55 protein-coding genes and 1 pseudogene (2 of these 56 only partly in view) are annotated in these 56,224 nt (G+C 57.0%); 28 read left to right on the top strand and 28 right to left on the bottom strand.

Going from position 1 to position 56,224, the window contains the following annotated elements; genetic code table 11:
- The 6 genes and pseudogenes from EE949_RS12505 to EE949_RS12475 form a co-directional block, all read right to left on the bottom strand.
- On the bottom strand, positions 1–1,632 hold the 5' portion of the coding sequence (locus EE949_RS12505; RefSeq protein ID WP_122664580.1) for a nitrate reductase. The gene continues 1,098 nt to the left of window position 1, outside the view; 1,632 of the gene's 2,730 nt are visible here — the first part of the coding sequence; its start codon is at positions 1,630–1,632; its stop codon lies off the left edge, out of view.
- Positions 1,633–1,661: 29 nt separating this feature from the next.
- Positions 1,662–2,861, bottom strand: a pseudogene (locus EE949_RS12500) (NAD(P)/FAD-dependent oxidoreductase); the annotation flags it as partial.
- Between the two features lie 372 nt (positions 2,862–3,233).
- Positions 3,234–4,892, bottom strand: a complete 1,659-nt coding sequence (locus tag EE949_RS12495) for a bifunctional protein-serine/threonine kinase/phosphatase (RefSeq protein ID WP_122664578.1) — start codon at positions 4,890–4,892, stop codon at positions 3,234–3,236.
- A gap of 8 nt (positions 4,893–4,900) precedes the next feature.
- On the bottom strand, positions 4,901–6,112 hold the full coding sequence (locus tag EE949_RS12490) for a nitrate/nitrite transporter (RefSeq protein ID WP_122664577.1): 1,212 nt from the start codon (positions 6,110–6,112) through the stop codon (positions 4,901–4,903).
- 825 nt (positions 6,113–6,937) lie between these two features.
- Positions 6,938–7,513 (bottom strand): ANTAR domain-containing response regulator, encoded by a 576-nt coding sequence (locus EE949_RS12480; protein ID WP_122664634.1) that lies wholly within the window; start codon positions 7,511–7,513, stop codon positions 6,938–6,940.
- Between the two features lie 13 nt (positions 7,514–7,526).
- Complete coding sequence (locus EE949_RS12475; protein ID WP_122664633.1) at positions 7,527–8,738, bottom strand: CmpA/NrtA family ABC transporter substrate-binding protein; 1,212 nt, start codon at positions 8,736–8,738, stop codon at positions 7,527–7,529.
- 323 nt (positions 8,739–9,061) lie between these two features.
- On the opposite strand from EE949_RS12475, the gene EE949_RS12470 reads away from it, so the two are divergent.
- Positions 9,062–10,087 carry a quinone-dependent dihydroorotate dehydrogenase gene (locus tag EE949_RS12470; RefSeq protein ID WP_122664575.1) on the top strand — a complete coding sequence of 342 codons (1,026 nt, stop codon included), beginning with the start codon at positions 9,062–9,064 and terminating at the stop codon, positions 10,085–10,087.
- A gap of 141 nt (positions 10,088–10,228) precedes the next feature.
- Here EE949_RS12470 and rmf read toward each other — a convergent pair whose 3' ends face one another.
- Entirely contained in the window at positions 10,229–10,444 is a 216-nt protein-coding gene (rmf, locus tag EE949_RS12465) for a ribosome modulation factor (RefSeq protein WP_002553055.1), read from the bottom strand.
- Between the two features lie 566 nt (positions 10,445–11,010).
- Between rmf and rlmKL the strand changes: the two genes are divergently transcribed.
- Complete coding sequence (gene rlmKL / locus EE949_RS12460) at positions 11,011–13,281, top strand: bifunctional 23S rRNA (guanine(2069)-N(7))-methyltransferase RlmK/23S rRNA (guanine(2445)-N(2))-methyltransferase RlmL (protein ID WP_122664574.1); 2,271 nt, start codon at positions 11,011–11,013, stop codon at positions 13,279–13,281.
- A gap of 151 nt (positions 13,282–13,432) precedes the next feature.
- Positions 13,433–15,835: a sensor domain-containing diguanylate cyclase gene (locus EE949_RS12455; protein WP_122664573.1), complete on the top strand. Its 2,403-nt coding sequence runs from the start codon at positions 13,433–13,435 to the stop codon at positions 15,833–15,835.
- Between the two features lie 171 nt (positions 15,836–16,006).
- Here the strand turns inward: EE949_RS12455 and dacB are convergent, their stop codons facing one another.
- Positions 16,007–17,473 (bottom strand): D-alanyl-D-alanine carboxypeptidase/D-alanyl-D-alanine endopeptidase, encoded by a 1,467-nt coding sequence (gene dacB, locus EE949_RS12450; protein ID WP_122664572.1) that lies wholly within the window; start codon positions 17,471–17,473, stop codon positions 16,007–16,009.
- 318 nt (positions 17,474–17,791) lie between these two features.
- Between dacB and EE949_RS12445 the strand changes: the two genes are divergently transcribed.
- On the top strand, positions 17,792–18,136 hold the full coding sequence (locus EE949_RS12445; protein WP_122664571.1) for a YggL family protein: 345 nt from the start codon (positions 17,792–17,794) through the stop codon (positions 18,134–18,136).
- A 54-nt stretch (positions 18,137–18,190) separates the two neighbouring features.
- Here EE949_RS12445 and EE949_RS12440 read toward each other — a convergent pair whose 3' ends face one another.
- The 8 genes from EE949_RS12440 to EE949_RS12405 form a co-directional block, all read right to left on the bottom strand.
- Entirely contained in the window at positions 18,191–21,841 is a 3,651-nt protein-coding gene (locus tag EE949_RS12440; RefSeq protein ID WP_122664570.1) for a transporter substrate-binding domain-containing protein, read from the bottom strand.
- Between the two features lie 8 nt (positions 21,842–21,849).
- A complete protein-coding gene (locus EE949_RS12435; protein ID WP_122664569.1) occupies positions 21,850–22,476 on the bottom strand; it encodes a response regulator transcription factor in 627 nt (208 codons plus the stop codon).
- A gap of 346 nt (positions 22,477–22,822) precedes the next feature.
- Entirely contained in the window at positions 22,823–23,221 is a 399-nt protein-coding gene (locus EE949_RS12430; protein ID WP_122664568.1) for a response regulator, read from the bottom strand.
- Positions 23,222–23,489: 268 nt separating this feature from the next.
- Positions 23,490–24,821, bottom strand: a complete 1,332-nt coding sequence (locus EE949_RS12425; RefSeq protein ID WP_122664567.1) for a deoxyguanosinetriphosphate triphosphohydrolase — start codon at positions 24,819–24,821, stop codon at positions 23,490–23,492.
- A gap of 63 nt (positions 24,822–24,884) precedes the next feature.
- Positions 24,885–26,042 carry an EAL domain-containing protein gene (locus tag EE949_RS12420; protein ID WP_122664566.1) on the bottom strand — a complete coding sequence of 386 codons (1,158 nt, stop codon included), beginning with the start codon at positions 26,040–26,042 and terminating at the stop codon, positions 24,885–24,887.
- Between the two features lie 131 nt (positions 26,043–26,173).
- A complete protein-coding gene (locus EE949_RS12415; protein ID WP_122664565.1) occupies positions 26,174–26,512 on the bottom strand; it encodes a hypothetical protein in 339 nt (112 codons plus the stop codon).
- Positions 26,509–26,901, bottom strand: a complete 393-nt coding sequence (locus EE949_RS12410) for a phage holin family protein (RefSeq protein WP_122664564.1) — start codon at positions 26,899–26,901, stop codon at positions 26,509–26,511. Before EE949_RS12410 ends, EE949_RS12415 begins: the two co-directional genes overlap by 4 nt.
- A 5-nt stretch (positions 26,902–26,906) precedes the next feature.
- Entirely contained in the window at positions 26,907–27,221 is a 315-nt protein-coding gene (locus EE949_RS12405) for a DUF883 family protein (protein ID WP_122664563.1), read from the bottom strand.
- A 448-nt stretch (positions 27,222–27,669) separates the two neighbouring features.
- Here EE949_RS12405 and EE949_RS12400 point away from each other — a divergent pair, with 448 nt between their 5' ends.
- The 5 genes from EE949_RS12400 to EE949_RS12380 all read left to right on the top strand — a co-directional run bounded on the left by EE949_RS12400 (position 27,670) and on the right by EE949_RS12380 (position 31,465).
- Complete coding sequence (locus EE949_RS12400) at positions 27,670–28,761, top strand: acyltransferase family protein (RefSeq protein WP_122664562.1); 1,092 nt, start codon at positions 27,670–27,672, stop codon at positions 28,759–28,761.
- A 33-nt stretch (positions 28,762–28,794) separates the two neighbouring features.
- Complete coding sequence (locus EE949_RS12395; RefSeq protein WP_430735926.1) at positions 28,795–29,421, top strand: hypothetical protein; 627 nt, start codon at positions 28,795–28,797, stop codon at positions 29,419–29,421.
- A gap of 95 nt (positions 29,422–29,516) precedes the next feature.
- Positions 29,517–29,753: a glutaredoxin family protein gene (locus EE949_RS12390; protein ID WP_122664561.1), complete on the top strand. Its 237-nt coding sequence runs from the start codon at positions 29,517–29,519 to the stop codon at positions 29,751–29,753.
- Between the two features lie 204 nt (positions 29,754–29,957).
- Entirely contained in the window at positions 29,958–30,479 is a 522-nt protein-coding gene (sodC, locus tag EE949_RS12385; RefSeq protein ID WP_122664560.1) for a superoxide dismutase family protein, read from the top strand.
- A 95-nt stretch (positions 30,480–30,574) separates the two neighbouring features.
- The gene (locus tag EE949_RS12380; protein ID WP_122664559.1) at positions 30,575–31,465 is read left to right on the top strand and encodes a pseudouridine synthase; all 891 of its coding nucleotides are present in this window, start codon (positions 30,575–30,577) and stop codon (positions 31,463–31,465) included.
- Positions 31,466–31,538: 73 nt separating this feature from the next.
- Here the strand turns inward: EE949_RS12380 and EE949_RS12375 are convergent, their stop codons facing one another.
- A complete protein-coding gene (locus EE949_RS12375; RefSeq protein WP_122664558.1) occupies positions 31,539–31,763 on the bottom strand; it encodes a YgdI/YgdR family lipoprotein in 225 nt (74 codons plus the stop codon).
- A gap of 95 nt (positions 31,764–31,858) precedes the next feature.
- Positions 31,859–32,452, bottom strand: a complete 594-nt coding sequence (mobA, locus tag EE949_RS12370) for a molybdenum cofactor guanylyltransferase MobA (protein WP_122664557.1) — start codon at positions 32,450–32,452, stop codon at positions 31,859–31,861.
- A gap of 80 nt (positions 32,453–32,532) precedes the next feature.
- Here mobA and moaB point away from each other — a divergent pair, with 80 nt between their 5' ends.
- The 3 genes from moaB to EE949_RS12355 all read left to right on the top strand — a co-directional run bounded on the left by moaB (position 32,533) and on the right by EE949_RS12355 (position 35,308).
- Positions 32,533–33,072 (top strand): molybdenum cofactor biosynthesis protein B, encoded by a 540-nt coding sequence (moaB, locus tag EE949_RS12365; RefSeq protein WP_027898187.1) that lies wholly within the window; start codon positions 32,533–32,535, stop codon positions 33,070–33,072.
- Positions 33,073–33,079: 7 nt separating this feature from the next.
- On the top strand, positions 33,080–34,282 hold the full coding sequence (locus EE949_RS12360) for a molybdopterin molybdotransferase MoeA (protein WP_122664556.1): 1,203 nt from the start codon (positions 33,080–33,082) through the stop codon (positions 34,280–34,282).
- Between the two features lie 99 nt (positions 34,283–34,381).
- A complete protein-coding gene (locus EE949_RS12355) occupies positions 34,382–35,308 on the top strand; it encodes a glycosyltransferase (RefSeq protein WP_122664555.1) in 927 nt (308 codons plus the stop codon).
- A 347-nt stretch (positions 35,309–35,655) separates the two neighbouring features.
- Here the strand turns inward: EE949_RS12355 and EE949_RS12350 are convergent, their stop codons facing one another.
- Positions 35,656–37,464: a monovalent cation:proton antiporter-2 (CPA2) family protein gene (locus EE949_RS12350; protein ID WP_122664554.1), complete on the bottom strand. Its 1,809-nt coding sequence runs from the start codon at positions 37,462–37,464 to the stop codon at positions 35,656–35,658.
- A 247-nt stretch (positions 37,465–37,711) separates the two neighbouring features.
- Here EE949_RS12350 and EE949_RS12345 point away from each other — a divergent pair, with 247 nt between their 5' ends.
- Entirely contained in the window at positions 37,712–37,900 is a 189-nt protein-coding gene (locus tag EE949_RS12345; protein WP_122664553.1) for a hypothetical protein, read from the top strand.
- 28 nt (positions 37,901–37,928) lie between these two features.
- On the opposite strand, the gene EE949_RS12340 is transcribed toward EE949_RS12345, so the two are convergent.
- A complete protein-coding gene (locus EE949_RS12340; RefSeq protein ID WP_122664552.1) occupies positions 37,929–38,318 on the bottom strand; it encodes a Fe2+/Zn2+ uptake regulation protein in 390 nt (129 codons plus the stop codon).
- 222 nt (positions 38,319–38,540) lie between these two features.
- On the opposite strand from EE949_RS12340, the gene EE949_RS12335 reads away from it, so the two are divergent.
- Positions 38,541–40,874, top strand: coding sequence for an acylase (locus EE949_RS12335; protein WP_122664551.1), 2,334 nt, complete (start codon positions 38,541–38,543; stop codon positions 40,872–40,874).
- A 101-nt stretch (positions 40,875–40,975) separates the two neighbouring features.
- On the opposite strand, the gene EE949_RS12330 is transcribed toward EE949_RS12335, so the two are convergent.
- Positions 40,976–42,007 (bottom strand): FecR family protein, encoded by a 1,032-nt coding sequence (locus EE949_RS12330; protein ID WP_122664550.1) that lies wholly within the window; start codon positions 42,005–42,007, stop codon positions 40,976–40,978.
- A 199-nt stretch (positions 42,008–42,206) separates the two neighbouring features.
- Here EE949_RS12330 and EE949_RS12325 point away from each other — a divergent pair, with 199 nt between their 5' ends.
- From EE949_RS12325 to EE949_RS12315, 3 genes are all read left to right on the top strand, one after another.
- Positions 42,207–42,659, top strand: a complete 453-nt coding sequence (locus EE949_RS12325) for a GNAT family N-acetyltransferase (protein WP_122664549.1) — start codon at positions 42,207–42,209, stop codon at positions 42,657–42,659.
- A gap of 70 nt (positions 42,660–42,729) precedes the next feature.
- Entirely contained in the window at positions 42,730–43,758 is a 1,029-nt protein-coding gene (locus tag EE949_RS12320; protein WP_122664548.1) for an Ldh family oxidoreductase, read from the top strand.
- 126 nt (positions 43,759–43,884) lie between these two features.
- The gene (locus EE949_RS12315) at positions 43,885–44,082 is read left to right on the top strand and encodes a hypothetical protein (RefSeq protein WP_122664547.1); all 198 of its coding nucleotides are present in this window, start codon (positions 43,885–43,887) and stop codon (positions 44,080–44,082) included.
- Here the strand turns inward: EE949_RS12315 and EE949_RS12310 are convergent.
- Positions 44,033–44,293, bottom strand: coding sequence for a hypothetical protein (locus EE949_RS12310; protein ID WP_122664546.1), 261 nt, complete (start codon positions 44,291–44,293; stop codon positions 44,033–44,035). The two genes, EE949_RS12315 and EE949_RS12310, sit on opposite strands and share 50 nt — an antisense overlap.
- A 159-nt stretch (positions 44,294–44,452) precedes the next feature.
- Here EE949_RS12310 and EE949_RS12305 point away from each other — a divergent pair, with 159 nt between their 5' ends.
- Both EE949_RS12305 and map read left to right on the top strand, forming a co-directional pair.
- Positions 44,453–44,707: a ParD-like family protein gene (locus EE949_RS12305; RefSeq protein ID WP_122664545.1), complete on the top strand. Its 255-nt coding sequence runs from the start codon at positions 44,453–44,455 to the stop codon at positions 44,705–44,707.
- Positions 44,704–45,495: a type I methionyl aminopeptidase gene (map, locus tag EE949_RS12300; RefSeq protein WP_122664544.1), complete on the top strand. Its 792-nt coding sequence runs from the start codon at positions 44,704–44,706 to the stop codon at positions 45,493–45,495. The genes EE949_RS12305 and map overlap by 4 nt, the downstream gene beginning before the upstream one ends.
- Before the next feature lie 44 nt (positions 45,496–45,539).
- Here the strand turns inward: map and EE949_RS12295 are convergent, their stop codons facing one another.
- The 4 genes from EE949_RS12295 to EE949_RS12280 all read right to left on the bottom strand — a co-directional run bounded on the left by EE949_RS12295 (position 45,540) and on the right by EE949_RS12280 (position 47,372).
- Positions 45,540–45,794, bottom strand: a complete 255-nt coding sequence (locus EE949_RS12295; RefSeq protein WP_122664543.1) for a hypothetical protein — start codon at positions 45,792–45,794, stop codon at positions 45,540–45,542.
- Positions 45,795–45,861: 67 nt separating this feature from the next.
- Positions 45,862–46,104, bottom strand: coding sequence for a DUF6555 family protein (locus EE949_RS12290; protein ID WP_122664631.1), 243 nt, complete (start codon positions 46,102–46,104; stop codon positions 45,862–45,864).
- Positions 46,105–46,414: 310 nt separating this feature from the next.
- Positions 46,415–47,116: an endonuclease gene (locus EE949_RS12285; protein WP_122664542.1), complete on the bottom strand. Its 702-nt coding sequence runs from the start codon at positions 47,114–47,116 to the stop codon at positions 46,415–46,417.
- Positions 47,117–47,120: 4 nt separating this feature from the next.
- Positions 47,121–47,372, bottom strand: coding sequence for a DUF1654 domain-containing protein (locus tag EE949_RS12280; RefSeq protein WP_122664541.1), 252 nt, complete (start codon positions 47,370–47,372; stop codon positions 47,121–47,123).
- Between the two features lie 195 nt (positions 47,373–47,567).
- Between EE949_RS12280 and EE949_RS12275 the strand changes: the two genes are divergently transcribed.
- The 8 genes from EE949_RS12275 to EE949_RS12240 all read left to right on the top strand — a co-directional run bounded on the left by EE949_RS12275 (position 47,568) and on the right by EE949_RS12240 (position 55,137).
- Positions 47,568–47,957 (top strand): hypothetical protein, encoded by a 390-nt coding sequence (locus EE949_RS12275; RefSeq protein ID WP_122664540.1) that lies wholly within the window; start codon positions 47,568–47,570, stop codon positions 47,955–47,957.
- A gap of 147 nt (positions 47,958–48,104) precedes the next feature.
- On the top strand, positions 48,105–49,067 hold the full coding sequence (locus EE949_RS12270; RefSeq protein ID WP_122664539.1) for a sugar ABC transporter substrate-binding protein: 963 nt from the start codon (positions 48,105–48,107) through the stop codon (positions 49,065–49,067).
- Between the two features lie 55 nt (positions 49,068–49,122).
- Complete coding sequence (locus EE949_RS12265; RefSeq protein WP_122664538.1) at positions 49,123–50,673, top strand: sugar ABC transporter ATP-binding protein; 1,551 nt, start codon at positions 49,123–49,125, stop codon at positions 50,671–50,673.
- Positions 50,673–51,668, top strand: a complete 996-nt coding sequence (locus EE949_RS12260; protein WP_122664537.1) for an ABC transporter permease — start codon at positions 50,673–50,675, stop codon at positions 51,666–51,668. Before EE949_RS12265 ends, EE949_RS12260 begins: the two co-directional genes overlap by 1 nt.
- Position 51,669: 1 nt before the next feature.
- On the top strand, positions 51,670–52,683 hold the full coding sequence (locus tag EE949_RS12255) for a LacI family DNA-binding transcriptional regulator (protein WP_122664536.1): 1,014 nt from the start codon (positions 51,670–51,672) through the stop codon (positions 52,681–52,683).
- 25 nt (positions 52,684–52,708) lie between these two features.
- The gene (rbsK, locus tag EE949_RS12250; RefSeq protein WP_122664535.1) at positions 52,709–53,656 is read left to right on the top strand and encodes a ribokinase; all 948 of its coding nucleotides are present in this window, start codon (positions 52,709–52,711) and stop codon (positions 53,654–53,656) included.
- A complete protein-coding gene (gene rbsD / locus EE949_RS12245; RefSeq protein WP_122664534.1) occupies positions 53,653–54,057 on the top strand; it encodes a D-ribose pyranase in 405 nt (134 codons plus the stop codon). The genes rbsK and rbsD overlap by 4 nt, the downstream gene beginning before the upstream one ends.
- Before the next feature lie 39 nt (positions 54,058–54,096).
- Positions 54,097–55,137, top strand: coding sequence for a nucleoside hydrolase (locus tag EE949_RS12240; RefSeq protein ID WP_122664533.1), 1,041 nt, complete (start codon positions 54,097–54,099; stop codon positions 55,135–55,137).
- Between the two features lie 20 nt (positions 55,138–55,157).
- Here the strand turns inward: EE949_RS12240 and EE949_RS12235 are convergent, their stop codons facing one another.
- On the bottom strand, positions 55,158–55,364 hold the full coding sequence (locus tag EE949_RS12235) for a hypothetical protein (RefSeq protein WP_122664532.1): 207 nt from the start codon (positions 55,362–55,364) through the stop codon (positions 55,158–55,160).
- Between the two features lie 307 nt (positions 55,365–55,671).
- Here EE949_RS12235 and EE949_RS12230 point away from each other — a divergent pair, with 307 nt between their 5' ends.
- Positions 55,672–55,986 carry an I78 family peptidase inhibitor gene (locus EE949_RS12230; RefSeq protein WP_122664531.1) on the top strand — a complete coding sequence of 105 codons (315 nt, stop codon included), beginning with the start codon at positions 55,672–55,674 and terminating at the stop codon, positions 55,984–55,986.
- A gap of 67 nt (positions 55,987–56,053) precedes the next feature.
- Here the strand turns inward: EE949_RS12230 and EE949_RS12225 are convergent, their stop codons facing one another.
- Positions 56,054–56,224: the 3' portion of a cold-shock protein gene (locus EE949_RS12225; protein WP_003179963.1), read on the bottom strand. The gene runs 42 nt beyond the window's last position; only the last 171 of its 213 coding nucleotides appear in the window; its start codon lies off the right edge, out of view — the gene reads right to left on this strand; its stop codon occupies positions 56,054–56,056.

The following is a 56,224-nucleotide window of genomic DNA, read 5'->3' as shown; positions in this document are numbered from 1 at the left end:
GCGCTGATCAATGATCTCGTAGCTGATGCCGGACAAGTCCAGGTCGCGACCTTGGGTCAGCTGCTTGTATTCGTCGAACAGTGCTTGGGGCTGCTGGAAATCAAAAAGAGCGGCGGTATCAGGTTGCAGTCGGGCCTGAAGACGTTGTGCGAAATCGACTGTAATTGCCCAATCGGGGCGCGCTTCGCCGGGCGCCGCAACGGCTTTGCGCACATGGGAGATACGCCGTTCGGAATTGGTCACCGAGCCTTCTTTTTCGCCCCAACTGGCCGCGGGCAGCAGCAGGTCAGCGAAGCGGGCGGTTTCAGTGGTGCGAAAAGCTTCCTGAAGGACCACGAATGGGCATGTGCTCAAGGCTTCGCGTACATGAGTCTGATCAGGCAGCGACTGTGCCGGATTTGTGCAGGCGATCCATACCGCTTTGATCGTACCGTTGCGCATCTGCTCGAACAGTTCGATCGCTGACAAACCAGGAGTGTCGGGCAATGTATCGACACCCCAGTACTGTGCCACTTCAGCCCGATGCTCGGCGTTGGCCGCTTCCCGGTGGCCGGGAAGCAGGTTGGAGAGGCTGCCAGTCTCGCGACCGCCCATGGCATTAGGTTGGCCGGTCAGAGAAAACGGGCCGGCACCGGGGCGGCCTATTTGCCCGGTGGCCAGATGCAGGTTGATCAACGCGCTGTTTTTGGCGCTGCCAGCAGTGGACTGATTCAAGCCCATGCACCACAGCGACAGAAAGCTGGGTGCCTGGCCGATCCATTGCGCGCATTGCCGCAGTTGCTGAAGCGAGATGCCGCAGGTCTGCGCGACCATTTGCGGCGAGTAGTGATGCACCAGGCTTTTGAGCTCGGCATATCCCTCGGTGTGTTGCTCGATGAAATCCTGATCGACCCTGCCTTCCCAAAGCAGCAGATGCAGGATGCCGTGAAACAGCGCAACGTCTGTTCCGGGGTTAATCGCCAGATGCAGGTCCGCCAGGTCACAGGTGTCTGTACGCCGAGGGTCGATGACGATGATTTTCATCTCGGGACGCTGGCTTTTCGCTTCTTCCAGGCGTCGGAACAGGATCGGGTGGGCGTAGGCCATGTTGCTGCCGACGATCATCACGCAATCGCTGAGCTCGATGTCTTCATAGCTGCAAGGCGGTGCGTCTGCGCCCAGGCTACGTTTATAGCCCACCACGGCGGACGACATGCACAGCCGGGAATTACTGTCGATATTGTTGGTGCCAATCAGAGCGCGTGCGAGCTTGTTGAACGCGTAGTAATCCTCTGTCAGCAGTTGTCCCGAAATATAAAACGCGACGCTGTCAGGTCCATGTTCGCGAATGGTTTCTGCGAAGACATTGGCGGCGTGATCAAGGGCCGCGTCCCAATCCGTAACGCTGCGTCCCAGCTGTTTACTCAGGCGCAATTCCGGGTATAGCGCCCGTGCGCTTGGGTCACCAGTGAGGTGCAGGGTTGAGCCTTTGCTGCACAGCTTGCCAAAGTTGGCTGGATGCGTCGGGTCGCCTGTGACACCGATAATGTTGCGCCCGTCGTGTTCAATCAGCACGCCACAGCCGACCCCGCAATAGCAACAGGTGGATGCGGTGGTTTGCGTGATGGGCGCGGGGATACTGGTCAGGCGCATAACGCGGTATCCGTTTGCGATACGCTCACTTCACCGAACATCAACTGATCACGAAGGGCGATTATGGACTGCTGGCCGCGAATCAGGCGCAGGTACCAGCCGCCGTCAGTGGTGTCGCCGTACAGGCACGCGCCCACCAGAAGATCGTCTTTGATCACCAGTTTTTTGTAGGAACCGCTGAAAGGGTCTCGCAGGACTATGGTTTCCGTGCCTTCGCCTCCCATGAAATCGCCAGCGGAAAACAGATCAATCCCGGTCACCTTCAGCTTGGTCGAGGTGACTGAACCCTTGTAGCGGGCGAAGCCTAGTTGGGCGAGGTGGTTTGCGCAGACTTTGGCCTGCTCGAACAAGGGCGCTACCAGGCCATAGGCAGTGCCGCGATGACTGGCGCATTCGCCGATCGCATAGATCCTCGGATCGTAGGTCTGCAACGTGTCGTTGACCAGGATGCCCCGGTTGCAGGGCAATCCAGCCAGTTCCGCGAGTTCGGTCGCCGGGCGAATACCGGCGGCCATCACGACCAGGTCGGCCGGGATGATGTCGCCATTTTTGAACTGCACGGCGTTGACTGTACCTCGGCCGTTGTCCAGCAATGCCTCGGTCTGTTCGTTCAGGCGAAAGTGCAGGCCGCGGGCCTCCAGCGCGCTTTGGAGTAATTGCCCGGCGGCTTTATCCAACTGACGTTCCAGCAGCCATTTGCCGATGTGTACGACCGTGACGTCCATGCCACGCATCTTCAGCCCATTGGCGGCTTCCAGGCCGAGCAGGCCGCCACCGATCACCACCGCATGTTTTTGGGTTTTGGCGGTGTGGATCATGATTCGCGTGTCCGCGATGTCGCGGTAACCAATGACGCCGTTCAAGGTGCTGCCCGGCATTGGTGGCATGAATGGCGTAGAGCCTGTGGCAATCAGCAGGCGATCGTAATGCGCCACCGTGCCGTCGTCGGCAATCACCTGGCGTTTGGCCCGGTCGATTTTCACCACTCTGCGATTGAGCAGAAGTTGAATGTTGTTGCCCAGATACCAGTCCAGGTCGTTAAGCACGATGTCTTCGAACTTCTGCTCACCTGCCAGCACCGGTGAGAGCATGATGCGGTTGTAGTTAGGGTGCGGCTCGGCGCCGAATACGGTGATGTCGTACAGTTCGTCGCTGAGCTTGAGCAGCTCCTCCAGCGTACGAACGCCAGCCATGCCGTTGCCAACCATCACCAGTTTGAGTTTTCTCATCTTGCCTCCGAGAAGCCCGCGAGAGGGTGCTCGACAAATTCTGCGCAAACAAAAAAAGGCGTCCCGCTAGGTTACTAGCGAGGACGCCTTTGTCCGGTCCCGTTCTCTCGGGAAGCTCAGCCTTCGTCTTTGAAGGCTGGAGCGATATGAGTTGCTTGAGGAAAGATATGCAGGGGGTGTGCCAGATAGAGTCTTGTCTGGTGGAGAAACTGTGGGAGCAGGGCTTGCCAGCGATAAGGCTGGGCTCGATTCGCTTAGAGCGCGGTGCCCTTATCGTCGGAATGCCGCCAGACCCAGCCCTGCTCCCACAGCGTTGCATTTATCGGGGAGTATCACCTTGGTGCGCTATGCCCCGAACCGGGGCGATTTTGCTCAGTGACGCATCAGCCAAACGATGGCGATCAGATTCAGTAGCAGAGAAACCAGCGCCACCGTCCTCCAGACCTTTACTGGTTCGCGTTCAAGCAGCGGTTGAGCGCGTTTCACCAGTGGACGGTGCTCCGCTTGTTCCAGTTCCAGTAGCCACTGTTCAGCCGTTTCGTAGCGATGTTGCGGATCGGCCTGCAGTGCCTTGGACAGGTTGTGGTCCAGCCAGTCAGGCAGGTCGGGTCGATAGCGGCTGGCGGGGGTTGGTATACCGAAACGCCTATGCTGGAACGCTTCGATCTCGCCGTACGGGTAATGCCCGGTCAGCAGGTAATAAAGCGTCACGCCCACCGCGTACAGATCCTGGCGGGGAGTGGGCTCGTCGCCATTGAACGCCTCTGGTGCTATGAAGCTTGGCGTGCCCGGCAACTCGCCCGGTGTCAGCGTGGAAAGGCCGGGGCAGTAGGCGAGGCCGAAATCCAGCAGGCGTAACTCGCCGTCATCTTCGAGCAACAGGTTTTCCGGTTTGATATCCCGGTGAATGATGTTTCGCCGATGCAGCAAGCCCACCGCCCGCAATAGTTGCGTGGCGTGCGCTAACCATTGCGCCACGGACAGCTGGCCGTGCTCATTGAAGAGTTGCATCAGGCTGCGGCCTGAGTGTTCACGCATGACGTAATACAGGTGCTGGCGATCAGGTACGGGATGGGTTTCAGGGAAAAAACGGCCCGCCACGCGCTTCAAAAACCATTCTTCGAGCAGCAGTCCCTGGCCAGCGCCGGGTTCGTCATGGCGATTTCCAGGGAGCGTTTTCAATAACCAGCGCTGATTGTTCTGGTCGGTGACCCGATACAGCAGCGATTGCCGAGACTCCGCCAGCAACCCGTTAATCTGCCAGCCTTCAAAAGCCTGGCCAGTCTTTAAAGGAGGCGGCAATGGCCATTGTTGAAGCTGGATGAGAGCGTCGCCAAGGTCATCCTGACCCAGCGCGTCGACGCGAATCAGCACGGCACTGGCGTTGTCCTGACTACCGGCCAGATGTGCAGCGCTGACCAGCGTCTGCACGGCACGATCCAGATCCTCTTGCTCAGTGAGAATCGAACGAATACTCGCATCACCCAATGTTGCCCAGACTCCATCGCTGAGCAGCAGCAGGCGTTCGCCCTCGCGCAATTCGCCGTTCAGATAATCCATGACCAGGTACTGGTCCAGCCCCAGAGCACGCTTGAGCACATGCTGCATGTCTGGCTGTTCCCAGACGTGATCTTCACTGATGCGTTGCAGTTCTCCCGCATGCCAGCGATAGGCACGACAATCGCCCACATGCGCGAGAGTGAAACGCCGACCACGTAGCACCAGCAAGCTAAGGGTGGTCAGCAAGCCATTGGCCTGCAACCAGCGATTCTGTGCCAGCAGCAACCGGTCAAGGGATTGGGCGACGCCCCAGGTTTCCGGCGTCGAGTAGTAATCCAGCGCCAGCGCCTGCAAGGTGGATTGCGCCGCGAGGGCGCCATCCACGCATTGACTGACGCCATCCGCCAGGGCAAACAGATAGCCCTTGCTGGCGGCAAGGGCCGGGGCCGGAGTTACCAGGCGCATAGCGTCCTGATTCTCTGCCCGCGGCCCGCTGGCGCTGAATTGAGCAAGGCTCAGTCGCAAGCTCATCAATGACCTCAGACGCGAGCGGCGGTCACGGCTGCCGAGCCCCAGGTGGCTCTCCAGCGGCGCTTGACGTTAAGCAGGCCGAACCATGCCAATACGCCAAGGAATGCAAATAGCCACAGGCCCATCTGGTAGTCGCCGGTGTGTTGTTTGATCGAACCCAGGCCGGCTGCGAGCAGGAAGCCGCCGATGCCACCCGCCATGCCGATCAGGCCGGTCATGACACCGATTTCCTTGCGGAAGCGCTGTGGCACCAACTGGAACACTGCGCCATTACCTGCACCGAGACCGAGCATTGCGGCGACAAACAGCGCCAATGCCGCCCAGGAGCTGGGCAGATTGAAACCCACTGCCGCGATGCAGATTGCAGCGACGGCGTACATACCTGCCAGGGTGCGAATGCCGCCGAAGCGGTCAGCCAGGGCACCGCCCAATGGACGCATCAGACTGCCGCCAAACACGCAGGCTGCGGTGTAGTAACCGGCCGTGACCGGGCTAAGGCCATATTGGTCGTTGAAGTAGCCGGGCAGGGCGCTGGCCAGCCCGATAAAGCCGCCAAAGGTCACGCTGTAGAAAAACATGAACCACCAGCTGTCACGATCGCCCAGCGCTTTGAGGTAGTCGCTCATGGATTTGGGTTTGGCGCGTTCTGGAGCGTTGCGTGCCATCAGCGAGAATGCAATCAGCGTCAGCACCAGCGGAATGACCGCAAAACCGAACACATTGCTCCAGCCAAAGGCTGCCGCCAATACCGGCGCAATCAGCGCTGCCAGCACCGTGCCCGAGTTACCTGCACCGGCAATACCCATCGCCTTGCCTTGGTGCTCGGCTGGATACCACTGCGAGGCCAGCGGCAGGGCGACGGCGAATGATGCACCTGCCACGCCGAGGAATACGCCCAGTAACAGCGCCTGCTCGTAGGTGTGAATGCCCAGATTCCAGGCAGTAAACAGGGCAACGATCACAATGACCTGGCCGATGATGCCGGCTGTTTTCGGCGACAGCTGGTCGGCCACGATGCCCATCACAAAGCGCAGCAGTGCGCCGGCCAGGATCGGCGTCGCTACCATCAGGCCGCGTTGCTGGGTGGTGAGTTGCAGGTCGGTTGCGATCTGTACTGCCATTGGGCCGAGCAGGTACCAGACCATGAAGCTCAGGTCGAAATACAGAAATGCGGCGAACAGGGTCGGTTTGTGACCGGCCTTCCAGAAGCTTGTATTCATTGAACACCTCATCTGCAAAAAGGAGATCTGTCGGTTCAGGCACGGACCCGAACCGTAACGGGCTTGAATCTGTAGAAACCTGCAGGTGGGCGTCCATAACCTCGGCAGCTCCACCAACTCCAGTCACTGGAGCCAAAACGCAAAAAACGCCGCAACCCGATTCGCGTTGGCGAAGAGGTGTGCGACGTCTTTGTCGTAGAGTGGGGCAACCGCCGTTGGTTACCTGTGGTGATTAGCTAGCAAAAGGTAGGCCAGTTGTGGCAGGGATGTTTTTTTGAGCTGATGTGCTTTCTGGTGTGCATATCCGTTATGCGGTGATGGCTGATATTGGTTGCGCCCTTACGGCGCGTCACCTTTGTTCCGGAAGCAGGCCCAGCCAAAAGTAACCGATAAGCTCTTGCCCCACCACTCGGCCCCTCGCTGGGGCTCTGCGGGCGGCCAGCGTGGTTTGACGGGGCGCCCAAGATCAAAATCAAAAGCGCGGCGGCCTGTTAGCCGACTTGTTTTCTTGGGTTTGCCGACATTCTGTAGGCGCTGCCGAAGGCTGCGAAGCGGTGTGTCAGGTATACCGTAATCGTTGCCGCAACCTCCGACAACGCTAACCAGGCAGCACTTCATCAGCGGGATCCATGCGAACCTGTGGGACCGGATTCATCCGGGAAGAGGCCAGTACATCCACCCCATAATCGTCGCCTGAAACGCAGCCTTCCCGGATGAATCCGGTCCCACAGGTCCAATGTTTACCGCGATACAGCGCAGTGCCATGGCTGCGGTAACGGATATGTGCTCAGGCAAAAGCAGATCACCCACAACCGGCGCCAAACCTCACCCCAACAGCTCACTCATCGCAATAATCTGCTCCGCGACCTGAATCAGCTTTTGCTGTCTGCTCATGGCTTGGCGACGCATCAGGGTATACGCCTCTTCCTCCTTGCAATCCTTCATCTTCATCAACAGACCTTTGGCCAGCTCGATACGTTTGCGCTCGGCCAGTTGCTGATCCCGTGCCTGAAGCTGCGCCCGTAGAGCCTGATCGCTCTCGAAGCGAGCCATCGCCACGTCGAGAATCGGCTGCAGACGCTGGGCATGAATGCCCTCCACGATATAAGCACTCACCCCTGACTTGATGGCCTGGCGCATCACGCCCGGATCATGCTCATCGGTAAACATCACAATAGGTCGCGGTTGATCGCGACTGACCATCACCACCTGCTCCATCACATCGCGGCCAGGGGATTCGGTGTCGATCAGAATCACATCCGGGCGAAGGGCTTCAACCCGGGCGGGCAAGTCGATAATCAGCCCGGACTCATCGATCACCTCAAAGCCCGCCTCACTGAGCGCGGCCTTCAGGCGCCCGACTTTTTTTGCCGTGTCATTGATCAAGAGGATACGCAGCATAGTCATCAGCTCCTCATTGAGTCAGATCGGCAGTTGCCGAGCGGGCCAGCGCATGAAGCTTGAAGCTGCGCGCATAGCCTGCCGGATCAGAACCGTCCCAGACTTTGCCGTCGATCAACTGGCTGCTGCGCATCGTTGTTGCGGGAACCTCGATACCCAGCGCCCCGGCGGCCTGTCGGTACAGCGCCAGTTGATGCACGCCCTTGGCGACATTGAGGTAGTCAGGGTCCTCACGCAGCAAGCCCCAGCGCCGGAACTGAGTCATGAACCACATGCCGTCGGACAGATACGGCAGATTGACTTCGCCATTGCCGTGGAAACGCAATGCATGGTGATCGTGCCACTGGTTACCCAGTCCATCACGATAGTCGCCCAGCAGGCGCGGTTCGATGTAGCTGGCGGGAGCATCGAGATAGTCCACGCCACTCAGCAGTTGCGCGGTACTGCGGCGGTTTTCGTCGCTGGATTCGATAAAGCGGCTGGCTTCCAGTACGGCCATGACCAATGCCCGGGCGGTGTTCGGGTTCTGTTCGACGAATTCACGGGTGCATCCCAGCACTTTTTCCGGGTGGTTCGGCCAGATCGCCTGAGTAGTGGCAAAGGTAAAGCCCAATTGCTGATCCACTGCGCTGGCGCCCCAGGGTTCGCCTACACAGAAACCATCAATTCGACCGGCTTCCAGGTGCTCTACCATCCGCGGCGGTGGGACCACCACACTGGTAACGTCCTGCAAGGGATGAATACCCTGACTTGCCAGCCAGTAGTAAAGCCACATGGCGTGGTTGCCGGTGGGAAAGGTCTGCGCAAAGGTCAGCTTTGAGCCGCTTTGGTGCGCCTGACGATCCAGTGCCTCAGGAGTGATCACGCCGGCGTCTTGCAGCGCGCGCGACAGATTGATGCTCTGGCCATTCTGGTTCAGCCCCATCAGCACGGCCATGTCGGTGGCTGCGCTGCCGCCAATCCCTAATTGCACTGCATAAATCAGCCCGTAGAGGCTGTGCGCTGCGTGAAGCTCGCCGCTGACCAGTTTGTCGCGCAGGCTGGCCCAGGAGGGTTGACGTTTGAGGTTCAGGCTCAATCCATACGGCTGGGCAAAGCCCTGCGTCGCGGCCACCACGATAGAGGCGCTATCGGACAAAGGCATGAAGCCGATGTCCAGGCTGTTCATCTCTGGCGCATCGCTGCCAGCTACCCAGGCCAAGGGGTTTCGAGTGGGCTCGTTCATAAAGGTCATCTGTCCTCTGCCATGACGACTGCGGGTGAACCTGTGATATCCGGTTCGGGCTGGCAGGAATCTTCCATAAAAAAAGCGTCGTTCAATCCTTCGCAAAAGCAAAGACGGAACGACGCCGTTGTCGATGCACCACGCCATCGTTGGCGCACTGCTAATACCCTATGCCAAGCAAGCGATATGCCAGCGGCGTATCCCCGTCATAGTGATGCAGTACGTCATGTTGTGCAAAAGGGCGCAGGCATGCCTCGCACGCAATCGCTCAGACGTCTATAATCGCCGCCCTGAATTCAGCTTCTTACGAGCCGCGCCCGCCCATGTATAACCTGGCCCGCCAGTTACTGTTCAAACTTTCCCCGGAAACTTCCCACGACCTGTCGCTGGATCTGATTGGCGCTGGTGGCCGCTTGGGTATCAATGGCCTGTTGAGCAAGGCACCGGCGCGTCTGCCGGTTAATGTCATGGGGCTGGATTTTCCTAATCCAGTCGGGCTGGCTGCTGGTCTGGACAAGAATGGCGCGGCCATTGACGGCTTTGCCCAACTGGGCTTCGGCTTTGTCGAGATCGGTACGGTCACTCCCCGTCCTCAGCCGGGTAACCCGAAGCCGCGCATTTTCCGCTTGCCCCATGCTGAAGCGATCATCAACCGCATGGGCTTCAACAACCTGGGGGTCGACAACCTTGTCGCCCGGGTTCAGGCAGCCAGCTACAAAGGCATTCTGGGTATCAATATCGGTAAGAACTTTGATACGCCGGTCGAGCGCGCGGTAGACGACTACCTGATCTGTCTGGATAAGGTTTACGCCCATGCCAGCTATGTAACGGTCAATGTCAGTTCGCCTAATACGCCTGGCCTGCGCAGCCTGCAGTTCGGCGATTCGCTCAAGCAACTGCTCGAAGCCTTGCGCATTCGTCAGGAAGCGCTGACCCAGATGCACGGCAAACGAGTGCCGCTGGCTATCAAAATTGCACCGGACATGACCGATGAAGAAACCGTGCTGGTTGCAACGGCACTGATCGAGTCGGGCATGGATGCGGTGATCGCCACCAATACCACCCTTAGTCGCGAAGGCGTCGAAGGTTTGCCGCATGGTGACGAGGCGGGCGGTCTGTCCGGCGCTCCTGTGCGTGAGAAGAGCACCCACACCGTCAAGGTGCTGGCTGGCGAACTGGCCGGGCGTATGCCGATCATTGCGGCGGGCGGGATCACCGAAGGCAAGCACGCAGCTGAGAAAATCGCTGCGGGTGCCAGTCTGGTGCAGATCTACTCCGGCTTTATCTATAAAGGCCCGGCGCTGATACGTCAGTCAGTAGATGCCATCGCCGCGATGCCTAAACGCTAAGTCTGCGCCAGGTTATATAAGGCCGCTCATAAAAAAGGGGCTCCGTAAGGAACCCCTTGGGCTTGCGCCCGGCGCCCGGATGGGACGCTTCTGGTTTGAACTGCTTTCAGAGATTTGATGGACTGGTCGGAAATTACCTGATTATCCGACCGCGTGAAGTTCGTTGAGTCTGTGGATTCCCGCAGTGCCGGTCATACCGTCCCAGTTGTCGCCGCGTCCTTCTCGCCAGCCATTGATCCAGGCTTGGCGTACTGACGGTAGAGTAAAAGGGCAAAGCTCACGGGATTTACCATGAACGCCGTACTGATATCCGCGTAAAAATGCTCTTTCCAACGGATCACGCTTAAGTCTTCTCATAGGGTGTTGCCCTCGTTTGTTGACTGTTATGTCCCTGAGACCTCATGTCGAGGTCGGGCAGAAAATTTTCTGCCGTTGGTACCCGCTGCCGGCGTCGCGGGCTTTGGTGTTCTCACCGTTGCGGTGACAACCTGTGTTGATTTCTAACCAATGGATCGGGCGCTGTGAATGATCGTTTTGTCATAAGCACGTCATATTTGTAATAACTGGAACATAAGCGAAGATGTGTTTCAAACTTGATTATTTGTGCAGCCCTGTCTCCGCAAGGCTTGGGACAAATGTTGAGACCGCTTCGCAACCGCAGATGATGGCGGCTTGCAAGCACGCGTGATTCGACGAAGGGTCGCGATGTGACTTTTTATTACCGCTGTTGTCGTGCTGAATAGTCATTTTTAAATGTCCCTTGGCCACGATGGTCTGGGGATGGCTGCCTTGATGACTCATATGTTCACAAGGTGGTCCGGCACAAGTTGTGTGCCACGCAGGCGTTCTCCAAGAAAGACGTCTGTTAAATCTGGTCGGGCAATGCGTTGCCCGCCGCTTATGGCTCAGGCCCTGGAATACTCATGTCGGACCGTTACGAACTTTTCCTCACTTGTCCTAAAGGCCTGGAAGGGCTGCTTGCCGAGGAAGCCACTGCGCTTGGCCTCGAGGAAACCCGCGAACACACCTCAGCCATTCGTGGCAGCGCCGACATGGAGACGGCCTACCGGCTTTGCCTCTGGTCGCGTCTGGCCAACCGCGTACTGCTGGTCCTGAAGCGTTTCCCGATGAAGGACGCGGAAGACCTGTACAACGGCGTCTTGCATGTCGACTGGCACGATCATCTGGAACCGGATGGTTCGTTGGCGGTTGAGTTCAGCGGTCATGGTTCGGGTATCGACAACACCCATTTCGGCGCCTTGAAGGTCAAGGACGCCATCGTCGACAAATTGCGCATGCCAGACGGTTCGCGTCCTTCAGTGGACAAGCTGAACCCGGATCTGCGTGTGCATCTGCGTCTGGATCGCGGCGAAGCGATTCTGTCCCTGGACCTGTCTGGTCACAGCCTGCACCAGCGTGGCTATCGCTTGCAGCAGGGCGCTGCGCCATTGAAAGAAAACCTGGCTGCGGCGATCCTGATTCGTGCGGGCTGGCCGCGCATTGCGGCTGAAGGCGGCGCACTGGCTGACCCGATGTGCGGCGTGGGTACTTTCCTGGTCGAGGCGGCGATGATCGCTGCCGACATCGCGCCTAACCTCAAGCGTGAGCGCTGGGGCTTTTCTGCATGGCTTGGGCATGTGCCAGCCCTGTGGCGCAAGTTGCATGACGAAGCGCTGGAGCGGGCCGAGGCGGGTCTGGCCAAACCACCGCTGTGGATTCGCGGCTATGAAGCCGATCCGCGTCTGATTCAGCCCGGTCGTAACAACGTCGAGCGGGCGGGTCTAAGTGAGTGGATCAAGATTTACCAGGGTGAAGTGGCAACGTTCGAGCCGCGCCCGGATCAGAACCAGAAAGGTCTGGTGATCTGCAACCCTCCCTATGGCGAGCGACTGGGCGACGAAGCGAGCTTGCTGTATCTCTATCAGAACCTGGGCGAGCGTTTGCGTCAGGCTTGCCTGAACTGGGAGGCTGCGGTGTTCACCGGCGCGCCGGACCTGGGCAAGCGCATGGGGATTCGCAGCCACAAGCAATATGCTTTCTGGAACGGTGCCTTGCCGTGCAAGTTGCTGCTTATCAAAGTCCTGCCTGACCAGTTCGTGACGGGCGAGCGTCGCACCGCCGAACAGCGTCAGGTTGAGCGTGAGCAAGTCGAGCCGGAAGACACCAGCCCGCTGGTCACGCCAGGCAAGTACGAGAAGTACAACAAGAACGGTAACCCGATCAAGCCAGCGCCAGTGGTTGTCGAGCAGCCGCGCCTGAGCGAGGGCGGGCAGATGTTTGCCAACCGCTTGCAGAAGAACCTCAAGCTGTTGGGCAAATGGGTGCGTCGTGAAGGCATCGATTGCTATCGTGTGTATGACGCCGACATGCCTGAGTATTCTCTGGCTATCGATTTGTATCAGGATTGGGTTCACGTTCAGGAATACGCTGCGCCAAAGTCCATCGATCCGGAAAAAGCTTCGGCCCGTTTGTTCGATGCCCTGGCAGCGATCCCTCAAGCGCTGAATGTCGACAAGAGTCGCGTGGTGATAAAGCGCCGCGAACGTCAGAGCGGTACCAAACAGTACGAGCGGCAAAGTGCTCAAGGCCAGTTTGTCGAAGTCAATGAAGGTGGCATCAAGCTGCTGGTCAATTTGACGGATTACCTGGACACCGGTCTGTTCCTTGATCACCGTCCGATGCGCATGCGTATCCAGCGTGAAGCCGAGGGCAAGCGGTTCCTCAATCTGTACTCCTACACCGCGACAGCCAGCGTGCATGCGGCCAAAGGCGGTGCGCGCAGCACCACCAGTGTTGACCTGTCCCGGACGTACCTCGACTGGGCGCGTCGCAACCTGTCGCTCAATGGCTTCTCTGACAAGAACCGTCTGGAGCAGGGCGATGTCATGGCCTGGCTGGAGGCCTGCCGTGAAGAGTACGACCTGATCTTTATCGATCCACCGACCTTCTCCAACTCCAAGCGCATGGAAGGGATTTTCGACGTACAACGTGATCAGGTGCAGTTGCTTGACCTGGCCATGGCTCGCCTCGCGCCAGGTGGCGTGCTGTACTTCTCGAACAACTTCCGCAAGTTTGTCCTCGATGAAAACCTTGCACAGCGTTATGCCTTGGAAGAAATCACTGGCCAGACCATTGATCCTGACTTCGCCCGCAACAGCAAAATCCATAGGGCGTGGAAGATCACAGCCAAATAATCGGCTCGGCGAGCATCGATCCGTTCGCATTTGTGACGGATCGATGCGCAAATGGGGCAGACTCAGGCTAGGCAAAGTACTGGCGAATAGCTATAACTGAGCTACAGCCAGCGTGACGCGTCTCTATGCTGTAGCGTCACGAGTCCGATTTATGCCTACGAGTCAGATTCGCCCCAAGATTCTTGGCTTTATCAATGAACAGGCCTCTGCGTGGGTCGTCGCGACATTTGCCTTTCTGGTGGGTGCCGTTCTGACCGCTGTGTTGGCAATGGCCAACTTCGAACTCTATCAGCGCCAATTGCGTCAGCGTTTCGATCTGCTGGCCAATGAACGCTTCAGTCGTATTCAGGAGCGCCTCGATGGCCAGGCCTATCGTCTGGATAGCCTGCGGCGCTTCTTCACGTTCTCCGATACCGTCACCCGAGCCGAATTCAATGGGTTCGCTGATCCTTTACTGATCGGCACTCAGGCTTATTCATGGGCGCCAAAAGTGCTGAACGCACAGCGCCACTCGTTTGAGCAGCAGGCGGTAGCCGAGGGGTTAACGGGTTTTACGATTCGTCAGATAGCTCAAAACGGGACGCTCGAAACGGCCGGTGTCCGACCCGATTATTTCCCGATGCTTTTTACCCGGTCGCGCAGCAGCCTGCCGTTACCGCTGGGGTTTGATATCGGGTCTGAAAGTGTGCGCCGTGATGCCATTGATCTGGCTGGCAAGCTGGGCGCAATGGTCGCAACACCAAGAGTCAATCTTGTGGGTCTGGAGCCGGAAAATTCCAGCGGCGTGTTGCTATTGGCCCCCGTCATGTCCGCTGAAGCTGGCCCTGTAAGCGAGGTCAGTGGCTTTGTCATGGCGGTCATCAGCCTCAGCAAGTTGATGACTGAGGGGCTACCGTCTCAGGACAACCTGACACTGACCATGCGGGACCTGACATCGCCAGCGGAACCGCAGTTGCTCTTTCAATCGGCCACGCCTGCTGCATCGGATGAAATGCAGGTCAGCACGTTATTACGCATGGCCAATCGTGACTACCTGCTGGATATCCGGCCCACCGAGATGTTCATGAACAGTAATCAGTCGCTGGCTGGCAGCGTGATTTTCATGGGTGGGTTGTTGAGCCTGCTACTCAGCGCACTGCTTTACAACCTGGTCAGTCAGCGCCAGCGCGCGTTGCGGCTGGTGGACGAGCGCACCGCCGAACTGTGCATTCGCGAGCGCCAGTTACGCGGCGCGCATGGGGAGCTCAGTAACGTGCTGAATGCGGCAACCGATGTTGCAATCATTGCGACGGATCTGAACGGGGTGATCAGTACGTTCAACGTGGGCGCGCAGAAGATGTTGGGGTATAGCGAGGATGAGGTGCTGGGCCATTTCCGGCTCAAGGACCTGCAACTGGCTGCCGAGCTGGAAGACCACGCTCAGCATTTGAGTCAGGCTTATGGTTATCGGGTTACCGCCAGTCAGGCGATCTTTGTCGAGGCAAACGAGGCGGAGGGTCACAAGTCCCACGAGTGGACATTCGTTCGCCACGACGGCAGTTCGCTGACGGTCAACATGCTCGTCACTGCAGTGCGCAACGAGCATGAACAGTGGGTGGGGTATCTGGCTGTGTGCATTGATATCACCGAGCGCACGCTGGTCTATGAAGCACTGGCAGCGCGGGATCTTCTGCTGAAAAAAATCAGCGCTCATGTACCGGGCGGTATCTACCAGTATCAAATGGACGCCGACGGTCAGTCGCGTTTCAACTACATCAACGATGGCATGTGCGAACTGCATGGCATGACTCATGAGCAGATGTTGCTTGATTTCAAATCGGTGTTTGCCCGTGTCCATCCTCTGGATGCGCAGCGCGTGAAGGATTCCATGCGCGCTTCGGCACAAGAGATGACGCCTTGGCACGACGAGTACCGCCTCAATGTTCCAGGGCATGGGCTGCGTTGGGTACACGGCCACGCAACCCCGGAAGCGCAGCCCGGCGGTGCGGTGATCTGGCACGGTTTCCTCTCCGAGATCACGGACATGAAGCGTGTTGAGGAAGAGTTGCGTGCGCTGTCGGTAACTGACGTGCTGACGGGTGCCTACAACCGGCGTTATTTCCAGGAACGCTTGAACGCTGAACTGGCCCGTGTCCATCGTCATGGCGGGGCGTTGTCGCTGATCATGCTCGACATTGATCACTTCAAACGCATCAATGATGAGTATGGGCATGCGGTCGGTGACACGGTGCTACAGGCCATTTGCCAAAGAATCACCACTCGATTGCGGCGTAGTGATGTTTTCTGTCGACTGGGCGGTGAGGAATTTATGGTGCTTTGCCCGGGGAACTCTGCCACAGAGGCTCACGAACTGGCGATTCAGCTCTGGACCGGGTTGCGCAGCCATCCCGTGGAAGGCGTTGGGCTGGTGACGGCCAGTTTTGGTGTTGCGAGCTGGCGGGCAGGTGAGGGGGCCGATGCACTGCTGCTGCGTGCAGACTCCGGGGTTTATGCGGCCAAGCAGGCGGGGCGGGATCGGGTTGAGTGTGAAAGCCAGGAGACGGCGAGTTTGTGACGATTGGCAAACATTGGTGTTGTAGGAGCTGCCGAAGGCTGCGATGGCGGTATGTCAGGAAAAATGCTTCGCAGCCTTCGGCAGCTCCTACAGAGAGCACATATCTTGCTGTTTGTCTGTTAGGGGCGAGCGGGCGACCTGAATCACCCGCCAACTCTCTCTCTCCGTCCCTTACTGCTGCCGTATAGACACTGTGTTGTCGCCCAGCTTGGGCTGACGATACAGCTCGACCAGCACTTCATCGAGCACTGACGAGGCGCCCCATGGCCGTGGATCGTTGAGGATGGCGACCACTGCCCAGGTATTACCATTGCTGTCGCGGCTGAAGCCGGCGATGGCGCGAACGTTGTTCAAGGTGCCGGTCTTGATATGCGCTTCACCCAGCAGCGGAGTGCGCTTCAGGCGCTTGCGCATGGTGCCGTCCATTCCTGCGAGCGGCATGGAACTCATGAATTCTGCTGCGTAGGGGCTTTTCCACGCAGCCTGCAGAATGATCGCCATTTCCCGAGCGCTGACGCGTTCGTCCCGAGAGAGCCCAGAGCCATTCTCCATGACCAGATGAGGGGCCGTAATGCCTTTCTTGGCCAGCCACTGACGAATTACCCGTTGTGCTGCTTTGGCGTCATCGCCATCAGCATCGTTGCGGTACTCCGAGCCCAGGCTCAGGAACAACTGCTGTGCCATGGTGTTGTTGCTGAATTTGTTGATGTCGCGAATCACTTCAACCAGATCCGGCGAAAAAGCCCTGGCCAGCAACTTGGCGCTGCCGGGTACCACGTCAACCCGGTCCTTGCCCTGAATAGTGCCGCCCAACTCCTGCCAGATCGCCCGCACGGCGCCTGCTGCATACGTCGGGTGATCCAGCAGGGACAGGTAAGTCTGCGAATTGCAGCCATCGCCAAGCTGGCCGGTGACAGTCACGTTAACCGTGCCATCCGGCTGGGTGACCGGGTTATAACGAACATCGCCACATTGTTTGGACGCGAGAGCTTTGACCTGGTTATCGACGCGGATAGTCGCGATCGGCGGCTCAACCGACACCATGACTTTGCCGCCATCGTTGCGTGTGATGAAGCGCAGCGCCTTGAGATTGACCATCAACGAGTCAGGCTTGACCAGGAACGGCTTGTTTCTGTCGTTACCATCATCATCGAACACCGGCAGTTGCGGTTGTACGAAGTGGCTGCGATCCAGCACCAGATCGCCGGTAACCTGCTGCACGCCATTGGCACGCAGGTCACGCATCAGCAACCAGAGCTTTTCCATGTTCAGCTTGGGGTCGCCGCCGCCCTTGAGGTAAAGGTTGCCACGCAGTACGCCGTTATTAAGCGTGCCATCGGTGAAGAATTCGGTTTTCCACTGGTGGGTCGGCCCAAGCATTTCAAGCGCTGCGTAGGTGGTGACCAGTTTCATGGTCGATGCCGGGTTCACCGAAACATCGGCATTGAACACCGTCGGTGTACCAGGCCCATTAAGGGGCAGCATCACCAGTGACAGCGCGTCATTACCCAGCTTGCTGGCTTTGAGCGCTTGCTGAACTTTGGGAGGGAGTGAAGTATTGATAGGCGCGGCGTGGACGGGCAGGGCCAGCGGTAAAAGAAGCGAGGCAAAAAACAATGGACGCAGTGATTTGATCATTCAACAACCCCTACAACAAAGACGGGACACGAGAGGGCATGGATGGTTTCCCTCGATAAAAATACAGATGACTCAAACAAAAAAATGCCGACACGGATCGTTAACAATATGTAATACGTCTGAATAGAGCGGCATTATGCCCCAACCGTGGGCGAGTTGTGCCTTGGTCAGGCGTCCGGGCCAAGTATTTTTGTCATGGCGATGCATAACAATGTCGCTATCAATGGAGCGGGCTGGTCTAACTGCGCCGGTTTTATGGGCATTTGCCTTGCCAAGCTGATAAAGTGCGCCCCGATATTACTCAAGAGGATTGTTCCAATGGCCACTAATCGTTCCCGTCGTCTGCGCAAAAAACTCTGCGTTGATGAATTCCAGGAGTTGGGTTTTGAGCTGAACCTGGACTTCAAGGAAGATCTGGATGACCAGGCGATCGACGCATTCCTCGACGCTTTTCTGACTGAAGCCATGGACGCCAATGGTCTCGATTACGTTGGTGGTGATGACTTCGGTCTGGTTTGCCTCGCCAAACGCGGTTCTGTCAGCGAAGAGCAGCGCGCAATCGTTGAAGCATGGCTCAAAGGTCGCAGCGAACTGACCAAAGTTGAAGTCAGCCCGCTGATGGACGCGTGGCACCCGGAAACGCCGATCAACCCGGCAGCCTGATGTCAGGGCGGCAGGCTTCATGCCTGCCGCTTCATCGCTTTCTTCACTCCCCCCTTACGCCGCTCTGTTCAACTGCTCCCGCAGCGCCTGTTCCAGATCAAGCATGGCAACTTCGATGGCTCGTTGACGTTTCTGGATGACGCTTTCGGTCGTTGTTTCCAGGCACGCATCCTCTAACGCTTCGCATGTCTCAATCACTTGGGTTGCACGAATGATTCGCGCGGCACCTTTGATCCTGTGCGCAAGCAGGCATAACTCATGTTGGTCCTTGGCTGGCAGCAGAACGGCAAGCTCCATTCGATCCTCTTCGCTGCTGCGCAGGATCTGTTCGAGCAACCGCCGAATCATCTCGGGGCGTTCACCGGTCAGGGCATTGATGCTGCCCATTTGGAATGCTGGCTGCCGTTCTGCAGGTGAAACCTGCCCGGTGTCAGGCTCTGTTTCATCCTGTGGGTGAATGTTGCTCAGGCGCTCGTTCAGGGCGTTCAGGCTGATGGGCTTGAACAGGCAGTCGTCCATGCCGGCTTCGCGACATCGCTGCTTCTCCTCCGGTTGAGCATTGGCGGTGAATCCCAGAACGGTGCAGGGTGGCCGGCGGGACGCTTGTTCCTGATTTCGGATTGCCCGGGTCAGGTCATAGCCATTCATGATCGGCATATTGCAATCAGTTACGACAACGTCGAAATGGCCTGCCAGCCAGAGGTCCAGGCCTTGTGCACCATGCTCCGCCACAGCACAGCGATGCCCAAGAAACTCAAGTTGCTGGCAGAGCAGTAAGGAGTTCGCTGGATGGTCGTCGACTACCAGAATATTCAGCGCAGCGTTGGCCTGTGCAGCGCTTGCAGGGTGTTCGGGGGATATTGCCAGAGGCTCCAGTGTGGTGAGGCTGAAGGTCATGTTGACCTGTGTGCCCTGACCTTGCTCACTGCTCAATTCCAGCGTGCCGCCCATCATCTCGCACAGGCTACGACAGATCACCAGCCCCAGACCGGCTCCGGTGCGTGCCTGTTGACCGTTGTCGTCAGCCTGGGCAAAAGGCTCGAACAGCCGCTGAAGGTCTGCCTTGCTGATACCGATGCCGGTGTCTTGAATCCGGACATGTAATTGCAACTGTCGTGGATCGGCCTCGCTTTCGGTTTGCAGGGTGATTTTGATCTGGCCCTTTTCAGTGAATTTGATCGCGTTGCTGATCAGGTTGGAAAGAATCTGTTTGAAGCGCAGCGGGTCGACCAGGACGTCGGTATTGATGCCGCTGTCCAGATCGAGCAGAAGGCTGAGGCTCTTTTGTCGGGCCAGCCCGTCGAACACGCGGACCACGGACTCAACCAATTGACGCAGGTTGGCGCGTTCAGGGCTCAAGGTCAGGCGACCGGATTCAATACGTGCGACGTCAAGGATGTCCCCGATCAGTTCCAGCAGGTCCTTGGCCGAGCTGTAGGCGACCTCGACGGCCGGCCGGTCAAGGTGGCCCTGGTCAGCGCGCTTGAGCGCCAGTTCCAGCATGCCGATCACCGCATTCATCGGCGTTCGTATCTCATGACTCATGGTGGCGAGGAAGGTACTTTTTGCTCGGTTGGCGTTATCCGCCTGATCCTTGGCGGCGCGCAGGTCCTCAATCAGTCGCCGACGTTCGCTGATATCGATCCAGCCGCCAATAATGCCTTTTACCTCGCCCAGTGAGTCCCGGAAGGGCAGAATCCAGTGGTATATCGTGAGTTGTCGCTCACCAATCTGCAGCGTGCGATCAAGAATTTTCGGACTATTGCTGGCCATGACCTGCTGATAATCGCTGGCAAACTCCCTGGCCTCGAAAACATTGCTCAGGACGCCTTCAGTGACACTTTTGTCGAGGATGTCTTCACGTCGAGCATCAAAAGCCTTCAGGTAGCTGTCATTGCACATGCGCAGCAAACCTTCGCGGTCGCGCACATAGATAGGGTGCGGACTGCCATTGACCAGTGCTCTCATGAACTCGAACTGGTCGTTCAAGGCCCGTTCGGCCTGCTCGCGCTTTTTGATCTGGCGTCGCATGTAGGCGTTCCAGGCCAGAGAGCCCAGTAACAGCAGACCTGCACCCAATATAATCTGGTAAATCTGTCGCTGGTAATCCTGCCAGTTGCCTCCGGCAGGGGTGAAAGACCGCCAGCGATTGTTGATCGTCGCGAGCTCCTGGGGCGCGATGCTCAACAACGCTTTATCAAGAATACTGCTCAGCTCAGTCGCTTTGCGGGAAGTGGCCATCGCAATCAAAGCCGGTTTGTCACCGACAGTCGTCGTGATCTGTAACCTGTTCTCGAAAATCCCCGATGCCAGGAAATAGTTAGCGCTTACCAGCGAGGTAATTGCAGCTTCGACCCTCCCTTGGGCAAGCATTTCCAGCGTTTGAAACGGGTTGTCAACTTCTATGGGGACCACCGCCGGAAACTCACGTCGCAGGAACGCCATGATTGGGCTGCCCATCGGGATTGCGACCCGCTTACCGCTCATCTGATCCAGATTGATCGAGTTCTCTGGCCATTTACGCGTGACCAGCACGAATGAGTTGTCCAGGTAGGGGCGACTGAAACTGAATTGATCCTCTCGCTCCTCGCTGGAAATCAGCGCGCCGATCAGGTCCGCCTGACCCTGGCTGACCTGACTCATCACGTCGGCCATGCTGGGCGCGCGGGTGATCTCGAAACGTAAACCGGTACGCAGGCGCACCAGTTCAAGCAAGTCAGCGGTTATCCCGCGAAAATTGCCACTGGCATCAAAAAACGTCAGTGGCGCATAGGACTCGTTGATGACAACCCTGACGGCCGGATGCTGTTCGATCCAGCGTTCTTCGCGCTGGGTCAACTGGAGCTTCTGATCCGTCAGCATCAAGTCGCTGGCACCCCAGCGTTTTGAAATTGCGATGCGTTCTTCGACCGGAATGGCTTTGAGAGTGGCGTTGATGATGTCCAGCAACTGACTGTTTTCGCCACCTACCGCGAAGCTGAAACCATCAGGCTCATGCCGGCTGAAATTGGCCATCTGGATATTGTTGAGGTAGCCCTTGTTGATCATGTATTGGGTGGAAATGGTGTCTCCGAGAAAGACATCCGCCTGATTGAACGCAACGGCATTGATCGCGCTTTGAAACGATGGATAGGTTTTCACTGCCGTTTTGGGGTAAAGCTTCTGGACGTCTTCGGGCGGCAAATAGTGGTACATCATGCTCAGGCGCATTTCCGCCAGGCCGTCAGTGAGTGCGCGTGTCTCGCCAATCCGTGTGACAAGCACCGGCTGATCCACGGCATAGGGCGTTGAAAGCTTGATGTTACGGTCGGTCGCTTCAAAACCGTTCGCGCTGCCCAGCAGGTCTATCTGCCCTGTCGCCAGGGCCGCAATGGCGGCTTGTCTGGACTCAAAGCGAAGGACTCTGAAAGGCAGGTCCAGCGCTCTGGAAATAATGCTCGCATAGTCAGCGGTAAGCCCTTCGTAATCCCGACCGGTAAGTGTCATGTCAAATGGCGGATAGTCAGGGGCCGAAGTCCCCAGAACCAGTTCGCGCTTGTTGCGTATCCACTGCCATTGCGTTTTATCCAGCTGCAGTTCCATATGCCCGATGCTGGAGCGACCCAGCAAGGTATACAGTTCGGCCGCAACGACAGCGGTCTGCCACCCGATGCCAAGGCAAATGCTCGTGGTCAGGATCAAATAGTAATTAAAGCGCTTGGACATCCTGTTCCTCACACTAGCGCGTTGCGTTTTGCCATCTCGATTAGTTCTACCAGGGTTTTGACCCTGAGTTTCTGCATCAGGCGCGTTTTGTAAGTGCTGACCGTTTTGTTGCTGAGAAACATGCCTTTGGCAATTTCCTTGTTCGTTCGTCCCTGAGCGAACAACTGCAATACCATCAGTTCGCGGTCATTGACCAGTTTGAACAGCTCTATTTCACTGGGCTGACCATTTTCTCCGCTGGGCGGAGTCAGTGCCTGACTTGGGAAGTAATTGTAGCCGGATAATACTGCTTTCACCGAACTGAGCAATTCGCTCAGGTCTTCCTGTTTACAGACATAACCGGCGGCGCCTGACTGCATGCAACGAATAGCGAACAGGCTCGGGGTTTGTGAGGTCAGCACCAGGATTTTCGAGGCAAGCCCCATAGAGTTGAAGCGGGCCAGTACCTCCAGGCCGTCCAGCTTGGGAATGCTGATGTCCAGAATGATCAGGTCGGGCATGCATTCGCGGACCATTTGCATGGCATCCACACCATTATCCGTCTCGCCCACGACTTCGTAGTTTTCGTTTTCCAGGAGCATTCTTACGGCAAGACGAATGACCGGATGGTCATCGATGATAAAAACTGAGTTCATAGTTCAATCCATACAAGATGCGAGGAAAGCGCGCACCTTAGCTCAGATGTTCGGGCAGGCACATGAAGAGACCCGGCGATAGATGATATATAGGAAAGTTCCTACAGTAATTAGAGTATTGGAGCACGCGGGAACTCGTTTTTGTGATGCGTAATGTTTAATTTGGGCGCAAATAGAGTGTGCGGCTTGGTGCTGATGATCATGTTGTTTATTGCGATTGGGAATTAACCTACACGCTGTTTATACGCTTTCAGTAGTTTTACCAGCATAGTTCACTACAGACTAAAAGGGTGTCGAGTTCGGTCGTGTTCGCGTCCGTCAGTACGGTTTGTGCGCAAGGGAGCGGTTAGCTGTCCGGGAAGCGCAACGCCATCAGCCGGGAGAGGTCGGGGCCGTGTAGCGGCTTGCTCAGACAGCCGAGCAAAGGGAGTCCGCGTTGAGTCGCCAGTTGTTCGAGGGCCTGCAATTGAGGTGTGTCCAGGCCGCTCAGAACGACCGCGCATCGCGCCATTCCTGCCTCGAAGGCCTGTTCGATGATGTCGAAACCCTCTCCGTCGGGCAGGCACTGGTCGCAAAGCAGCAGATCGTATGGCTCGGCGCTGCGCTGGATGGCTTGTATGGCCTCCGCTGCAGTGAGGGCAGGGGTTAACAGAAAGTACCCCAGATTATTCAGAAGTATCTGTGTGGCAATGAGTTGGAAGGGGTGATCTTCCACAAGCAGAATGCGTAAGTTGTGTTTAAACATCAGGTAGTCCGGCAGAAACTGGCGCAGCACGGACGCTGATCGGCGCACAGCTGCAGGCGTCGGGCAGCATCGACGATGGCCAGTGAGCGAGTAAGTGGAGGCGGCCAGTAATGGCTATCAAGCGGCGGAGTATCACGCAGGCACGAAATCATTTGCGATAAGACGATTCCTAAAAAAATGTAGGACGCGTCTGAAGTTGCCGGCGATTTGCTGCTGAGAAAGGTGCTGCCGCCCACTCGTTAAAAAACGCCGGGCGGCAGTGTCTGCTTTACATAGGGCTTGAGCGCCCGGTCATTTCCCTGGCCATCTCACTGGCATAGCTGTCGGTCATCCCGGCAATAAAGTCGATCATGCGCAGGAATGATGCATGCAATGGTGCATCAGGATCGGGAGCATTGTTGCCCAGCAGGTCGAGAATGCGCCTGTGCTTGAAAGAGGGTGCCCGGCCGCCGAACTGTTCCAGTGCGGCACCGCAGAAAGCGTTGAGCAGTATCTCCAGTGTGGTGTAGGCGCCTATCTCGTGCAGGGTCTTGCGCTTGTCCTGAAAGATTTTCTTGCGTGCCATGTCCTTGGCGCTCAGCACACAGCGCTTTGCGGGGCCATGCATGTGCTCGACCAGATCGCCACTGAGCGTACCGGCCAGTAATGCGTCCTGCTGTTCGACGAAGGCCCTCGCAGCAGCGTTGGTCAGATGCTCAATGGCTTTGCCACGCAGGATCGCCAGTTTGCGCCGACGTGAGTCATCAGGACCCAGTTGGCGATAGGTGTCAGGCAAATCATCGCCGACCAGCCCCAGCAGCAGCGATTCCACCTCTGCATACTCAAGCAACTCCATCTCCAAGCCGTCTTCGAGGTCGATCAGGGCATAACAGATGTCGTCTGCGGCTTCCATCAGATAGACCAGTGGATGTCGCGCCCAGCGCTGCTCCTCAAGTTGCGGCAGCCCCAGTTTTTGCGCGATCTGTTCCAGAATCGGCAGCTCGCTCTGGTAGCAGCCAAACTTGTGTTTCTTGTAGCCCAGGGAGTCCGCGTGGCGAGCCGTCCATGGGTATTTAAGGTAGGTGCCGAGGGTGGCGTAGGTCAGCCGTGTGCCACCGTCGAACTGGTGATATTCCAGTTGCGTCAGGACTCGAAAGCCCTGGGCATTACCTTCGAAATTGAGGAAGTCGTCGCGTTCTACCTCACTCATCGCATCGAGCCAGCCCCGGCCCGCAGCTTGTTTGAACCAGTTACGGATGGCGTCTTCGCCGGAATGACCGAACGGAGGATTGCCAATGTCGTGGGCCAGACAGGCCGACTGCACAACCATGCCCAGATCACTTGGATCACACCAGTCGGGCAGGGCACTACGCAGCGTTTCACCGACCCGCATCCCCAGTGAACGACCGACGCAACTGACTTCCAGCGAGTGGGTCAGGCGCGTATGAATGTGATCGTTGCTCGACACGGGATGAACTTGTGTCTTGCGCCCGAGGCGGCGAAATGCTCCGGAAAAAATGATTCGGTCATGATCTTTATGGAAAGGACTGCGCCCCAGTTCTTCCGGGCTGTGCAGGGTTTTGCCAAGTCGTTCGCGGTTGAGCAGGGTTTGCCAATCCAAGGCGTTTACTCCGTCGGTAAAGACTGCCTAGCTTCCGGGTTCGAAGACCCGGCTGCAAGGGGGTCAGAAACCCGCTGCGTCGACATCGATCAAGAGAATGCGTTGGTCGTTGTCGAAAAACTGTCCAGCGGTCAGGCAATACTGGTTGGTGGTAGCGTCTCGATAGGTATTGGAGAGGATCAGGCGGCGCTCGTGCCAGCCCTCGGCAAGTAAATGATAGAAATAGGGACGCCAGGACCAGTTGTGGCCAATGTAGGCGGTATCGGATTGCCATTCACCGTTGCGCCATTCCAGATTGGGCGTGAGCTGAGTACCGTGCCGGTCGCATTGGTAGAAGCGCAGTAGCCAAGGGTAGTCGTGCAATTGCGGCAATTGGTCAAGTGAACTCTGGTCCCAGCGTTGCAGGATGGACATCAACGAAGTGAGTTGCTGGCGCAGGCCCATGACCAGTGCCCGCTCCGCCAGCTTTTTTTGCACGTAGCGGTCGCGCAGTCGGGCAAATTGTTCAACGAACGCATCCGGCTCGAAGAATGTCTGCTCGCCGGGAGCAAACAGAAAGCCCTGGACGTAACGTGCGCCGCACTCGAGGGCAAAGTGTAATTCGGCTTCCGTTTCGACTCCTTCGGCGATAATCCAGCAACCGGTTTTTTCCGCCATCTGGGCCAGCGCTTTGACAATATCGCTGCTTGGCCCGCCTTTCGCTGCCGCCTGAAACAAACGCATATCAAGCTTGAGTATGTCGGGCTGCAAAGCGAGCACCCGGTCCAGTTGCGAGTAGCCAGCACCGAAATCATCGATGGCGATTCGTGCACCAGCCTCGCGGTAACGGCTGACTACTTCCGCGAGTCGCTGGCTGTTGCCATCCAGTTCTGTGATTTCAAACACGATGCGCTGCGGTTCTACAGCGTTTCGTTGCAGTTGCTTGAGGCTGGGCAAAGGCTGCCCGGGGCGCAGGCGAGAGATCCACCGGGGTGAGATATTCAGGCTCAGAAACCAGTCGTCAGGCGCCTGATGCAATCGGCTCAGAGCGTCGTCGCGGATAATACGATCCAGGCGGCGTAATGCAGCGGCAGGCATTTTCGGGTCCGCGAACAGCGGGCCCACTGACTTTAACTGGCCGTCGTCCTTTCGTACGCGGCCCAATGCTTCAACACCAGCAATACGGCCAGTAGCGGTATCAATGAACGGCTGAAAGCAGGCAATAGGTTGCCCATCAATCACATGGCCTCCTCAGTAAACTCGGCAGTTGAAATCAAAATTTCCACAGCAAAATGGATGGCTTCAGTGAAATCTGAAGCCATCCATCCAACTTGACAGGGAGGTGCTGCTTGCAAGAACGCAGCCAATTGCCACTAGCGTTTTCGGGACGAACCCAGCGCCATCCTGATAACCGGCAACAGGCTTACACCGAGTTTGATGATCCGGGTCAGGCCGCCAGGGCGCGAGCCTTTCGCACCTTTACCACCAAGGAAGCCCAGCAGCGAAACGACACCCATACCCCACAAAGGAGCATGCTTGATTCCCAGTGCGCCTTGCCAGTCGGTGCCCATGCCGCGAACCCTTCGCAACGGCTGGAGAAGATTGTTCGACTCCTGCCGGATTTCCTGGCGGTGCATTTCCATACGCAAGCGAACCAGCGCTTTGCGCAATTCGCGACGGGAGTGTTTCTGGTGAGATTCAGGCAGGCTCATCGCATCAATCGCTCACGGTCATTAGCCAATTCTTCGAGTGTCGCGTTGAATGGCGAGGACTCGTCGAATATGGCAGCTTTGAGACGCAGGGCGCAAAACAGCGCACACAACGTATAGAACACGCACAGGCCGATAATGCCGGCCAGACGATAGCTGTCCCACAACACGATTAGCAGGAGCGCCGACAGCCCCGTCAGCAGCAACAGGGCAAACACAAGCGCCAGGCCGGCGAACAAGAGCAGGCTCAAGGTGCGGGCCTTCTGCTCCTGAAGTTCAATGCCGAACAATTCCACATGACTGTGCAGCAGTCCGAGAACAGCCGCGCCCAGTCGCCGTGGCGACGATGAGGTCTGGTCTGATGCCTGACCGGATTCAGTTCCCGGAGCCATAATCGTTAGCGCCTTGTGGCCAGCAGGCCAATCAGGAAACCAACGCCAGCGGCGATGCCTACTGACTGCCATGGGTTGGTTTGTACGTAATCTTCGGTGGCTACGACGGCGGCCTTGCCTCGCTCACGAAGAGATTCTTCGGTGAGTTTCAGCGTTTCGCGTGCACGCAGCAGACTTTCATTGATCTGGCTGCGCAGTTCGTCGGCTTGCTCGCCTGCCAATGAGGCGGTGTGTTCCAGAAGCTTTTCCGTATCGGCAACCAGGACCTGAAAGTCAGCCATCAAGATTTCCTGGGCGTTCTGTGCTGTTTGGCGTGCCATTTTTCTCTCCATTAGGTGCGTATGGGCTTTCGAGTCCAGGGGCTTGCTGAAGGTTCACTTCAATGCCACATCAAATCCAGGTATCCGTATGAGCCGGTTTTGCGGTGTGTTGGTGCGTGGCCATTTGCTGTGCGCTGATCAGGAGCGCGCACTGGAGCAGATTTGACCTGGACGCAAGCGTGCTGTGCCCGGAGTTTCCACGATTTTACCCGCTCTGTCTCGGGGCATGTCCTGACGGATGCGGTTTGTTGCGGCGCCTTCAAGACGTGGCCTCATATGGACTGGATTTGGCTATGCTGTACCCCGACGCTGAATCGTGGGGTATCGTCTTGACGGCAGCCCGCAGGTTCACTCGCTGAAAGAGATACCTCTTTAGCAGGGGGCTTTTGGCAAATCATGGCAGTACTGTCGCCGTTCAGTGGCGTTCAGGCATGGGCTGGAGAGTGACATGGAGCGGTTGTATTCCCTTCAAGGGCTGAGGGGCCTTGCAGTGCTGGGCGTGGTGCTTTTCCACATGACGGCCGTCGAACTGAAGTACTCGGGGGGCGACAGGCTTTTGCCGGGCTGGCTGGATTTTTTTCAGTTAGGTGTTGATCTGTTTTTTGTCATCAGTGGTTTCGTGATGGTGATCGTCAGCCGTGGGCGGTTTCAGAGCAGCGTTGAACGGCAGCGTTTTCTGTTCAATCGCGTATCGCGTATTTACCCCACGTATTGGTTGTATTTTTTCATCACCCTGGTGGTTTATCTGGTTCAGCCAGGAATGGTCAACAGTGCTCACGGGGAGTCGAACCTGTGGCGGTCATTCCTGCTCCTGCCCAGTGACAAGGTGCTGCTGGTGATGGTGGCGTGGTCGCTGGTGTTCGAGTTGTGGTTCTACCTGGTTTTCAGTGTTTTGCTGTTTTTCAAAGAGCGCAGCTTGCCATTGCTGCTTGCTACCTGGGCCTTGGTGTTGCTGGTGTTCAATACGCTGGAGGATTGGCAGGAGTATTCGCCGGTGCTGGCGGTGATCCTTCACCCGTATGCGCTGGAGTTCATCGCCGGAGCATTACTGGCCCTGTTCTTCTATAGCCCGAACAGCGCGCGTATCCCCGGTTCCGCAGTCTGGGGGCTTTTGGCTGCGGCGGTGCTGCTGGGTATTCCGGTTATAGGCGCTTACGGGTTGTTTGAAGGCCACGGCTTGTCGAGGATGGTGATAGTCGGTGTGGTGTTCGCTACGCTGGTTTTCGCGCTGGCGTTGCTGGAGCGTCGCGGGCATGTTTCGATGCCAAAGGGGCTGGTGTCAATCGGCGACATGTCTTACACCGTCTACCTGTCACATCTATTGGTGCTGGGCGTTATCGGGCGTATCTGGCAATTGTTGGGCGGTTGGCCCGGCAGCCTGATGGACAACATTTTCTTCTGCGCACTGATGATGTGTGCGGTGCTATGTTACGGCTGGGTCGGTTATCGCTGTTTCGAGAAGCCGGTGCTGGATCGGGCCAATACCTTTGCCCGCAAATACTTTCGAGCTCGCTCATCTAGCCTGGAGCGGGCGCAGTAGAATTTTGGCGGCAACTCCCTGTTGGAGTGACAGTTGGATATACAGCTCGCGTCAATTACCCCTTACGGCGGCATCACCGTGATGCTGCCTGCCGCACTGGTTATCACCGGCTGGCTATGGATGACCCGTTCGCGGCGCTCGGCACTGCTGTGGGTCGCCACAGTGTTCGCGGTCTACTCGATCGTGGCGGTCAGTAAAATCCTTTTCAAAGGCTGGGGCGTGGCACTGGAGAGCCTGGGCATTTATGTCTTGAGCGGCCATGCGATGAATACCTGCCTGGTACTCACGGTGGGCTTGAGTCTGCTCGCCCGTCAGGTGCATCCGCGACTGAGCTGGCCCGCAGCAGCACTCGGATTGGCGGTAGGCTGGATGTTCAGCATCTACTGCGTTGCGCCATTCATTCATCCGTTGCCTGAAGCTGTCGCTGGCGCTTTGTTGGGCTCGTTGGCAGCCTGCCTTTTTTTGTTGGGTCTGGAGAACATCCAGCCGGGCAGAATTCCTTCTGCAGCCTTGCTGGTGGGGTTGCTGCTGATTGCCTTCAATACGACCACGCCCAAGTACACCGCAGAATCAATTCTGGACCGTATATCAATGCGTATATCCGGCGCTGAACAAGTCTTCAGGGCGCCTGACTGGCGGGTTCCCGAGGCCCCGCTTTGAGTTCTGCTCCTGGGCGTGGCATCCGCGCCTTTCTCGACGACCCTCTGCTGCAAGACTAAAATGGCTGCTAATTTCCTGTCTTGAGGGTCACCCGCATGCCTCCTGAATGCCAGTTGTTCGGCACCTTGGGGTGCCATCTTTGTGAAGTCGCGGAAGCAGAGTTGATGCCGCTGGTGGAGCATGGGCTTTTGGTTGAGCTGGTAGACATCGGGGATAGCGAGCATCTGGTCGAGACCTATGGCTTGCGTATCCCTGTCTTGCGTCGTATCGATACCGGCGCCGAACTCGACTGGCCGTTCAGTGTGGAGCGGGTTGTCAGCTTTTTATCGTAGGTGCGCGACCTGACCGCGCCAACAGATTCACATTTCCTTTAAGCCCTGATGGCTTGGGATGAGGGCATCGCAGACTACTGGCAAACATCCGTACACGAATTGAGTGGAACTTTTGCGCCGCTGAGCGTGTACAAGACTAGGTAAACCTTCATCCGGGCAGGCTTTTCTGGCTGCCTTGCACTTTTCTCAGCAAATGGACGAATGATGAAACCTTATCTCTGGCTTGGCCTTTTTGGCGCTTTTTCTCTGAATACAGCCCTCGCCGATTCGTTATCGGTTCCGATGAATCTGGTCAGTACTACGGACGCAGCGAAGCCGATCGGCGAAGTCATCATCACGGAAACCGAATACGGTCTGCTTTTCACGCCTAGCCTGACAACTTTGCCGGCGGGTGTTCATGGCTTTCATATCCACGAAAATGCCAGCTGCGATACGGCTACCAAAGACGGTGTAAAAATTGCCGCTCAGGCGGCCGGTGGACATTGGGACCCGAAAAAGACCGGCAAGCATCTGGGGCCTTACGCCAACGGTCACCTGGGTGACCTGCCAGCGATCTACGTCACTGAAGACGGCATGGCCAACTATCCGGTTCTTGCACCTCGTTTGAAAAAGCTCAAGGACGTCAAAGGCCATGCACTGATGATCCATGCGGGCGCAGATAACCATTCTGATATGCCCAAACCTCTAGGGGGTGGTGGTGATCGGGTTGCGTGCGGCGTGATCTGATACGCTCCGCCGATTCGCGATGGACAGGCTCTTGGGTGATAATGCCTGCGGCTCATCAAGAGCAGTCCCAAGAGCCTTTCCCCAAGAGCCCCAGTATGTCCGAGTCTGTGTTTTCTGCCGCCAACAGCCAGGCGAGCACTCTTTATCTACCCCCAGGCACGTGGGGGACTGTACTTGATTGCCTGTGCGCGCATTTCCGCGCCATCAGTCGCGAGCAGTGGCTTGATCGTATGGCCAGGGGGCGTGTGCTGGATGCCAACGGTAAACCTGTAGCAGCGGACCTGGCTTACAGGGAAGGGCTGCGCATTCACTACTTCCGTGAAGTCCCTAACGAAACGCCCATTCCGGTTCTGGAATCCATTCTCTATGCGGACGAGCACCTGGTGGTCGCCGATAAACCTCACTTCCTGCCTGTCACGCCCGCGGGAGAGTACGTCGAGCAGACATTGCTGCGCCGTTTGATCCGTCGACTGGATAATCCTGATCTGGTGCCGTTGCATCGCATTGACAGGCACACCGCAGGGCTGGTGCTTTTTTCTGCCAACAAGCAGACCCGTTCTGCTTACCAGTCACTGTTCCCGACCCGCCAGATCGACAAGCGTTATGAAGCCATTGCGCCTGCGTTACCGGGTATCGAATTCCCCCGCGTGCATAAAAGCCGGTTGATCGATGGCGAGCCTTTCTTTCGCATGCAGGAAGGGCCCGGCGCCAGTAATACCGAGACCGCCATGGAGGTTTGCGAACGCAACGGCGATCTTTGGCGTTACGGGTTGTACCCGGTGACAGGCAAGAAACACCAGTTGCGGGTGCATATGGCTGCGCTGGGGGCTGGTATCTGCAATGATCCTTTTTACCCCGATGTGATCAAGGACGCGGTGGATGATTACGCCAGACCCTTGAAGCTGCTGGCCCAAAGCTTGCGTTTTTGCGATCCGGTCACAGGGCAGTCGCGGCAATTTCACAGCGAGATTCGTCTGGACTGGTAATCCGGTATTTTCCGTAACCGATAAAAAACCCGCACTTGGCGGGTTTTTTTACATCTACTACACCGCAGTCAGATCAGAGGTCCTTGACGGTACGCACTTGATCCTTGTTGACGCGAGTTTCCTTGCCATCCAGTTGCTTGAACTCGTAGAAGCCCGAATCTTCATCATACTTGGGCGTATCGACGGCCTGAATTTCCCGGCCATCGGTCAGGGTGATCACGGTCGGCGATGCACAGCCGGCAAGCGATGCGAGGCCCAGTGCGAGCAAAAAGGCAGCGGGAAGGGTCCGTTGGTTCATTACGGTGTCTCCTGGTCGATTCTTGGTTAACTGACGTTAAGACGTAGCTGGCTTCAGCAAGTTCAATGAATATTAGTCGCTGCGCAAGGCTTGGGTCAGCCGGTGGTCCGGGTCAGCAGGTCCGGAGTATTGAGGTTGGCCAGCCGCGGATCGTCAGCCTCACATTGCACGGCGACGGCATGAAGTTGCTCCATGACCCTGCGCGGGCTGCGCTCACCGCTCAGCCAGGCGGCTTCAAAGGCCTTGGCGTGGAGAGTCGGGATCATGCAAAGCAGCGGTTGCCAGTGTGTTCCACTGCGTACCATGACCGGTTGCTCCGGGTGTTCGAACGCTGTTTTCCGCAGGCTCTGCAGCAATGAGTGGTCGATCAATGGCACGTCGCAGGGCAGCACCAGCAGATGTGAATGGTGCGCAAGCGGCAGGGCTGCGCGTATGCCCGCGAATGGTCCGTGAAACTCGTCGTTGCCATCCTGCACCAGTCGGTCAGCGTAAATCGCATAGTGTTCAAGGTTGCGATTGCAGGAGATAACCAGGTCGTCGGTCAACGGCCGGGTCAGACGATGCAGATGCTGTATCAGTGGTTCGCCCCGCCACAGGATCAAGCCTTTATCCCGACCGCCCATACGCTGACCTTGACCGCCCGCCAGCAGCAGGATCGAACAGGCGGGAAGGGGAATGACATCAGGCATGAGGGGGCTCGACCGAAGCAGGGAAAAGGAGTGCTGTGATATAACACCGGCCTGTTTTCCCTACAACTGTGGATTGAGCGATGAAAGCCAAGGCTGACACCCCCTTTGTACCGCTGAATATTGCTGTTTTAACGGTCAGTGACACCCGCACCCGGGAAACTGACACCTCTGGCCAGATGTTTGTCGACCGCCTGACTGAGGCCGGTCACAGCCTGATCGAGCGCGTTCTGCTCAAGGATGATCTGTACAAGATCCGCGCGAAGGTCGCTGGCTGGATTGCCGATGATGAAGTGCAGGTCGTGTTGATTACTGGCGGTACAGGTTTCACCGGTCGTGACAGCACGCCGGAAGCGGTTGCCTGCCTGCTGGACAAACAGGTCGATGGTTTCGGCGAGCTGTTTCGTCAGATCTCGGTGCCGGACATCGGTACATCGACGATCCAGTCCCGCGCATTGGCAGGACTGGCTAACGGTACGCTGGTGTGCTGCCTGCCCGGCTCGACCAATGCGGTGCGTACCGGCTGGGATGGCATTCTCGCCCAGCAACTGGACAACCGTTTCCGTCCCTGCAATTTCGTCCCACACCTGAAGCAGGCCGAACCCTGTGCAACGCGTGGATGACAAGCCAATGAGCAAGCCCTTGATGCCGGTCGAGCAAGCGCTGGCACGTTTGCTGGAAATGGCTGAAGCCGCACCTGTAACCGAGTCCGAAGCCGTTCCTCTGGCTCAGGCTCAGGGACGCGTACTGGCGCAGGACATGATTGCGACGCTTGATCTGCCGCCTTGGCCAAACAGCGCCATGGACGGTTACGCCTTGCGCCAGTCTGACTGGAACGGTGAGCCTCTGATCGTCAGTCAGCGAATCTTTGCCGGGCAGGCTCCGGAGCCATTGGCTCCTGGTACTTGCGCGCGGATTTTTACCGGCGCGCCGGTTCCTGAGGGCGCCGACTGCGTCGAAATGCAGGAGAACGCTGAAGTGTTCGCTGATCAGCGTGTCGGGTTCATCGAAACCCTGCAGGTCGGTCAGAATATTCGTCCTCAAGGCCAGGAGACTCTTACGGGCGACAAATTGCTGGCCGCCGGCACACGCCTGGGGCCGATTGAACTCGGGTTGGCGGCTTCTTTAGGACTGGCCGGGTTGCAAGTGGTCAGACGGTTGCGGGTGGCCGTTCTCTCCACCGGTGACGAGTTGATTGAACCGGGGCAGCCGTTGGGGCCGGGGCAGATCTACAACAGCAATCGTGTGCTGTTGTGCAGCTGGCTGAAACGGCTGGAGTGCGAGGTAGTCGATGCCGGGATTCTGCCCGACGATCTGGAGAAGACGCGCACAGCGTTGGGTGCGCTCAACGACGTAGATCTGATCCTTTCGACTGGCGGCGTTTCTGTGGGCGAAGCTGATTTTCTCGGGCACGCGTTGCGCGAAGAGGGCGAGCTTTCGTTATGGAAGCTGGCGATCAAGCCCGGGAAACCCCTGACGTTCGGTCATTTTCGGGGAGTGCCGGTGATTGGTTTGCCAGGCAATCCCGCCTCGACGCTGGTGACCTTTGCTCTGTTGGCCCGTCCTTACCTGTTGCGTCGTCAGGGTGTCGCTGCGGTCACGCCGTTACAATTTCCGGTACCGGCCGGTTTTGCCTGGACCAAGCCCGGTAACCGCCGTGAGTATCTGCGCGGAAGACTGGAGGAGGGGCGCGCGGTGTTTTATAAAAACCAGAGCTCCGGGGTGTTGCGCAGTGCAGCCTGGGCCGACGGCCTGATCGAGGTGCGCGAGGGCCGTACAGTGGCAGAGGGGGAATGGGTCAACTTCATTCCTTTGAGTGAAGTGCTCGGCTGATTGCGTTTTCACCCATCCGCATGGTCTATCTGCAAGGCATGAGCTACCCTCAAAAGCGCTGACAATTTGGGCATTCGGATTTCGCCCTGGAGTTTTGTTATGCCGTCTTTGAGAGTGGCTTGTGTCATCCCGACCTATAACGGGCGAAATGATTTACAGCGTTTACTGGATTCTCTGGCAACTCAGACAGCGGTTTTTGACACGCTGATTGTCGATTCGAGTTCCCGTGATGGAACCCTTGAGTTGGCGCGTTCGCGTTGCGCCAATGTGATCCGTGTCGACAGCAAGGATTTCAACCACGGCGGCACACGGCAAATGATGGTTGAGTTCAATCCCGATTACGACGTCTATGTCTATATGACTCAGGACGCGTACGTCGAGGACGTCGAGGCCATTGCCAATATTTTGCTGCCTTTCGCTGACCCGAAGGTGGGCGCTGTCTGCGGGCGTCAGTTGCCTCACAAAGATGCCAGCTTGCTCGCGCAGCATGCTCGCCTGTTCAACTACCCGCCGGTCTCACAGATCAAGACTCTGGAAGATGCTCCGGTACTCGGCATCAAAACACCGTTCATGTCCAACTCGTTTGCGGCCTATCGTCGCGAAGCCTTGCTGGATGTCGGTGGTTTCCCGCCGCATGTGATCCTTTCTGAAGATATGTACGTGACAGCCAAAATGCTTCTGGCCGGCTGGAAGGTCGCCTACGAAGGCTCGGCCGTGTGCCGTCACTCGCACAACTACACCGTGTGGGAAGAGTTTCGACGCTACTTTGATATTGGCGTGTTTCAGTCTCGCGAGGCCTGGATCTACGAAGCCTTTGGTGGCGTGGCCGGGGAGGGGATGCGTTACGTCAAATCAGAACTCAAGTTCCTCGGCCCCCGGCGTTTTCTGCTTTGGCCACTGTCGTTCATACGCAATGCTGCCAAATTGGTTGCTTACAAACTCAGCAAGCAGGAAAAACGTCTGCCTAAAAGCCTGAAGAGAAAGCTGGGCATGCATGGACGATATTGGGATGGGCCGTATGCGTAAACCGATTGCATCGGTGTTGGAATGCTATTGAGGTGCATTGAATCAGTGGCAATTGCTGCGCTGCTGATATTTGTTCCGTCCTAACGGCCGGGCCCCTTTGTTACGGCAAAGGGGCGAAACCATTTTACGCTGACGTCCGGCCCCCGCTTCGCGGCGGTTCCCTCCTTCCGGTGCCGTGGTGGGGCGACGCGCCGACGGGCCATCCATGGCCCAACGGCGCTCGCTCGGCATCCATGCCGAGCGCACCCCACCACGACACCTCCACTCGGCCTGCCGACGCTTGTCTCGCGTCGTTACGAAATTCGTGGCACGACATGCAAAAGCTTTAAAAGCGATCGCATTCGCGATCAATCCTTTCCGGCTTCCTCTTCCTGTTGGTCTGCCTCAAACAACTGAGCCAGTTCTTTCCTGGCTTCGCGAGCCGTCTGCAACACCTTCGCTGCATCGTCATAGACCAGATGTTGCGCTGCCAGAACCTGTTCATCGTGACGTTTGAAGCGGCTGATACGCGCATCAGCCTGGGTCTGGCTCAGGCCCAGACCTACCAGCGTACGTCGACTCATTTCCAGGCTGGAATAAAACGTTTCCCGCACTGCCTGAGCCCCGACATCAAGCAGGCGATGCACGTGCTGCCTGTTACGGGCACGAGCGATGATCTTGATGTTCGGATACAGCTTGTTGACCAGTTCGGCCGTCTTGATATTGATGTCGGGATCATCAGTCGCAATGATGAAAAACTCGGCCTGTTCGACTTTTGCCGCGCGAAGGATTTCCGGGCGCAACGGGTCTCCATAGAACACCGGAACATTGCCGAAGCTGCGAGAAAACTCGATGGACTCCACTGCCGTATCAAGCGCTACGAAGGGGATATTCTGCGCCCGTAGAATCCGCGCCACGATCTGGCCCATTCGGCCCATGCCCGCAATGACCACCCGAGGTGAATCGGTATTGATATCCCGGTATTCGTCCGGCACTTCCACGGTAACCGGCTTGGGCTTGAGCCAGTGGGCAATTCCCAGCAGCAACAGTGGGGTCAGCGCCATGGACAAGGTGATGGTCAACACCAGCGTGTCGTATAGGCGTGCGTCAAACAGGCCCTGATCACTGCCGATCTGGAACACCACAAAGGCGAACTCACCGCCCGCGGCGAGCACGATACCCAGTCGTAAAGCGCTTTGTTTACCCAGCCCACCCGCCAGACGACCAACAACAAACAGCAGTGGCAGTTTGATGAAGATCAGCAGCAGCGTCAGCCCCAGCACAACAAGCGGCTCGCTGAGCAGCAGGCTCAGGTTGGCGCCCATGCCGACGCTCATGAAAAACAACCCGAGCAGCAGCCCTTTGAAGGGCTCGATCTGTGACTCCAGCTCGTGACGGTACTCGGAGTCGGCCAGCAGCAGACCGGCGAGGAAAGCGCCCAGCGCCATGGACACACCCACCAGATCCATTAACCACGCGGTACCGATGACCACCAGCAATGCGGTCGCCGTGGACACCTCCTGGATTTTTGTCTTGGCCACAATACGGAACACCGGCCGCAGCAGATAACGGCCGCCCACCACCACAATCGCAATGACGCCTAATACTTCGAGGCCGTGAGTCAGGCCATCACTGGCGCTGAGCTTGTCATCGGTCCCCGCGAGCAATGGCACCATGGCAATCAGTGGAATGGCCGCGATGTCCTGAAACAGCAGAATGGCAAATGCCAGTCGACCGTGAGGGCTATTGAGTTCCTTGCGTTCGGCCAGGCTTTGCAGGCCGAAGGCTGTGGAAGACAGCGCCAGCCCTAGCCCCAGCACAACGGCAGTATTCAGTGGCTGACCGAAGGCGAGCAGGGCAATGACGCCGATGACCAGTCCCGTCAACAAGACTTGCGCCATACCGACGCCGAATACGGCCTTGCGCATGACCCACAAACGTTTGGGCGAAAGTTCGAGGCCGATGATAAACAGCAGCAGAACTACGCCCAGTTCAGAGATATGGCTGACGCTCTCAGGATTGCCGATCAGCCCCAGTACTGAAGGGCCTATGATTACACCGGCGAACAGATAGCCGATAACGGCCCCCAGTTGCAGCCGTTTGGCCAGTGGGACGGTCAAAACCGCGGCAAACAGAAACACGACTGCGGCCTGCAACAGGCTGCCTTCATGGGGCATGGTTGACTCCTTGCTAATCACGAAAAGGCCGCATGAGCAGCCTTGAATAAAGGCTATTAAACCATGCGAATTGTAACCAGCGTTGTCCGGATGTGCTCTGGCGTGGGTATCTGGCGAGCGTGGCGGGATAAATCGCTGCAGGGAGCAGGCATGCAGGATGCCGATGTCAGGCTTGGCACATCAGCGTAAGATAGGCGCGCATTTGTGCGCAACGAGTGCAGTCCATGAAGATTTCAGGAACCTTGTAATGACCAATAAACAACGTTTGATTTATTCGCTGCTGATTGCCCTGGCGGTACTGGCGATCATGCTGGGCCTGTCTCGTTTGCAGGCCAGCGGTGTCATCACCGAGCAAACTTTCCAGTACATCGCCATCGCCGTTGCCGTTCTGGTCGTGGTCATCAACGGCGTGATACGCCGCAAGGTCAAACGCTGAGAGCTTGCGGTTCAGTGCAACCGGGCAGTTACTGTGCCGACTTGTCCGGTTCGTTGAGCTGTTGCATGGCCTGAGGATGCAGGCTGTAGCTCTTGTCCGGATTGAGAAAAATAACACCTTCGTCGCACAGGCGTTTCAATACTTCCCGCACGCTCAGGAAGGACAACGGGATATCCAGCTTCAGCAATTGGCTGTGTACGCCACGAACGCCCAGAGGCTGTCCTTCGCTGGTGGCGTGCAGCAGCGCATCCAGGACCTTCAAACGGACCAGGCTGGTCCGCAGACCAAAGCTTTTCAGCAGCTTCCTGATGGGTTCGTTGCTCTGACGCTCGGTATCGGTCGCTGGCGCCTGGGCCTGCGCTGCAATGGCTGACTGGCGCAGCATCGTTCGGGTGGTGGTGGCTTGACGATTAAACATGCGCAAATTCCTTTTCAGGCTCAGAAAATACTTGCCTCACTTACTAAGACGTATGAGCGCTGAAAATCCTCAGCATTTTCCGAAAAAAAGTTTACCGATCATCCTTTCAAGCCTCTCTAAGTGAGCCGTTGATCCCTAAATTTTCCTCCTGTTCTTCGTCTTTAACTGAGCGACAGCCCGTCAAGGCTGTACCTGTCCAAAAGCCAGCCATCAGGAGTCAGAGTGATCATTTTCAAGCGCGTGCCGACGTTGTGTATTTGCGGATTGTTGTTAGGCCTGAGTCTCAGTGCTCATGCGCAGTTACCTGTCGGTCAGGCTGGCGCGGAGATTCGTCGGACGACGTTCGGCGTGCCGCATATCCGCGCGCAAAACGAGCGCGGCCTTGGCTACGGTATTGGTTACGCCTACGCGCAGGACAACCTCTGTCTGCTGGCCAATGAAGTCATCACGGTAAACGGCGAACGCTCGCGTTACTTTGGTCCCGAGAAGCAGACCACCGAGCAGCGCAATAACATGGCCAGCGATGTGTACTTCAACTGGCTGAATACGCCTCAGGCTGTCGCCGCGTTCTGGAAGGCCCAGACACCACAGGTCCGGCAATTGGTCGAGGGGTATGTCGCGGGATATAACCGGTTTCTGACGGAGACGCGACAAGCCGGTAATCAGGGTGAATGTTTGCAGGCTCAGTGGCTGCGTCCGATCACCACCGACGATCAGGTCAAGCTCACCCGCCGCCTTCTAGTCGAAGGCGGTGTGGGGCGTTTTGCCGAAGCCCTTGCCGCCGCCGCACCGCCCGCTGCCACCGTCACCAGTCACTCAATGGATTCGACGTCATTCGCCAGTGCTGTTGCCCATGATCAGGACTTTGCTCTGGAGAGGGGGAGTAACGCTGTGGCGATTGGTCGTGACCGATCCGAAAATGGCCGCGGTATGCTGTTGGCCAACCCGCATTTTCCGTGGGTGGGCGGCATGCGTTTTTATCAAATGCACCTGACCATCCCCGGCAAGCTCGATGTCATGGGGGCCGCGCTGCCGGGACTGCCGTTGATCAATATCGGCTTCAGCCAGCACCTGGCCTGGACCCATACGGTGGACACCTCCAAACACTTCACCTTATACCGGCTCAAGCTTGATCCAAAGGACCCCACCCGTTATCTGGTTGACGGACAATCGCGCCCGCTGCAAAAGACCCGTGTCAGCGTCATGCTGAGCGACAAGGATGGCAAGCCGCAGCAGCAAACCCGCGAGATTTATCAGTCCGAGTTTGGCCCCGTGGTGCAGTGGCCGGGCAAGCTGGACTGGAACCGTGAATATGCCTATAGCTTGCGCGATGCAAACCTTGGCAATGATCGGGTCATGCAGCAGTGGTATGCGATGAACCGGTCCAGAAACCTTGCGGAGCTGAAAAGCGCATTGCAGAAAATTCAGGGCATCCCTTGGGTCAATACGTTAGCCGTAGACGATCAGGGGCAGACGCTATACACCAATTATTCAGTCGTTCCGAATGTCAGCAGCCAGAAGCTGGCGCAATGCAGTGATCCTGCTGCTGGTCTGGAGATGATCGTGCTGGACGGCTCGCGCAAGGCCTGCGCCTGGGACAACGATACGTCAGCGGCGCAGCCAGGGATCTTCCCAAGCTCAGCGTTGCCGGTGTTGAGCCGTAGCGATTATCTGCAGAACTCAAATGATTCGGCGTGGATGACCAATCCGGCGCAGCCATTGACGGGCTTTTCGCCACTGATCAGCCGTGATGCCCAGCCGCTTGGGCCGCGTACACGTTTTGCCGTGGATCGTCTCGGCAGCCTGCAGCAGGCTGGCAAGGTCACAATTGCGGACTTGCAGGCCATGGTGATGGATAACCGGGTGTATCTCGCCGAGGCCGGTGGGGTGCTGGACGATCTACTGCAGTACTGCGCGGGTTACTCCGGACCTGACGCTGCAACGGTCAAAAGTGTCTGCACGAGCATGAGCCAGTGGGATCGCAGTGCCAATCTGGATGCAGGCGTGGGGTTCGTGCATTTTCAAAACATCGCCAAGGCGCTGCAGGCTGTTCCGAATGCCTGGCGTATAGCCTTTGACCCGGCCAATCCGGTCCATACACCTCGCGGTCTGGATTTGCGCCAGGCCGGTGTAACGGGAGCGCTGCATGCCGCCGTGCTGGCATCGGCGCAACAGCTGAGCAAAGCCGGTGTGACTGAAGAAACGCGCTGGGGCGATATTCAAGTCTCTACTGCGGGCAAGCAGCAGACGCCAATCCATGGTGCTCCGGGAGTTCTGGGCGTCTACAACGCGATGCAGTCTGTGCCGCGTCCTGATGGCAAGCGTGAAGTGGTCAGTGGCAGCAGCTATTTGCAAGTGGTGAGTTTTGACGAGCACGGTCCTCTGGCTCAGGGCTTGCTGGCGCCGTCGGAGTCAACCCGTGAAGAATCCCCGTATCGTCGGGATCAGACCGAAGCGTTCTCTAAAAAGCAATGGGCCGTATTGCCGTTCACCGAGCAGCAGATCACGGCAGACCCTGCTTATCAGTTGCAAGTGATCAAGGAAGGGCAGCAGTAATCTCGGGGGGAGGGGCGAAAAGGCTGGCTCGGGTCTGGTGTGGATCGCGTCCAGCCTTATTGTCGGAATGCCGGCGAGACATGCTCGGGTGGGGCGTCAGGCTAGCCCTTCGGTGTGATACCCGGTCGCCTGTTGATGACCTGATTACCTTCTTTGTTTCGGGTCACCGTCACAGGCAATACCTTGGGTAAAGAGGTCACCAAGCCAGCCATGTCCTGCGTGTTGTAACTGCCGCCGATACGGATCGCGCCAGTTGCATTGTCAGCGAGCAGAATCGGTTGGGGCAGGTAGCGGTTGATCAGCGGCAGCGCCTGCGCCAAGGGCAGGTTGTTGATGATCAGCTTGCCATTGCGCCAGGCCAGGATGTTGTCGTTGGCGTAGGTTTCGCTGATCTGCGGTTCGAAGTCGCCACTCTTGTAGCTAGCCTGCATACCGGGTTCAAGGCGATATCCGCTACCCGGTTGGGAGCTGTCACTGACCACTTGCACAGAGCCTTCGAGCAGCATGACCCGGACCTGGTCCTGGTACATCCATACGTTGAATTTGGTGCCGGTAACCTTGACGCTGCCCTGACCGGCTTTCACTACAAATGGATGCTGGGCATCGTGGCTGACCTCGAAGAACGCCTCGCCCTTGTCCAGCACGACACTGCGTCGATCCTTGTAGTTGGCGAACGTCAGGCGGGTTCCCAGGTTCAGTTCCACACGGCTACCGTCTGCCATGGTAACCAGGCGAGTGCTGCCGTTGGCTTCATAGCTGTCATAAGCATTGGGCAGCCAGCCCTGATTCCAGCCTATGTAACCTGCTACCGGCAAGGCGAGGGCAACGATGGCCGCTGCGGCGGCATAATTACGCCAGGTTCTACCGGATGCTTTGGCTGCTGGATTGCTGCCCAAGCGCACGACATTGTCGCCGGCAGGCAATGGATTGACCGGCACCACCTGCTCGGAAATATCCCAGATTTCCAGCATCGCTTCATATTCAACGGTATGCAGCGGATGCGCATGCAGCCAGTGTTCAAATGCCTGACGCTCCTCTGCGGTGCAATCACTGGCATGCATGCGCATGCACCAATGTGCTGCGGCATCGGTGACGGCATCGTATTCGGCTTCGCTGAGAATTGGGTCGCTCATTGGTACTCCGGCTGTAGGAGTATTCTACATGCGCGTGGGAGCGGGGGAGAACAGTTGTGGCTATTGAATATCAACGCATCAGTCCATTTTTTTGGTAATAGCGGTCGATTCGCGTTAACGCATTGTTTAACCACTCCTGTTAAGCGCTCTCCGGTATTAAACTGCCGTTTTTCATATACAACCTCTCACGGAGCCATGGATGAACGTGCGTATCGAACATACCTCCAATCCTACTGAAGAAGACGTCTCGGCAATCCTAACGCCTTTGCGCGCTTATAACGTCGCCAAGGCAGGCCAGTCCGGGGCAGAGAAATTCGCACTGCTGGTCAAGGATGAACAAGGCGACGAGGTTCTCGGCGGGTTGAAGGGCAGCATTTTTTATAGCTGGATGTTCATCGAGTTGCTGGTAGTGCCGGAACAAGCCCGGGGGCAGGGGCTTGGCGTACGTCTGATGGCAATGGCTGAAGACCTGGCGCGTGAGAAAAACTGCACAGGTATATGGCTCGATACGTTCGATTTTCAGGCACCTGAATTTTACAGAAACCTCGGGTATAACGAGTGCGGTCAAATTAACGATTATCCACCCGGGCATCGACGTTACTTTTTTCAGAAGCGTCTGGATCAAACTGATGGTGTAGATTCAGCTCTTTAAGGGTGAGCGTTAATCTCGACTATCGTCACGACACTCTTCCTGTTGTTCACGCTGACCTCCGGAGTCTTCAATGTCTGCACCCCATGACAACCAGACGCATACCCTTGGCTTCACCGAGTTGACCGAGGTACTGCGGCAGATATTTGTGCGCCATGGCACTTCGGAGGAGGTGGCTAAGGTGTTGTCGAAAAACTGCGCAAGTGCCCAGCGCGACGGCTCTCACAGTCATGGCATTTTTCGCATTCCCGGTTATTTGTCTTCACTGGCCAGTGGCTGGGTCGACGGCAAGGCGGTGCCTGTAGTCGAAGACGTAGCTGCTGCATTTATCCGCGTGGATGCGGCCAATGGCTTTGCGCAGCCTGCGTTGGCGGCTGCCACGCCATTGCTGATCGAAAAGGTAAAAAGCGCAGGTATCGCGATCCTGGCCATTCGCAGCTCCCACCACTTTGCTGCTTTGTGGCCGGATGTCGAGCCTTTTGCCAAGCAAGGGCTGGTGGCGCTGAGCGTCGTCAATAGCATGACTTGCGTGGTACCCCATGGCGCACAGAAACCTCTGTTTGGCACCAATCCGATAGCGTTCGCCGCGCCTCGCGCAGGCGGGGAGCCCATTGTTTTTGATCTGGCGACCAGTGCTATTGCCAACGGCGACGTGCAGATTGCTGCCCGAGCGGGTCGCACCTTGCCTGCCGGAATGGGCGTTGACCGCGCTGGGCAACCGACGCAAGACCCTAAAGCCATCCTGGATGGCGGGGCACTTCTGCCGTTCGGCGGCTATAAGGGCTCTGCACTGTCGATGATGGTCGAGTTGCTTGCAGCTGGCCTCACGGGAGGCAATTTCTCGTTCGAGTTCGACTGGTCTCGACATCCCGGTGCGCAAACCCCCTGGACCGGACAATTGCTGATCGTGATCGACCCGGATAAAGGCAGCGGCCAACACTTCGCAACGCGTAGCGAGGAGTTGGTCCGGCAGATGCAGGGTGTGGGGCAGGAGCGCATACCGGGTGATCGGCGATACCTGGAGCGGGCAAAGTCACTTGCGGGCGGCATCGAGATCTCGTTGGCAGAATGGGAGAACCTGCAAGCACTTGCCCGTGGCTAAGCGCTCAGCATAAAACCGTGCAGGGCGACTGATCGGTAACACAGCCGTTCGTCGTCATCTGGCTTGCGTTATCACGCTGATCCAAATACTGTATGTTTAAACAGTAATTTGAAAGAGGCGGTCGCCATGTCCCTTGAACGCGTTGCACAGACTTCACCTGATCACGTATCCATCATCGCTGGCATGGATGAAATGCAGCGCGAAGATTTTCTGGCTCTGGCGGCCGCGCTTCGTCAGTTCAATGCCTACGAACCTCTGGTGTCCATGGCTATCGTCAACGCCCGGCACGCGGTTGAATGTCATAGTCGGCTGGCGGCTGACTGACTTCAGTGTCTGCAGGCGCAGCCTGCTCGGTTTCAGCCATTCCGTCCGAGCGGGCATGACGACTCTTCCCGTTGCGTATCAAGCGCAACGCCAGCAGTGTGCCGAACAGCGAAATCACGCACCAGCCCAGCAGGAAATTCACCACGCTTGATTCTCCAGACCGCGCCTGATGCAAAGCATAGGCGTGGATAATCGAGCCTTTTTTCAACATGATGGAAGTGGCTCTTGAGCTTTATACCACTGTGACTGCAAATGTTCAGGGTCTTTCAGGCGCCGTGATGTGTTGCTACAGAGGGTCAGATAAATTCCCTTTGCTTGATTGGCTGTATATGAAACGTATATGATTCATATATTCCATTCGAGGTGAATCATGGGTCTGGTCAAGATTTCCGAACATATGCACGCCAATATCCGCGCAGCAAGTGCCGCGCTGAGCCGTTCGATCAATGCTCAAGCTGAACACTGGATGCGTGTCGGCATGCTCAGCGAATTGCACCCCGGGCTGAATTACAGCGAGATTTGCCAGATGTTGATCCGTACAGAAAATGCCGACGGCATTGTTTTGAGTGCGCAGACCTTCGATATTTCGCCTGTTCAGTCCCAGGCACAGGTAGCTTCTCGATGAGCGGCCCTGTCAGCATCAAAAGTGAAGCAGATCTGGTTCAATTGCGAATCGCCGGCAGGTTGGCTGCTGACGTTCTGGCCATGATCAAGCCGCATGTAAAAGCAGGCATCAGTACCGAGGCGCTGGACGATATCTGTAATGAGTACATCGTCAAAGAGCTGAAAGTGATTCCAGCCAATGTCGGCTATCACGGGTTTACCAAAACCACCTGCATCTCACCCAACGCAGTGGTATGCCACGGTATACCGTCGGCATCAGACATCCTCAAGGATGGCGACATCATCAATATCGATGTCGCTGTCATCAAAGACGGTTGGTATGGCGACACCAGCCGCATGTATTTCGTGGGCGAGGTCAGCCCGCTGGCGAAACGTCTGGTACACACCACCTACGAGGCCACGCGTGCGGGCATTCACGCGGTGTGCCCAGGCGCAACGCTGGGTGATATCGGGCATGCCATCCAGACGGTCGCGCATCGCGAAGGTTTCAGTGTCGTTCGTGAGTATTGCGGGCACGGGATCGGGCGTAATTACCATGAAGACCCTCAGGTCCTGCATTACGGCGCTCAGGGCAAGGGAATGCGGCTCAAGCCAGGCATGGTGTTCACCATCGAGCCCATGATCAACGCAGGCAAGCCAGGTACCAAAGTCCTGCCGGACGGCTGGACAGTCCTGACCAGGGATTTGTCGTTGTCTGCCCAGTGGGAGCATATGGTCGCGGTGACCGAAACGGGATTTGAGCTGTTGACTCCATGGCCGGAAGGCACGGGCGAATACCCGGAAATCTGACGTAAAAAAGCCCGACCTGAAGCAGGTCGGGCTAGATGTTTTGCTTACGCGTCGCAGGCCTTCGCGGCTACAACTCCAGCAGAGCTGAGCTTGATTGGATAATTCAACGAGCGACCCGCCTTGCCCGTGGAATCAACACTGCCATCATGAATAAGGCCGTCCTTCTGCAACTGCTCCAGGGTGTCCGCGACTGCGTTCTCCCCCCGATAGTTGTCCAGTACTTCTTTGCCCAGTCCGGTGGGGTGGGCGTGCAGTAGTCGGGTCAGGACTTCTTTTTCAAGGTCTTTATCGATGGTCATGCTTACCTCGCGTTGCTGGTTTGATGAGCGCTGCTTGATAAGTGGGACCGCCTCGAAATCATTTTGTTTAGACTTTCTCTTCCTTGCGTGTCTTTTTCCAGTGCACCTGGGTTACGCCCAGTATCTCTGCCTGAAGAAGCGCCAGTCTGATCGGTCCTGTAGCTACGCTGTCGTCTAACTGCCAAACGCCCGCGTGCAGTGTTGCAATGTGCAGCGCATCGCTTTCGCAAAGCTGCAGTGCCTGATGAGAGAAGTGCCGAGGTTCGCCGCGAAACTGATAATGAATTTCAAAATCCGTCTGATCGTTCATCATTGCCCCTGCCTGTGGGATGTCGAGATACATCTCTGAAAATGCGTACTTCCTGGTACCTGGAAGCTTGAGTGGAGGAGGCTCAACAGCGTGCTACCAGTTCATTTAGAGATCGATACAGGCTTGCAAAGACTTCAAGCGGCCTTGAATCGTACTACTGCTCCAGATGTCCTTTTGTCTGAAAAAGGGAAGAGGAGAATTACACTGATTTAGACATATTTGTACACATCTCCGATGAGCGGTGGATGTGTTTTTTCCGGTTGCTCAAGGGGCTCTAGACAAGCCCCTCAACGCCCTTCGTGGTTGCTGTTCAGCCGCAGCTCTTCAGGTCCACCGGGCCCACGAATTCATTGCCTCGGCCCATTACGCAGGCGACTCGCTGATTGCGCTGGCGCTCCCAGCTTTCGACCGGATAAGTCTTGTTCCAGGCTTGGTATAACTGCTGATCCTGACGTGACAGGCGCAAGTTGTACTGCTTGCTCATATAGAAGTAAGTGCGCGCGATCATGCCGCGAATGGAAGGCCGTGGCATGACCTTTTTGGCCTTGAAATCAACCTGCGTCAAGCACGAGCCGTACTGACCGGTCTGGGTTGGAAGCCAGCCAAAACTGAAGTTGTTTCGGTCGCCATTGACCTCGCCAATGCTGGGTACCAAGTTGTGCAGGTCGGCTTCGGCTTGCTGAAAAACCTTGTCGTTTTTCGTGCAGTTCTTGCGTCCACCGTTCTGCCAGCACTGGCGCAGGTGGCCGATTTGCCATGCAGGGACAATATGCTCCCACTCAATACGTTTGGCCCGCGTTGCGTTTTTGCGCGGAACGTAACCGCAGCCAGCGATATCGACTTTATTACCGCTGTATTTACAGCCGCAGTAAAACTCGGTGGACTGAGCCGAATAGAGACCCCAGGCAACCTTTTTCGCCTGGCTGAACGTATGGGGCGCTTCGGCAGTAGCGGTGAGTGACGTCGTGAGAAGCAGTGAAGTACAAAGCAGGGTAAAAAATCGCACAATCATGCCGTCAATCTTCCTTCGGCACTGTCCAGAAAATTTGCACGCCGCCATCATCCCGATAGGCGAGGGTTACGTTGTCGTTTTCCGCGATCTCTTCAAGCAACTGATTCCATTCGTCCTCAACTTCGTCCGGCAGGCGGAATATCAATGCTGCTTTGGCTTTTTGCGCCGTCGGCGAATTGATGATCTTCTGCACTCGCACGCCTAGACGTTCGTAAGAGCTGGGGAGGGACTGAGTTGCTGCGCCTGGATTTGCCACGGAATGGTTCCTTGGGTTGCTGTACGGGCATACAGTATTTCACTGTGGGCCGTTTCGCAACTCTGCTGTAGGAACAAATTCACGGGGTTGTGCGATTGCGCAGAACTGGTGAGTTGCCGTTGGGCATTCAATCCTCAAGAAAAATCTGAACAGGCCGATTGCTGGAGCAGGACTCGATTTTTCAGGATGACGGTAATGACTATTTCCGCGCTTGGTTTTTCAGCATCTACATTCAGTGTCAATGCAGGCTCCGCCGCCAGCGCAGAAGCCTCGTCAGAAGACAAGAAGAAGGTCGATAGCACCGCACTCGGGGATAAAAAGGTCAGCGGCGATATCACTGATCATCTGAGTGTTTCAGCAAAACAGATGCTCAAGCGTCTGGCCGAACTGCAATCCCAGTTGCGTGATCTGCGAGGTAAAATGCGGGCTGCAGAAAACGCCTCCTATTCAAATCTCGCTGCGCGGAACGCGGTTGTGGCGAGCTTTCAAAATCAGATATCAGCCATCACCGGAACCATTTTGCTCATGTCCGGTTCGTTGTTCAGAGAGCTGGACCGAAGCGGTGGTCTGAACATCACGGTATAAATCACTCCTCGATTTTAGCTTTTCCGAGCGTTGACAATTCCTGCGCCGGTTCTCATAGTTCACATCTCGCAAACGTTTGCGCCATGGTCCGTGATCATGGTCGTCGCGTGTTGCCCGACACAATAATCATAAGATCGGAGTGTACCTATGAAGCTGCCATTTGCTGGACGCGTTCTTGCCGTCGCTATGCTCGCTGCTGTTGCCGCTACTACCTCTCTCCCGGCTTTATCGGCTGAGTCTTCGGACAAGCCTAAAGTCGCGCTGGTCATGAAGTCCCTTGCCAATGAATTCTTCCGGACCATGGAAGATGGCGCCAAGGCTTATCAGAAAGAAAACGCCGACAAGTTTGACCTGATTTCCAATGGCATCAAGGACGAGTCGGACACGTCCAACCAGATTCGCATCGTCGAGCAGATGATTGTTTCCAAGGTCAATGCGCTGGTTATTGCCCCGGCAGATTCCAAAGCGCTGGTACCGGTCATCAAGAAGGCCATGGATGCGGGCATTACCGTGGTGAACATCGACAACCAGCTTGATGCCGATGTGCTGAAAAGCAAGGGTATCAGCGTTCCGTTTGTGGGCCCCGACAACCGCAAGGGCGCGAAGCTGGTGGGTGAATACCTGGCCCGCGACCTGAATCCTGGTGACGAAGTCGGGATTATTGAAGGTGTTCCCACTACCACCAATGCTCAGCAACGCACCGCCGGTTTCAAGGACGCCATGGACGCCAGGCAGATGAAGATTGTTTCGGTGCAGTCTGGCAACTGGGAAATCGACAAGGGTAATGCTGTTGCCTCGGCCATGCTCAACGCTCATCCGAACCTGAAGGCTTTGCTGGCTGGTAATGACAGCATGGCGCTGGGCGCTGTGTCTGCCGTTCGTGCGGCGGGCAAGGCGGGGCAGGTCAAAGTGGTTGGCTACGACAACATCAAGGCTATTCAGCCCATGATCGAAGACGGTCGGGTACTGGCTACCGCCGATCAATTTGCCGCCCGGCAAGCCATGTTCGGCATCGACGCAGCCTTGAAAATTCTCAAGGGTGAAAAGGTCGAGACGGTTAATGGCGTGATCGAAACGCCAGTGACGCTGATCACCAAATCCAAACCGTAACCCCTTCGCCGAATGACTGCATCTGCCTGTACCGGGCAGGTGCACGGAGAGTTTTATGTCGGCTTCAGCTCAAACCGCTGTGCTGTCTGTCAGCGGTATAGGCAAGACCTACGCGCAACCCGTGCTGGGCGACATCGACCTGACGTTGATGCGTGGCGAAGTGCTCGCCCTGACGGGGGAGAATGGCGCCGGTAAAAGTACCCTTTCGAAAATCATAGGCGGCCTGGAAGCACCAACTACCGGGCAGATGCAATTTCAGGGGGAAAGTTATCAGCCGGCAAACCGTACGCAGGCAGAAAAGCTTGGCGTGCGCATGGTGATGCAGGAACTCAATCTGCTGCCCACGCTGTCTGTTGCAGAAAACCTGTTCCTCGACAACTTGCCGCGTCGTGCAGGCTGGATCAACCGCAAGCGTCTGCGTGAAGACGCGATCAAGGCCATGGCTCAAGTCGGGCTGGACGCTATTGATCCGGACACGCTGGTCAGTGAGCTGGGTATCGGTCACCAGCAGATGGTGGAAATTGCCCGCAATCTGATCGGTGACTGTCGTGTGCTGATACTCGATGAGCCTACGGCCATGCTGACGGCCCGGGAAGTCGAGATGCTGTTCGAGCAGATCATTCGCCTGCAGGCGCGTGGCGTTTCGATCATTTACATCTCTCACCGCCTTGAAGAGTTGCAGCGTGTTGCACAACGTATCGCTGTGCTGCGTGACGGCAAGCTGGTGTGCGTCGATGCCATCGCCAACTACAGCAGTGAGCAGTTGGTGACGTTGATGGTCGGCCGGGAGCTGGGTGACAAGATTGATCTGGGGACACGCCAGATTGGGGAGGTCGCCCTGAGTGTCAAAGGCCTTGGGCGTGGCGAAAAGGTTCGGGATGTCTCATTCCAGGTCCGTAAAGGTGAGATTTTCGGCATTTCCGGATTGATCGGTGCCGGCCGCACGGAGCTGTTGCGCCTGATCTATGGCGCAGATCTCGCCGACACCGGCAGCATCGAACTGGGTAACCCGCTTCGGGCGGTCTCGATTCGCTCTCCTGCCGACGCAGTTCGCGAGGGCATCGCGCTGATTACCGAAGATCGTAAGGGCGAAGGGCTGCTGTTGACTCAGTCCATCAGCGCCAATATCGCCTTGGGCAATATGGATGCGGTATCGGCTGGCGGGCTGGTCAACGCTCACGATGAAGCGAGCCTGGCAAAACGGCAGATTGATGCCATGCGTATTCGCAGTTCTGGTCCGGCGCAACTGGTTTCAGAGCTGTCCGGTGGTAATCAACAGAAGGTAGTTATCGGACGTTGGCTGGAGCGCGATTGCCCGATCATGCTGTTTGACGAGCCTACCCGCGGCATTGATGTAGGGGCCAAGTTCGATATTTACGGCCTGCTCGGCGAACTGACCCGTCAGGGCAGGGCATTGGTGGTGGTCTCCAGTGACCTGCGTGAGCTGATGTTGATCTGTGATCGCATCGGCGTGCTGTCTGCCGGGCGTCTGATCGATACCTTCGAACGCGACAGCTGGACCCAGGACGAACTGCTTGCCGCCGCATTTGCCGGCTATCAAAAACGCGACGCGCTGCTCAGTGAAGCGGCGCCGAGGACTGCTTGATGAAAACCTCTACCTCTTCACAGGCTTTGTCTGCATCGGCGAAGCGTGGCGGTACTTATTTCGGGCTGGGCACCTACCTGGGCCTGGCGGGTGCCTTGCTGGCAATGATCGTGCTGTTTTCGCTGCTCAGCGATCACTTTCTCTCGTACAACACGTTCAGCACCATCGCGAATCAGATTCCTGATCTGATGGTGTTGGCGGTAGGTATGACGTTTGTGCTGATTATCGGTGGCATTGATCTGTCCGTGGGTTCAGTGCTCGCTCTCGCGGCATCAGCAGTCAGCGTAGCGATTCTTGGCTGGGGCTGGAGTATTTTCCCGGCTGCGCTGTTGGGCATGGCCTGCGCCACACTGGCGGGCACGCTGACCGGCTCGATTACGGTCGCCTGGCGAATTCCTTCATTTATCGTGTCTCTGGGTGTGCTGGAGATGGCCCGTGGTGTTGCCTACCAGATGACTGATTCGCGCACCGCTTACATTGGTGATGCTTACGCCTGGTTATCAAACCCGTTTGCCTTCGGCATCTCGCCCTCGTTTGTCATTGCCTTGCTGGTGATTTTTGCCGCGCAAGCGCTGCTCACCCGCACCGTATTTGGACGCTACCTGATCGGCATCGGTACCAACGAAGAGGCCGTGCGCCTGGCGGGCATCAACCCCAAGCCCTACAAGATTCTGGTGTTCTCGATGATGGGCCTGTTGGCGGGCGTCGCGGCGCTGTTCCAGATTTCCCGTCTGGAAGCCGCCGACCCTAACGCCGGCTCGGGGCTGGAGTTGCAGGTGATCGCCGCAGTAGTCATTGGCGGCACCAGTTTGATGGGCGGACGTGGTTCGATCATCAGCACCTTCTTTGGCGTGTTGATCATTTCGGTGCTGGCGGCCGGGTTGGCGCAAATCGGTGCCACGGAGCCAACCAAGCGGATTATCACCGGTGCGGTGATTGTCATCGCCGTGGTCCTCGACACTTATCGCAGTCACCGCGCAAAACGTCAGGTCTGACATGGCAACAATCAAGGATGTAGCGGCACTGGCCGGTATTTCGTACACGACGGTATCTCACGTCTTGAATAATTCCCGGCCTGTCAGCGATCAAGTCAGGGTCAAGGTCGAGGCGGCCATTCGGCAGCTGGATTATGTGCCCAGTGCTGTTGCGCGCTCCCTCAAGGCCAAATCCACCTCGACCATCGGCTTGCTGATACCCAATGGGGTCAACCCGTATTTCGCCGAGCTGGCCCGCGGCATTGAGGATTACTGCGAGCGCAACGGCTTCTGCGTGATCCTGTGCAACTGCGATGACAATGCAGATAAACAGCGTGGTTATTTGCGGGTATTGCTGGAGAAGCGCGTCGACGGGCTGATCGTGTCATCGGTGGGAGGGGATCCCGGGCTGGACGGTGGTCTCGCAGGTGTGCGTACGCCCATGGTGGTAGTTGACCGCGAACTTGAGGGTATCGACGCTGATCTCGTGCGTATTGATCACGAACTGGGCGGTTATCTGGCCACCCGGCATCTCCTTGATTTGGGGCATCGCCATATCGCCTGTATTCATGGTCCCGCGCAAACCAGCGTGGCACGGTTGAGGCTGCAAGGTTACGAGCGAGCGATGGCTGAGGCGGGCATTCACGTCGATCCTCATTGGGTCATCGAAAGTGACTACACCAGCCCGGGCGGTTATCAGGCGGCTGTCAGCCTGTTGGCAGGTGAGCCACCGACGGCTATTTTTGCCGGAAATGACATGATCGGGATCGGCGTATTGCGCGCCGCTGCCGAGCGCAATGTCCGCGTGCCAAGGGATCTCTCCGTGGTGGGGTTCGACGACATAGAAATGAGCCGCTATGTATACCCAGCCTTGACGACGGTCGGGCAGTCGATTGTCTCGCTGGGCGAGAGTGCCGCGCAGATGCTTTTAAGGCGCATCACTGGCGTGTTCGAGGATGCAACCGAGCAGCGTGTCGTTGCGCCAAGCATTGTGCTGCGTGAGTCCACGGCACCGCCGCTCCATGAATCACGCTGAGTCATAACTACGTTGAGTCATAACGATGAATGCGAAAAAGAATACTGACGTGCCGCACGCCCAGGTGGTGGTGATTGGCAGTTTGAATATGGATCTGGTCACGCGTGCGCAACGTTTGCCGGGGCCAGGGGAAACCCTGAGCGGCGATTCATTCGCCACCGTATCGGGCGGCAAGGGCGCTAATCAGGCCGTTGCGGCGGCTCGGTTGGGCGCGCGTGTGGCAATGATTGGCTGCGTCGGTGATGACGCCTATGGCGAGCAACTGCGTAATGCTCTGCTGGCTGAGCAGATTGACTGCCAAGGATTGACCATTGTCGCTGATGTTTCTACTGGGATTGCTTCAATCGTGGTGGATGCCGATGGCCAGAACGCGATCATTATTGTCGCCGGGGGTAATGGTCGCCTCACGCCGGAGGTCATTGACCGCTTCGATGCTCTGCTGGGTGCTGCGCAGGTCGTTATTTGTCAGCTGGAAGTGCCTTTGCCCGCTGTTGCGCATGCATTGCGTCGCGCACGGGAATTGGGCAAGACGGTGATCCTCAATCCCGCTCCGGCGGTCGCTGCATTGCCTGATCAGTGGTATTCGCTGATCGATTATCTGATTCCCAACGAAAGCGAAGCGGCGATTCTGAGCGGTATCGCAGTGGACTCGCTGGTGTCGGCTGAACGCGCGACGCAGTCTCTGCTGGCTTCAGGTGCAAGCAAGGTCATCATCACGCTGGGGGAGCAGGGGGCATTGCTGGCTTCAGGGCAGGGGAGCGAGCATTTTCCTGCACCGCGTGTGACCGCGGTCGACAGCACGGCTGCCGGTGATACATTTGTTGGCGGTTTTGCTGCGGCGCTCGCGCAAGGTCACACTGAAGCTGACGCGATTCGTTTCGCGCAGAAGGCTGCGGCAATATCTGTAACCCGTGCTGGCGCGCAGCCCTCCATTCCCGATAGCGCTGAAGTCCAAAGGTTTGCTTTTACATGAAAAAAACACCGCTGCTTAACATCGCACTGTCCCGAGTCATCGCTTCCCTGGGGCACGGCGATATCCTGATGATTGTCGACGCAGGCATGCCAATCCCGGCGGGTGTGGAAGTGATTGATCTGGCGCTCACCCGCGGCGTAGCCGATTTCGCCAGCGTGCTGGATACCGTCCTGAGTGAAATGCAGGTCGAAAGCCATGTGCTGGCTGAGGAAATCATGTTCAAGAAGCCGCCAGCCCTGAGTGTTATCGAAGGCTTGAATCTGGACGGTGATCTGGGTGAGCAGCGTCTGCTCAGTCATGAGGCGCTCAAGGCCTTGAGTAAAAGCGCCAGAGCGATTGTGCGCACTGGCGAATGTGAGCCATACAGCAACATTGCATTGGTTGCCGGTGTGGTTTTCTGACTGTCCGCAAGGACGCTTATCTGGAACAGGGAGTTCTTTATGCACCTTTTGTATCTCGTCAAACAGTTACCTCTCACACAGTTGCTTCGGAGCCTGCTGCTTTTGTCCATTCTCAGCGCGAGCGTTACCCAGGCCGCGGAAAAGCGCGATTTGATCATCGATACTGACCCAGGGGCTGATGACGTGGTGGCGTTGCTGCTTGCCCTGGCGTCACCCGAGGAGTTGAACGTCCTGGCGATTACGACTGTGGCGGGCAATGTGCGGCTGGATAAAACGTCGCGCAATGCCCGGCTGGCACGGGAATGGGCTGGGCGCGAGGACGTGCCGGTGTATGCCGGGGCGTCGAAGCCTTTGGTGCGTAAACCGATTTACGCGGAGAATGTTCACGGTCAGGAAGGACTGCCCGGCGTCCCTGTCCATGAGCCAACGCAAGGGCTGGCGCAGGGTAACGCGGTGCAGTATCTGATTGATACGTTGCGCAAGGCCAGGCCGCATAGCATCACTATTGCCATGCTCGGGCCGCAAACCAATCTGGCGTTGGCGCTGGTGCAGGATCCGGAAATCACCCAAGGCATCAAGGAAGTCGTGGTGATGGGCGGCGCGCACTTCAATGGCGGGAACATCACACCGGTTGCCGAATTCAATCTGTTCGCCGATCCCCATGCGGCTCAGGTTGTCCTGGCCAGCGGTGTCAAACTGACCTATCTGCCGCTGGATGTCACCCATAAAATCCTCACCAGCGAACAGCGTCTGGCGCAGATTGCTGCGCTGGATAATCAGGCCGGTAAACTGGTCGGCAGTATTCTCAACGAATACGTGAAACTGGATATGGCTCACTACGGTTTGCCAGGCGGACCGGTTCATGACGCGAGTGTCATTGCCTGGCTGCTTAAGCCTGAGCTGTTCAGCGGCAGGCAGGTCAACGTGGCAATCGACAGCCGCGAAGGTGTCGGTTTTGGTCAGACCGTTGCTGACTGGTATGACACGCTGGGCCTGGAAAAAAATGTGTTCTGGGTCGAAAACGGCGATGCGCAGGGCTTTTTCGACCTGCTGACCAGTCGGTTGTCACGCCTCAAATAACGGCCATTTGGCGGGCCGGTTCAGGACACTGCTTGTGCTTTACCGGTTTCGCTGGGGTATCGGGCGAGCACTTGTGTGATGAATGCAAGTGCACCCTCAGTTCCCAGTTCCTTCACCAGCAAGTCCACCGCAATAATCGCCAGCTCTTCCGGGTTTCCCGGGCTGTGTGATGAATGCCCCTGCGGCCATTTGGCCTTGATGTCTGCATCGATAGATACGACTGCCATTACTGCCTCTTCTCGTCGTCTGTAAGGGGTTCATAACCAGCGTCACCTGAGTGGTCGAACGCTGAACGCAGTAAAGCACTTCAGGGTCTTTTTGGCACTGCTACCTAAGGAGTCTGGCGGATAGCCGTAGATACCTCCGGCCTGCTTACTCATGTTTTGTGACGATTTGCTTTCGCGGGCATGGAGCGGGTCGGGCAGACTCCTCAGCTGTCTGAGCTGATGGCATTGAACTGGCCATGTGTTGCAACGAATGGGTTGGGGTGCTGTCGCAAGGGTTCAGCTTTTGTTTATCGGTCAAGGAGTCTGTATGCCGTGGAAAATATCTTCAGTCGGGTTGCTCGTCGCGTTGTCGTTACTGGCAGGGTGCAGCAGCACGCCTGAGCCAGCAGCTCAAGAGCCGAATGCCCCCGTCGCCGGTGGTCGTTGTGATGCCGCGGGCGCTCAGTTCGCTGTAGGTCAGCAAGCTTCAGCAGCATTGCTGGCTCAGGCTCGTGCCAAGGCCGGGGCGCAGGATGCACGATTCATCGGTGCCAATGACATGGTCACGCTGGAATATCGCTCTAATCGCGTCAATCTCAATACCGACGCCAATGGCAAGGTAGTGCGGGTCAACTGCGGTTGAGTCGAGTGGTTTTGCTACAGGCATAAAAAAACCCCGTCAGTGACGGGGTTTTTTTAGATCGCTCGGATTACTCCGGACGAACCTGAGCAGCTTGCATGCCCTTTTGGCCTTTCTCAGCCACGAAGGAAACGGTCTGGCCTTCTTTCAGGCTTTTGAAACCGTCGCTTTCGATAGCTTTGAAGTGTACGAACAGGTCGTCACCGCCACCCTGTGGGGTGATAAAGCCGAAGCCTTTTTC

It is taken from the genome of Pseudomonas viridiflava (genome assembly GCF_900602065.1).
Lineage (GTDB): Bacteria > Pseudomonadota > Gammaproteobacteria > Pseudomonadales > Pseudomonadaceae > Aquipseudomonas.
The sequence above is the reverse complement of the archived record's forward strand: the minus strand, read 5'-3'. Positions and strand labels throughout refer to the sequence as shown.

Coding starts and splice junctions, on each gene's coding strand:
- EE949_RS12285 (WP_122664542.1), bottom strand. CDS start 47,116: ATGATTGTGCGATTTTTTACCCTGCTTTGTACTTCACTGCTTCTCACG.
- EE949_RS12320 (WP_122664548.1), top strand. CDS start 42,730: ATGTCTGCACCCCATGACAACCAGACGCATACCCTTGGCTTCACCGAG.
- EE949_RS12490 (WP_122664577.1), bottom strand. CDS start 6,112: ATGAATACAAGCTTCTGGAAGGCCGGTCACAAACCGACCCTGTTCGCC.
- EE949_RS12360 (WP_122664556.1), top strand. CDS start 33,080: ATGAGCAAGCCCTTGATGCCGGTCGAGCAAGCGCTGGCACGTTTGCTG.
- EE949_RS12325 (WP_122664549.1), top strand. CDS start 42,207: ATGAACGTGCGTATCGAACATACCTCCAATCCTACTGAAGAAGACGTC.
- EE949_RS12380 (WP_122664559.1), top strand. CDS start 30,575: ATGTCCGAGTCTGTGTTTTCTGCCGCCAACAGCCAGGCGAGCACTCTT.
- rbsD (WP_122664534.1), top strand. CDS start 53,653: ATGAAAAAAACACCGCTGCTTAACATCGCACTGTCCCGAGTCATCGCT.
- EE949_RS12270 (WP_122664539.1), top strand. CDS start 48,105: ATGAAGCTGCCATTTGCTGGACGCGTTCTTGCCGTCGCTATGCTCGCT.
- mobA (WP_122664557.1), bottom strand. CDS start 32,452: ATGCCTGATGTCATTCCCCTTCCCGCCTGTTCGATCCTGCTGCTGGCG.
- EE949_RS12410 (WP_122664564.1), bottom strand. CDS start 26,901: ATGGCTCCGGGAACTGAATCCGGTCAGGCATCAGACCAGACCTCATCG.
- EE949_RS12305 (WP_122664545.1), top strand. CDS start 44,453: ATGGGTCTGGTCAAGATTTCCGAACATATGCACGCCAATATCCGCGCA.
- EE949_RS12275 (WP_122664540.1), top strand. CDS start 47,568: ATGACTATTTCCGCGCTTGGTTTTTCAGCATCTACATTCAGTGTCAAT.
- EE949_RS12375 (WP_122664558.1), bottom strand. CDS start 31,763: ATGAACCAACGGACCCTTCCCGCTGCCTTTTTGCTCGCACTGGGCCTC.
- EE949_RS12255 (WP_122664536.1), top strand. CDS start 51,670: ATGGCAACAATCAAGGATGTAGCGGCACTGGCCGGTATTTCGTACACG.
- EE949_RS12475 (WP_122664633.1), bottom strand. CDS start 8,738: ATGAACGAGCCCACTCGAAACCCCTTGGCCTGGGTAGCTGGCAGCGAT.
- EE949_RS12340 (WP_122664552.1), bottom strand. CDS start 38,318: ATGTTTAATCGTCAAGCCACCACCACCCGAACGATGCTGCGCCAGTCA.
- EE949_RS12430 (WP_122664568.1), bottom strand. CDS start 23,221: ATGTTTAAACACAACTTACGCATTCTGCTTGTGGAAGATCACCCCTTC.
- EE949_RS12440 (WP_122664570.1), bottom strand. CDS start 21,841: ATGTCCAAGCGCTTTAATTACTATTTGATCCTGACCACGAGCATTTGC.
- EE949_RS12310 (WP_122664546.1), bottom strand. CDS start 44,293: ATGTTGAAAAAAGGCTCGATTATCCACGCCTATGCTTTGCATCAGGCG.
- EE949_RS12315 (WP_122664547.1), top strand. CDS start 43,885: ATGTCCCTTGAACGCGTTGCACAGACTTCACCTGATCACGTATCCATC.
- EE949_RS12240 (WP_122664533.1), top strand. CDS start 54,097: ATGCACCTTTTGTATCTCGTCAAACAGTTACCTCTCACACAGTTGCTT.
- EE949_RS12345 (WP_122664553.1), top strand. CDS start 37,712: ATGACCAATAAACAACGTTTGATTTATTCGCTGCTGATTGCCCTGGCG.
- EE949_RS12235 (WP_122664532.1), bottom strand. CDS start 55,364: ATGGCAGTCGTATCTATCGATGCAGACATCAAGGCCAAATGGCCGCAG.
- EE949_RS12230 (WP_122664531.1), top strand. CDS start 55,672: ATGCCGTGGAAAATATCTTCAGTCGGGTTGCTCGTCGCGTTGTCGTTA.
- EE949_RS12480 (WP_122664634.1), bottom strand. CDS start 7,513: ATGCTGCGTATCCTCTTGATCAATGACACGGCAAAAAAAGTCGGGCGC.
- EE949_RS12455 (WP_122664573.1), top strand. CDS start 13,433: ATGCCTACGAGTCAGATTCGCCCCAAGATTCTTGGCTTTATCAATGAA.
- EE949_RS12350 (WP_122664554.1), bottom strand. CDS start 37,464: ATGCCCCATGAAGGCAGCCTGTTGCAGGCCGCAGTCGTGTTTCTGTTT.
- EE949_RS12330 (WP_122664550.1), bottom strand. CDS start 42,007: ATGAGCGACCCAATTCTCAGCGAAGCCGAATACGATGCCGTCACCGAT.
- EE949_RS12415 (WP_122664565.1), bottom strand. CDS start 26,512: ATGAGCCTGCCTGAATCTCACCAGAAACACTCCCGTCGCGAATTGCGC.
- EE949_RS12260 (WP_122664537.1), top strand. CDS start 50,673: ATGAAAACCTCTACCTCTTCACAGGCTTTGTCTGCATCGGCGAAGCGT.
- EE949_RS12355 (WP_122664555.1), top strand. CDS start 34,382: ATGCCGTCTTTGAGAGTGGCTTGTGTCATCCCGACCTATAACGGGCGA.
- EE949_RS12470 (WP_122664575.1), top strand. CDS start 9,062: ATGTATAACCTGGCCCGCCAGTTACTGTTCAAACTTTCCCCGGAAACT.
- EE949_RS12405 (WP_122664563.1), bottom strand. CDS start 27,221: ATGGCACGCCAAACAGCACAGAACGCCCAGGAAATCTTGATGGCTGAC.
- dacB (WP_122664572.1), bottom strand. CDS start 17,473: ATGATCAAATCACTGCGTCCATTGTTTTTTGCCTCGCTTCTTTTACCG.
- sodC (WP_122664560.1), top strand. CDS start 29,958: ATGAAACCTTATCTCTGGCTTGGCCTTTTTGGCGCTTTTTCTCTGAAT.
- map (WP_122664544.1), top strand. CDS start 44,704: ATGAGCGGCCCTGTCAGCATCAAAAGTGAAGCAGATCTGGTTCAATTG.
- EE949_RS12265 (WP_122664538.1), top strand. CDS start 49,123: ATGTCGGCTTCAGCTCAAACCGCTGTGCTGTCTGTCAGCGGTATAGGC.
- EE949_RS12495 (WP_122664578.1), bottom strand. CDS start 4,892: ATGAGCTTGCGACTGAGCCTTGCTCAATTCAGCGCCAGCGGGCCGCGG.
- EE949_RS12290 (WP_122664631.1), bottom strand. CDS start 46,104: ATGAACGATCAGACGGATTTTGAAATTCATTATCAGTTTCGCGGCGAA.
- rmf (WP_002553055.1), bottom strand. CDS start 10,444: ATGAGAAGACTTAAGCGTGATCCGTTGGAAAGAGCATTTTTACGCGGA.
- EE949_RS12390 (WP_122664561.1), top strand. CDS start 29,517: ATGCCTCCTGAATGCCAGTTGTTCGGCACCTTGGGGTGCCATCTTTGT.
- EE949_RS12445 (WP_122664571.1), top strand. CDS start 17,792: ATGGCCACTAATCGTTCCCGTCGTCTGCGCAAAAAACTCTGCGTTGAT.
- rlmKL (WP_122664574.1), top strand. CDS start 11,011: ATGTCGGACCGTTACGAACTTTTCCTCACTTGTCCTAAAGGCCTGGAA.
- rbsK (WP_122664535.1), top strand. CDS start 52,709: ATGAATGCGAAAAAGAATACTGACGTGCCGCACGCCCAGGTGGTGGTG.
- EE949_RS12295 (WP_122664543.1), bottom strand. CDS start 45,794: ATGACCATCGATAAAGACCTTGAAAAAGAAGTCCTGACCCGACTACTG.
- moaB (WP_027898187.1), top strand. CDS start 32,533: ATGAAAGCCAAGGCTGACACCCCCTTTGTACCGCTGAATATTGCTGTT.
- EE949_RS12400 (WP_122664562.1), top strand. CDS start 27,670: ATGGAGCGGTTGTATTCCCTTCAAGGGCTGAGGGGCCTTGCAGTGCTG.
- EE949_RS12435 (WP_122664569.1), bottom strand. CDS start 22,476: ATGAACTCAGTTTTTATCATCGATGACCATCCGGTCATTCGTCTTGCC.